Source organism: Lysinibacillus sp. FSL K6-1151, assembly GCF_038630755.1.
GTDB classification, from domain to species: Bacteria; Bacillota; Bacilli; order Bacillales_A; family Planococcaceae; genus Lysinibacillus; species Lysinibacillus fusiformis_D.
In genome coordinates, this window is sequence record NZ_CP152040.1 from 4,157,006 (window position 1) to 4,214,676 (window position 57,671).

Consider the following 57,671-nt stretch of genomic DNA (forward strand, 5'->3'; position numbering starts at 1 on the left):
AAAGAAGTTGGCACAACTGCTGGGCTGTTAAATGTCTATTTTGTTTTATTAAAGTTGTAATAACCTCTCTAGAATTCAAGTCTTCCTGTGCTCTAAATTCAGTCACACCATCGGTCATCATAATAATTAAATCATTGTCCTCTAAAACAATGTCATGAAACGAATATTTTGTTTCAGGTAAAACACCGAGTAATAAGCCTTTAGCCTCCAAAGAATAGAATCGATCGTCCTTGGCAATATAGTGTAACGCTGGCTCATGACCTGCCGAGGCATAAGAAAAGATATTGTGTTGTACATCTAAGCATCCATAAAACATAGAAACAAACATACTGTCGTCCACACCTTTTTCAATTACCCTGTTAATGACTTCTAAAACATAGGAAGGATCTTTATATGCATATCCTAATGTTTCAAGCCCATATTTCACCATCGACATACATAACGCAGCAGGAACTCCCTTGCCGACAACATCTGTCACTGCCACACTTAAATATTCTTCACCATCATGAAAAAAATGTACATAATCACCATTCATTCTACGAATAGGAACTGAAATCATTCCTATATCAATACTTTCTAGCTGCGGCACATATGTTTTCAATAGCGTTTTTTGAATGTTTGTCGCAATTTTCATTTCCATCTCGTATTCAGCTTGCTTTTGAAGTAAGCTTTGATGCTCTCTATGTGCCATCCCATAATGAACCATCACTTCAATAAGAAAATCATAGGCTGGCTGTGATTCACTCATTTGATCAGGAAATATTTGTTCAACAGCATTTTTATGAATACTAACAACATCCTCTGGGGATATATTTTTTTGAATTAACTGACGCGTGAAATTTTGAGCAATATATAAATTTCTTTCAGTTTGGCTGACCATATAATCTGATAATATTTTTTTATACTGAGCTTCTAATTGTTTCAATTTCTTCACGTCCTAACGCAACCATTTTTCCGCCCTTATTGTTGTACCCACTCCCATGACAGATTGAATATCTAAACTGTCCATCAATCGTTTAACACCTGGTAAACCAGCTCCTAGCCCTCCTGAAGTAGAATAACCATCCTCCATTACTTTGCGAACATTTTGAATCCCAGGTCCTTTATCTGTTGCAATAACGACTATTTTCTTTTCATGATCTATCTCAACCCTTTCAATTTCAATCGTCCCTATATTCGCATATAAATATATATTTCGTGCTAATTCACTAATTGCTGTGGTTATACGAGCTTGATCAACAGTGCCAAATCCAAGTGCTCTTGCTTCATTACGCCCCAGTTGTCTTGCTGCCACAATATCCCACTCTGTAATAATTTCAACCGAAGACTTACATGTCACTGCTGTCCCTCCATTTCCTTACAGTGTTATACTCTTACACTATAGTTCGACCTGCTGGACTTAAATTAAACTTCATAACCTCTATTAATGGAATATTCTATGTAAATTTTCATATACCTTTTAAGAATTTTTTCAAAAATCTATTTTTATTAAAAATCTTGAATATATCTTAAAGCTTTTTGTACTATTTATCAATTACGCCTCAACGGAATTTAGCTCCGATTTATTGAAGCTGCTCGAAAAACTTTTCTTCAAAATTTGTGACTTCTGCCAGAGGTTTTATCTAACAAAATTGAACTTTTATGGAGAGTTGGCCAGCTGAATCAAGATAAATAGTAAATTCAAATTATCGATAGAGAACAAAAAAAGCACCGAGATTTTATTATCTCGATGCTTCTATACACATATGTATATCAAAATTTAACTAGACCTAAACTAATCATCAACGCTCCATCAACTTTTTCCATCACAGCATGATCAAGTTGCGTAATACGATCCGTCAATCTTGACTTATCAATTGTCCGCACCTGTTCTAGCAAAATAACCGAATCACGTTCAAAACCATACTTTTCAGCATTGATTTCAACGTGTGTCGGTAACTTTGCCTTTTGAATCTGTGCAGTGATAGCTGCGATGATGACAGTCGGACTAAATCGATTGCCAATATCATTTTGAATAATCAGCACCGGTCTAGTGCCTCCTTGTTCAGAACCTATTACCGGTGATAAGTCTGCAAAAAAAACGTCACCACGTTTTACATTCAAAGTGTCATCCCCCGCTAACGAGACGCTCCACCATATGCTGTGCTTCATATTCTGCATGCAAGCATTCACTTGCAATCATTAAATTAATATGAGACATTTCAACATATCCTTTAATCATAGCTTCCCGTATTTGATTTGGTTGCTCCTGCATTAAATTTTTGCGCGCCAAAGTACGCACAAAAGATTCACCTTCAATTACTTCCTTTGTTTGTAGAAATAGTCTGTCTTGAACAGCAATTGTAGCTTCTCTTAACTTTTTCTCGTACACAGCAAGCACCTCCAACGGAACCATACACTTTTTCATTACTTCTCATTCTATCATTGAAAGATATTGTTGAAAAGACATGAAATGACAAAATATCTGACAATTTGAAGTACAAATTGTAAAAATATGTTGGTTGTCGAAGGTATATGCTGAATAATTATTATTGCAATGTTCTTCCAAATATGAGTTACTTTATGTTTGGAAAAGAAATAAGTTCTCCAGTGCTAATTTATTTACCAAATTCAACTTTTACATTGGAATGTTGTTCATTACACATTACAGTGAATGCTATTGAGAGAATGTGTACTGTGTATCAGTAACTAATTCTAATGAAGGTTCATTAAAAGTATATTCTAGGAACTCTTGCTGTTATAATGCATGGTATTTCATAATTAATTGTTTCAAGCTTTGTAGCCCACTCATCGATGGAAATCACATGCTGTCCTTGTTGACCAATGAGTGTTACCTTCTCACCTATAGCATATGCTTTTGGTAGCGCAACCATACATTGGTCCATACAAATTCGTCCAACAATCGGCACTTTCTGTCCATCAACCAATACTTCTTGTCCACCTAACTTACGAATTACGCCATCTGCATAGCCAATCGGAATAGTTCCTATCCACGTCTCCGTCTGAGCAGTAAACGTAGCGCCATAGCCAACTGATTCACCTGCTTTGATTTGCTTCACATGAACAAGTTCACTCTCAAGCGAGAAGGCAGGCTTTAGTGGGAATGGTAAAATGCTTTCCACATAGGGAGAAGGAGATAATCCATACAGCGATATCCCATATCGAACAGCATCATACTGTAGGTGTGAATTTTTCACTAATGAAGCTGCCGTATTAGATGCATGAACAAGTCGCGGCTTTAAAGGCATGACTGATAAACACTTCTCAAAAAACTGCACTTGCTGATTAAAATGTGTCGAATTTTCTTCATCCGCTGTCGCAAAGTGAGTGAATATGCCATCTAGCTCCACATTAGCTGTAGACTGTATGGTTTCGTATAGTTCTACTAGCTCTTGCTCTGAGCGAATGCCTAGTCTCCCCATTCCACTATCTACTTTTATATGTAGACGCAAAGGAAGTTCTTCATTCACTAAAAGAGGAGCTGCTTGTTGAATCCAATCACTAGCAAATGCTGTAAGAATAATACGCTGTTGTGCTGCATAAGGAGCAAAGGAAACAGGAGATGCACCTAATATTAGTATGTCTGGTTCTTCAAAATGTGCTCGTATATGTAATGCTTCGTCGGGCGTTGCCACTGCAAGTATTGTGGCACCAGCCTCAAGTGCCGCCCGTGCAACGGCTACATCTCCATGGCCGTACGCATTTGCCTTTACTACAGCAATAATTTGAACATTAGGTTGTAAAAATTCTTTTAAATTTTTAACGTTCTGTTGGATTGCTTGCAAGTCTATCATTGCTTTGGTTGGTCGAAAATACTGCTGTGTCTTCATAAGAATACCCTCTTTATTTTTAATTAAAACACTATGTATGACATACATTTGTTCTAGTACGTCTATTTAGCTTGTCCACACAATGTTATTGTTCCATTCTCCAGAACTCTCACTTTAAAGGAAATAACTTAACATTTTCTAAACAGTGAGATCTTATTTCATATTGTCAATAAGCTACAGCTTTCATATTTCTGAAAGCTGTAGCTAGCAAAGTTACTTCATACTACTTATCGTCATAGATGTAGCAACTTCAATCATCTCTTCTCGCGTCAACTTGCTTGAAGCTACAAAGAATTCAACACCATCTTTTTCCCAACTAATCGATGTATCTGTAATAGCTCCTATTGTATAGCCTAAGTCAACTGGATCACCAGGTGACGATACTGGTAACATTGAATTTTCCTTTGTTACTGGTTGCTGCATAACTGTAAATGCCTTTTCACCATCGAAAGTTAGGATAACACGTTCCATACCATTTTCTTGCACAACTTTTTCATTCGCTAATTGTGCCCAATTTAGAACAGGATAATGTGTTTGGAATTCTTGATATTCAACTTCTGCACCAACTGCTTCTTTTTCATCTTTTCCTTCTTGCCCCTCTTTGTCAGCAGGTGTAGCTTGTTCACCTTTCGTGCTATCTTTATCAGTGAATTGTTCAACAGCATACTCTTTTGCAGCATGTTGCACACCTAATTTTATTTTCTTAAAGGTGATACGAATTTGCTCTTCCTTCACATCATTCATAATCGCTACAGAGGTTGGCAATAAAGTTTTCTTATCTACCGTAATGACTTGATGAGGCATACTATTTTTATAGCTATTTCTAGTAGCCGCTTCAAATATATATGCTTTTTCTTCTTCTTTCATGACAAGATTTTTATCTTCTGCTAAATCTTCTGCTAGCGCTCCAATTAAGTAAGCCTGACTATTTTTCTTTGGCCAGTCACTTTGGAATTTATACATTTTGTTTAATGTCGGTGTTACTACAAAAACGCCATCAGCATTACGCACAATCATTTGAGAAACATCTTTCCCACTTTCGACTACTTCTACTCGATAGAAATCAGGTTTTGTATGCCATACTGTCACATCATAATTTCTTGGCTCACCACCAGATTTAATCTCCATCGATGCATTTAACTCATAACCATTTGTTTCTGCCCATTTACCATTCACTTTCTTCAACACTTTTTCCTGTGAGGCTGCACCACATGCCGACAGAAGTAATATCGTACAAAGTAAGACGAGCCATTTAACTATACGGTTGCCCACGCTTTCACCCTTTCTTCTTTCAAATCCACTACGACAATATATGAACCGTATTTGTCAGTTATGTCATTTGAAGAAAGGGCAATATATTTAAATTTATAAGCCAACCTTTTAGACAAGTTAAGTACTATTCTAATAAGATTACTTGAGCAGCCGCATATTGTTTAGAATGCGTAATACTAACAAATCCATTGACAAGCTCTTCCTTAAAATATAAGACGGGATTGCCAGCCTCTCCTCTTAATATCTCCATATCATGAAGCTTACATTGTTCCCCAAGGCCTGTTCCTAGCGCTTTCGAAAATGCTTCTTTAGCAGCAAATCGCCCTGCCAAAAATTCTATTTTACGAGTTTCTGAATGACCGTCAAATAATTTTTTTTCCTTAACTGTTAAAATGCGATCTTTAAATTTATCTGTACGTTTCATGGCTTTTTCAATACGATCTATTTCTACAATATCGAGACCAATTCCCTTAATCATGTGACCTTCTCCTTTACCTATTTCCAACAAGGCATGTATAATAATTGTAAATTGAGGTGGAGCCATGTTTAGTAGAACAGAAAATTTTAAGCAATATACAAAGTATTACCCTATTGTTTCAACTTTAATAGCAATTAACTTAACGCTTTATGTATTGTCTCTTATACCCGGCGTCGGAACACTCTTGTGGAATTACGGAATCCAAGCAAATTTCCTGATTCAAAATGGTGAATGGTGGCGTGTCTTTTCCGCAATGTTTTTACATGCAGGATTTATGCATATGTTTTTTAATATGTTTTCCTTATATCTCTTTGGTCCAGAGCTTGAAAAAATCGCAGGTAAAGCACGCTTCATCACAATTTATTTGGTTTCAGGTATTGTAGGCAACATGGCAACCTATATCTTCTATGATAGTAGTTATGCGAGTCTTGGTGCAAGTGGGGCTATTTTTGGAATTTTTGGTGCTTTTGGGGCATTAGTTTACTATACACGTCGTACAATGCCAATGCTTCGTAAGCTCATCTTACCAATCATCATCATAAGTGTCATCATGACATTTCTTCAACCAAATGTGAATGTTTATGCACATTTAGGCGGTTTAGTAACAGGTTTCATTCTTGGACTTGTCTATTTACACCCAAAAAGAATTTTAAGCTGGCGTAAACAAAAGATGTCGGGTAGACCATAAAACTTAAAAGAGGAGCAGCTCAATCATGGAGTTGCTCCTTTTTCATTAGAACGAATACATGCTATAAAATCACAGTGGCCTCATTTGCCATCTTAACCTTTTTCCATTCAGCGGCGGTTAAGCCATAAACAACTTGGTCAACATGATGATCATAAAGCCACTTTGCATCCCTTAAACGCCCTTCTTCATGGAAGCCCAATACTTTGGGAATTGTACGACTGCGAATATTCCCTACCGCTACACGTACTTCAATACGATTTAACATTAAATAATTAAAAGCATAATCAATCAATGCTTTCATTGAATTTGTTACGAGCCCCTTCCCCACAAACTCATTTCCTAGCCAGTAGCCAATGCTTGTCCATTTATGCTGCCAGTTGATTTGATGATAGCCAATTACGCCTGCAAGCTCTCCATCATAGTAAATCCCTGCTTGTATACCATTATGATCAGCATATTGTTGCATAGCCTTTTTGACGAATTGCTCTGTATCTTCTACAGTTTTAACACTATCTACAAATGGCAGCCATTCACGTAATGTATCCCTTGAACGGTCAGTTAAAGCAAATAATTCATCTACATCACTCAAGTCTAATAGCTTTAAATAAGCGCTTTCATTAATATCATATTTAAACAAAGTCCCCCACCCCTTTTGTTCTATTTATTTTATTATAAACAGCATTCACATATATTTATAGTTAAAAAAGCTAATCCTTCCATAAAATTGAAAGGATTAGCTTCATGTTGTTGAAAAAAGGTGATGTCAATGGCAGAAACAGCCATTTCGAAAGGCTAGGAGTTAATTTCCCTTCCGTTAGCGTTCTTTCCAGGGAGCGTCCGATGAGCCGAATAGCTCATTATTTGTATGATTGGAGAAAGGATGGCCTCTTATGTTCGATGTGGAGAAGTAATGAGTGGCAACACCCCTCCATAAAGAGTAGTGAATACTTCACTTTATTAGAAAACCTTTCTAAAAAGGTACCATTTTCATGGATTGGAGTGGAAGGCTACTTGACTCCCGTGGGATAGCGAGACAGACGAGCCCCTGCACGGAGGAAGCGGCTCGGCGCTCGCTCACAGGAAAGCAAGTAGCCTGCAACAGTAATCCATTTTCACCTTTCGCAAAAATTCTATATAAATGTTTTTGTTTTTCAACACTATGAAGCTAATCCTTCCATAAAATTGAAGGGATTAGCTTTTTAGTTCATTAATGTTCATACCAAGTTAAGATTGTTTCTGCATCCTGTTGCTCTAAGCTTGATACACTTCCCGTTGTACCAGTTGCTCCAGACATGACTGTTGCTTTTATAGACATAACATTTTTTCTTTTTTGAAAGTAAGATTGTGTACTTTGAATGGATTGAATTCGCTTTTTCTCCACAATCAATGTAATACGACTAAATACTCGATACTGCATAGCCAGTTGCTTTCCATCAATTTGATAGCCTGCTGTTTTATGCTGCCATATTCCGATTAGGATTGTTAACGGAATTAACAGTAATGACAACAGTCCATACGGATAAAAGTAATAACTACATGCACCCATAATTGGAACTAGCCAAATAAAATCAATTCGATAGAAGAATGGTCTTGCTCTTTTTGGTGATCGAATAAACGAAGGATGCCAATTCATATCTGGGAAAAGCTGCTCTAATGTGTGCAAACAATCCTGCTTCTTAATGAGTGGAAACAAAGTAATCTTTTTATCATTCCCATCTTCACCGTTACCTCCAGCGCTTTCAACGACCACCGTTGCAAAGCCTGTTAATTGACGCAAAGGGTTTTCAACAATACGAATGGCTTGAATTCGATTCAGCGGTAAAGTAATACGCTTTTTCTCTAAAAGTCCCTTGGTGATAATCAATTTTTCTTCTTCAATTCGGACTGTATAATCATAGTAATTAATCAGTGTGATGACCACTGATACAACCCAAGCTACAATTAAAACGAACATCGCTGTTAAAGCGACTAAAAATGCACCGACTTTCACAAAATCAGCTAGTTCATGAAATACTGTTTCATAAGGAATAATATCGGAAAACTGTGAAGCAATTGCTGCAAGACCTGATAGTACGACACCGATCCCACCAGATGTTGTTGCTAAAACGAGTAAATCACGTATGGACATATGGTAAATCGTTGGAATGGAGACAGCTTCCTCTATCACTTGGATTTCTTCCTGATCTTGTTGTTGATCTACCCCATTTTTAGCCCGACGCATTTCTAATTCAATAACATCTGCTGCCGCTTTACGGATTGCTGTCAGTTCGACCTCAGGTTTACCTCCCTTACTACCTGCTGTTTCAACCTGAACTTTCACTAAACCAAAAATGCGATGAAAAATCCCCTCGTTATAATTTAAGCTTTGTATACGTTCAAAAGGAATATAACGCTTCTTTTTAACAAACAATCCATACTTTATGCGTAACTCCCCGTCTTCAAACCAATAAACAAATGTCCGCCATTTTATGATGCCCCCAATAAGTGCAAGAAGTGCCGCGCCTCCCCATACACCAAAAAGTAAAATGGTATCAAAAAAATGATCACTATGAAAATTCAAAGAAAAATTAAAGCCGTTTCCTATGATAATAATAGCAATTGGTAATATCATACTTTTTAATGCCTTAACGCTCGTAATAACTGCAGATACTGGATGTAAACGATTAATTTCTTTAGACATCATCTTCCGCCACCCTTGCTAAATCAGAGATGCGAGCACGAAGTATATCTGCTTCGTCCATAACAAGCGCAGGAATCGTATGTACAGTTGCTGCTGTTGAAATTGAAATATTACCTAAGTCGTATTTTTTCAATATCGGTCCTTGTGTTGTATCAACATGTTGAACACGTACCATCGGTATTAATGTACGTTTCACAACAAATAAACCATGTTGTACTTCGATTTCATGTTCACGAACCTCATAACGCCATCGTTCCCATCTTATTTTCGGGAATACAAAAATGGATAGTATTGCACTTAGAACTACAACTCCCCCAGCTATGAAGTAAATAAATGACGGCCATTCCAAATAATATGTACCATAGCTTACTAGCCCTGCTACAATGAATAACACCAATGTTTGTATGACTCCATATAAACGCCACACAGTTAACCCTTTTCGGGAAATTTGATGAATCGGCTGTGCTCTCAATATCGTTCCCCCCTCTTTCTTCATTAGGTGTATACGGATTTACTCACCTTTTTGTTTCAACTATAGCTGAAAAAAAACCTTACAGCCACTATGACTGTAAGGTTTATCATAAAGAATTAGTGTATTCGGTTAAAATTAACCTTCGTGACGTCGTGGAGAGCGAGAACGACCTTGTCCACCTTCTCTACGACCTCCCTCACGGCGTCCGCCTTCTCGACGGCTACTGCTACCGCTATTGCGACGTTCCCCACTGCGAGCGCCGTCACGACGTCCGCCACCAAAGCTACGGTTACCACGGCCACGATCACCGCCACTACGGTTACTGCTAGAACGCTCACGACGCATTGGTAATGGACGCTCTTCTGTGATTGTTACTGGTGTATCATCAGGCTCTCTCGTTAATGAACGTAGAGCAGCTGCAACAACGTCAATTGCTTCATGATTATCTAGTACTTCCGCTGCAAGTGTGCGGTAATCGCCTAAATTGTTATTAGCAATAAGACCTTCCAGTGTTTCCACAGCTAAACGTTGTTGACCCTCTAATGCTTCATCAGTTGTTGGTGGGCGAAGAGGTGTCATACGTTTTTTCGTTGTTTCTTCTACAATACGTAAGTAACCCATTTCACGAGGTGTTACAAATGTTACGGCAAGACCTGATTTACCCGCACGACCTGTACGTCCAATACGGTGAACATAAGATTCAGGATCTTGAGGAATATCAAAGTTATAGACGTGTGTTACACCCGAAATATCAAGTCCACGAGCGGCAACGTCCGTCGCAACAAGGATATCGATTTTATTTTCTTTAAACTGGCGTAATACGGAGATACGCTTCGCCTGGCTTAAATCACCATGAATACCCTCAGCTAAATAGCCACGAATAGATAGGGCCTGTGCAAGCTCATCTACACGACGTTTTGTACGACCAAAAATAATAGCAAGCTCTGGTTGGTGAACGTTTAATAAACGAGATAAAACATCAAATTTTTCACGTTCAGCAGACTTAACAAAATATTGATCGATATTATCAACTGTTAATTCTTTTGCTTTAATTTTCACAATTTCTGGATCACGCATAAATGTTTCTGCAATTTTACGGATTGCTGGTGGCATTGTTGCTGAGAACAGTAATGTTTGACGTTCAGAAGGCACGTTTTCTAAGATTGAATTAATATCATCGATAAAGCCCATGTTTAACATTTCATCTGCTTCATCCAATACTAATGTTTGAACATCTTCTAATTTTAACGTACGACGATTAATATGATCAATAATACGTCCTGGTGTACCAACAATGATTTGAGGTCTATTTTTCAGTGCACGAATTTGACGGCCAATTTCTTGACCTCCGTATACTGATAATAATTTTACGCGCTTGTCATAGCCAATTTTATATAGCTCTTCTGAAACTTGAATCGCTAACTCACGAGTTGGAGCAATAACTAACGCCTGAATATTAGGGTTTTTTGGATCAATTTTCTCAATTAGTGGAATCCCGAAAGCGGCAGTTTTACCAGTACCTGTTTGTGCTTGACCTAATACATCACGGCCTTCAATCGCAAAACGAATAGTACCTTCTTGGATTGGTGTTGCTTCTTCAAATCCCATACGCTTTACTGAGCGTAATGTAGATTCGCTAATATTTAATTCTGAAAAATTTGTCAAACTTCTCAATCTCCTTTTTTTCCTTTTAAGTTGACAAATGGTTACATTTTCAGATGAAGTTGTCGGCAAATTCGAGCCTGTGTAGTGGAACGTTTCCGTTACTTAAAAATTTTCTCTACATGATAGTCCATATAGAGCTCTCTTATATGAAAAGGAAAGCCCGGTCTTTACCGAGCGGTTCGATTCTGTCGTAATTATTCACTTTAGAATAAAACCGTTGTGTTCAAAAAAAAGTACCCTTCAACCAAATATGAAGAGTCTTCGCACAAAATGTATCCATTGCTTACACTAGTCTAACATGGCTTTAAATCCTATGCAACGATAACGCATGAGTCGTAATAATCTGACTACTTTATTTATCCCTTAAAAACGTTAAAACCCTTGGAAACCATTCAGAACAATCTTCCTCAAAACATATATGATGCTTGCTATTATCAGAAAAATACAAAATTTTATCTTTTGAGGCTAATTTATCAAAAAGGAATTGCGCCGTATGATAGGGCACTATTCCGTCCAATTTCCCTTGCACGATATAAACAGGAATTTGAATATGTTGATAATAAGGTTCCACCATTCTAACCAGCTTCATAAATTCTATTGTGGATGCTAAAGGCACATTGTTAAACTTATGATGGTATCGTAAAAAAAGTTCGTTATTCGTCAAATTACGGTGGTAAGCCTCTGTAGCAAGCACTTTAAAATCATTGACTAACTGTTTGGGACTGACATACTTTGCAGCAGCACTTAATAATACGAGTTTTTTTACTTTATAACGTTTAGCTAAATATAATGCTATGATTCCCCCCATTGAAAAACCAACGACGATTACCTCATCTACTTTTTTAGCTAATGATCGAAAGGCAAGCTCGGCATCCATTAACCAATGCTTCGCTGTAAAACCACTCATTTGTAATTCTTCTCCATGCCCTGACAACGTCGGCTCTACAATTAGCCAATTTGTCTGTGCCCGTAAGTATGTTGTGAATGGCTCCACTTCATAAGGTCCACCTGAAAATCCATGAATACATAGTACACCTACTGACAACGTCCTCACCTCGTTTAACAATGAATAAATCGGTGAGCCTAATCCCACCGATTCATTGGTTACTGTGACGTAAATGCATTTAAGATCGTCTCTAATTTCATACCACGCGAGCCTTTAAGTAAAACAATAGATGATTCATTCGCTAGTTTTAGCTTTTCAATAATAGCCGTATAATCATCTGCTACATACAGTAAACGTTCTTTCTCAAAGCGCTCTTTTAATACTTGATAAAGATATGCCATCCGAGGGCCAAATAAGCAGAGATAATCAATTTCATGCTCATTTATATATGCTGCTAGCCCTTCGTGAAAACTTTGCTCATTCGGTCCAAGCTCCAGCATATCTCCTAACACAAGCCATTTTTCAGGTCGAATTGTAGAGGAAGCCATAAATTGAATAGCAGCCTTCACCGAGGTTGGTGCTGCATTATAGGCATCGTTGATAAATAGTGCTCCATTTGTTCCTTGTACTTGTTGCATCCTCATATCTGTTAAGACTACATGCTCTAAGGATGTACGAATTTGTTCATTGTTTAAACCTAGCTTATGAGAAATTAACATCGCCACTAATGTATTTTTTACTTGATGCTTACCAAGAACTGAAATAAAGAAGTCGCCTTCAATGATTCCATGCGTAGTAAAGTGACTGCCATCCGCATTAGCATGAATATTTTCAGCGTATAAAAGATTACCTGGCTCTAATCCGAACGGCACTGCTTGTAAGTGCTGTTCCTTGGCCACCAATTCTTGGAGCAGCGGTTCATCACCATCATAGAATAATAGACCATCAGGCTGCATCCCTTGAATAATTTCAAATTTTGCTTTTGCTATACCTGCTCGTGACCCTAAATCCTGCATATGAGCCTCGCCGATATTAGTAATAACCGTCATATGTGGACGAGCAAGCTTCGTTAAAAATTCAATTTCACCAAAACCACTCATACCCATTTCAAGAACAGCAACATCTGTATTTTCATCAAGCTGTAAAATTGTAATAGGTAACCCTAATTGATTATTAAAGTTCCCAATAGTCTTTTGTACTTTAAAAAATGGCGCAAGTGTACCCGCTAAAATATCCTTTGTGGATGTCTTACCATTTGAACCTGTAATGCCGATAAATTTCGCCTTATGTTCATTACGATAGGCTCTTGCCATTTCCTGTAAAGCTACTTCTGAGTCATCCACAAATAGTAAAGGATAACCTTCTGGAGGATTTGGTTCATCTTTTTGCCAGAGTGAAGCTCCCGCACCTTTCTCAAATGCTTGAACAACAAACTGATGCCCATTTGTTTGCTCGCCACGAAATGGCACAAATAGATCTCCTTGTTGAATTGTTCTTGTATCGATAGAAATTCCTGATACAACGGTATCGCCAAAAGCAGCCATATCCTCATTTAACCATGCAGCTAATTGTTTTAATGTTTTTTTCACAATAATCCCACTCAGTCTTTTTTATAGTGAAGCTGTTGTTTTTCTTCGTAACGTTCGATTGCTAGCTTAATGAGACGGTCAATCAGCTCTGGATAGCTCACATTTGTATGTTGCCATAATAATGGGTACATACTTACAGGCGTGAAACCAGGCATTGTATTCACTTCATTGATGTAAACGCTATTTTCAGCCGTTACAAAAAAGTCGGCACGAACTAAACCGCTACCATCTATTGCTTTAAATGCACGTTTTGCTAATTCCTTTAAGCTTGTCACAGTTTCCACTGGCAGCTCCGCTGGAATAATAAGGGCTGTAGAACCGTCCTTATACTTCGAGTCATAATCATAAAATTCAGTGACTGGTTTAATTTCGCCTGGCACCGAAACTTCAGGATAATCATTACCTAACACGGCTAGTTCAACTTCGCGAGCCATAATACCTTGTTCTACAACAATTTTACGATCATATTGCAGAGCAATCTCAATTGCTTTTATTAATTCCTCACGATTAGTTGCTTTGCTAATCCCAACGCTTGAACCTAAGTTTGCAGGCTTCACAAACATCGGCCAACTCAAGCCCTGTTCACATCGTTCAATGATGGTCTGTTGCTCGTTTTTCCACTCACTACGAATAAAGTACGTATAGGGCACTTGTGGTAAGCCTGCAATTTCAAATAATTGCTTCATCACCACTTTATCCATACCAGCTGAAGATGCTAATACACCGTTTCCTACATACGGTAAATTCAGTACTTCCAGTAATCCTTGCACAGTTCCATCCTCACCATTTGTTCCATGTAACAATGGGAAAATAACATCAAACTGCACCGTATTGCCTTTTTCATCGATTAAAAAATCAGTAATATTATTTTCTAAAATTGTGGCATTATCACCAAATTGTAATTCTTCTATTGCACTTACAGGTTTTTCTAAACGTTCTCCACGTCGCCATTCCCCGTCAGATGTAATGAAAATCGGATATACTTCATACTCCTCGAAATTCAAAGCTCCAGTGACTGCACGAGCTGTCGATAATGACACCTCATGCTCCGCTGACTTTCCGCCGTATAATAAACCGATTCTTTTTTTCATTTTTGTGCCCTCCACATACTTCTTGAGTACTATTAGTTTATCATGAAACGTCTTGACAAATGACATAAAAATCTCACCGTAATTTTTGACGGTGAGATTTTGACATTTCATTGATTATGCCTTAGTTGCATCTAATTTTTAAATTGTCTAGGCTCAATTCAAAATTCGGAATATCTGCCAACAACTGATCTTCATTTGATAGTCGCTTTTTCGCAAAAATCATTACTGTTATGAAGATTAAATAATATAAATCAATTCATCATGTTCCGTTTTCAGGATCGTATTTAAGTCATCCCAAACTTCATCAGGAAATGAATACTCTGATAGGTTGCGAACTTCTATACCATAGGCTACCTTTGGTTTTTCAATTCTGTACAAAGATAATAACGCTCCGTCCTTAGCAAAGGATCGGTAAGATCGTAAAAAATCGGGCGATATAGATGGAATACTCGCCTTTACTTTTCGACGCCAAAAACCAGTACTCCGTTCCTTTTCACGAATTAAACTATTAAATACATTGGCAACCAATAAATCCGAATCACTTAAATGACGAAAATAAATTTTTGTCATCTTCTCTTGATCTGAAGAATAATAGACAAATCTATTTTGTAATTTGTTAAAAAATGCAGACGTAATCGGTTCTTTTTTATGACTTATGTAAAGCAATTCTCCTTGTTCCATTGGTGTCAGATGATCTAGCCTCTTTTCGTCCATAAAATCAACCCAACACAATTCCTTTGACTCTGCTGATTTTTTCACAAAACGAGGAACTTCATCTTCCAAGACATATTCAAATTGTGTATGCATATTAAAAGAACCGTCTTCATAGGAATGTTTTAATAACAGTAAGTGATGCAGTGGTTCAAGTGCAGCCACAAATTGCGGGAATTTTAACCCGCTAAAAATGACAAATTTATCTACATCATTCATATGAACATAAATATGATACATAAAATCATCAGCTGACTTTAATTTTTTAGCCACAACCATCACCCCATTCTTCACTACATTATAAGTCTAAACATGATTTTTTTGAAACATTTTATGTTAATTGTCGTCCCAACTATATGCACAGGCATAAAAGTATTTTTTGCGTTATAATAGGAATGTTAAACATGCATTTGCATATTAATTTAAGATTACTCAATGAGTACAAGTATTGCTGAAAATTCCATTGACAATGTTCAAAGCAAGTTGCAAGCTTATCAATAGATATGAGTTATCTCATACACTCTACTGGTCAATAGCTCTCTTCTTTGAACAATTATAAACGAAATTGGAAGATTCGCATCATATTTACTCATATTGAGATACTATTTTAATTTAGGTGGCTTTTATGGAAAATAAACGAAATTTCGCAAACCGTTTTGACTGGACCCTCGCTTTTATTCTTTTCACTTTTCTAGTCATCAGTTTGTTAGCTATTGCATCTGCCCAGACATCGGGTCAATATGGCATTAACTACGTACCTAAACAAATGCAATGGTATGTTATTGGTGCAGTAATTATTGGCATCGTCATGTTTTTTGAGCCAGATCAATATAAAAAAATGTCATGGTATATGTATGGAGCAGGGATTGCCTTATTGGTACTGCTTATTTTTATGCCTGAAGGAGAAGGTCAAATCGGTGCACCCGTTAATGGTGCTAAAAGCTGGTATCATACGCCGATTGGAAATATTCAGCCTTCTGAGTTTATGAAAACTTTTTACATTTTAGCACTAGCACGACTAATCAGTAAGCATCATGAAGTTTATTCGTTAAAATCAGTAAAAACGGACTTCCTACTACTAGGGAAAATTGGTATCACACTCATCATACCATTGGCTATCATTATGAAGCAGCCTGACCTTGGTTCTGCTCTTGTATTCTTTGCGATTACTGCTGCTCTTATCATCGTAGCCGGAATTTCTTGGAAAATCATTCTGCCGACCTTTTTAGGTGGAGTGGTAGCAGGTGGCACCCTACTGTGGATGGCACTTTATATGCAGGATTTCCTAGAAAAAACGTTCGGCTTAAAGGCTTATCAATTTGCTCGAATTTATTCTTGGCTAGACCCCTATTCCTATTCATCTAGCGAAGGCTATCATTTAATAACATCGTTAAATGCTATTGGGTCAGGAGAGATCTTTGGTAAGGGGTTCCGAAATCGAGAGGTATATGTAGCAGAAAACCATACCGATTTCATTTTTACTGTTATCGGTGAAGAATGGGGCTTTATTGGCGCTAGTATTGTTATTTGTGTTTTCTTCTTATTAATTTATCACTTAACAAAGACAACGCTCTTATTGAAAGATCCATTCTCAACATATGTTTGTGCAGGTATTATTGCCATGATTACTTTCCACGTCTTCGAAAATATAGGCATGACTATTCAGTTATTACCAATTACAGGTATTCCGCTTCCGTTCATTAGTTACGGAGGAAGTTCTTTAATGGGCAATGCTTTAGCCATTGGGCTAGTCTTTAGTATGCGGTTCCATTATCGAACGTACATGTTTACGACACATGATGAAGATGAATAAATATAGAAAAAGGGAAGTCTCGCGCATTGAGACTTCCCTTTTCCTATTGTAAACGAGTTAAGCTTGAACTTGCGGAGTCTGCGTTGGTGGTGTTAGCACTTTTAAAAGTTCTAGTCGAGACTTTGTTACAGTGGCTGTTACACCCAACTTAGATAAATTCGAAACAATCTTTTTCAAATCTACTTCTTTCCTCATACATTCCACCTCAATCTTTCCTCGATTTTATATAACGTTTTAGGGAACAAAAAAGTTTCATTTTTCTACGAGTAAGATGTCTGACAAATTTATCATACCATTTAACTTACATATAAAATTTTTCATTTTTGTTACATTGTAAATTATTTATACCACCAAACACTTATAAAATAACCACAATCACTATATTTTATTCATCTTCAATTAATAACTATCTCCACCATGTTTCTCCATCCGTATTCTTGTCATCGTAAGAGCAAGAAGGGTAGAATGTACATAGTGAAATATTGTATGAAAGCAGGGAACTGTATGAAAAAGGCAATTTTATTATTGATGTCTGTTCAATTTCTCGTTTACCTAGGATTTGGCATTATTATTCCTGTCTTACCTGAGGTGATTGTGCAGCAAAATTGGAATGATCTCCACGTCGGTGGTTTACTAACCGTATATTCACTTGCAAGTTTCTTTACAGCACCATTTTGGGGCATGCTATCAGATAAGATAGGTCGTAAACAACTAATCTTAACAGGTCTGGTTGGTTTTAGCCTTAGTTTTGTTATTTTTTCATTATTTATAGATAACCTAGCTATTTTGTATGTCTCACGCATTGTAGGTGGTTTATTCTCAGGAGCATTGTATACAGCAGTAACAGGATTTATCGCAGATATGTCCAGTGAAGAGGATCGTAATAAATATATGGGCTTTATGGGCATGTCCATTGGTCTTGGCTTTATTTTTGGTCCAGCAATCGGTGGGGTGCTAGGCCATTATAGTTTGCAATTACCATTTATCGCATCCGCATCATTAATTGCACTATTATTTATTTATGCAAGTTTCGTCTTAAAAGAACCTGAAAAACGGAAAGATTCAACTAAACGTGCTATTGTACCAAAAGGCGCTAGCAAGATGCTACAGTACCGTGTGCGTTACTTATTTATGTTTTCATTTTTAGTAACCTTTATGCTAGCGGGTGTTGAGGCTACTTTCCAACTATTCCAAATCGAAAAGATTCATATTACACCATTACAAATTGGATATTTATTTATGTTTAGTGGTTTCGTTGATGCAGCCATTCAAGGTGGCGTTGTTCGACGTATAAAAAATGGCAGCGAAACAACATGGTTAATCGGTGCTCAAATTGTAACAGCAATCGGTATGCTATTATTCACACTCACAGCTAATCTTTTTATCGCTGGTCTAGCCCTATGTGTCTTTACAGCTGGTAATGCACTTGCTAGAACGTGTGTGGTATCGCTCTCCTCGAAAGAATCTGGAGGACAATATGGAACTGCCGCAGGTCTTTCCTATTCAATGGATAACTTAGGACGTATTCTTGGTCCACTATTTTTCACTTGGTTATTTACGATGCAAGCAAGTCTCGGGTACTATATATCGGCAGCAATAGCCATTCTTTCGATAAGTTTGATTTTTATCTATAAGGCTTCCAGTAAATCATTGCGTTTTGAATAGATTCTCACTATACCGTAACTTGTTATACTTTAAAGACCTAGAGAGATATTCGGAGGGTTTGCATGAACAAAGCAACAAATTTTTTACTTCCTAAAGAGCTAGAAGCTTTTCGCTCAGAAATCGAAGACACGCTACTTTCAACAATCATTATTCAGCCATACCAACGTTCAACTACGTTAACTGAAAGTAAATTTGCTGGCGAACCCTATCTCCCCTCTTTTCAAACCTATCCAAAAGATTTAACAGGGGAGCCAATGAGATTATTAGCTCAAATTAATTTTGCCGAAATCCCACCACTACTAGGTTTTCCTTCAAGGGGATTACTGCAGTTTTTTATTTCAGCCAATACTTTTAAAACTACTACTGTCAATTATTACGAAGACATTTTTCAGCAATTTTATAAAGTAAGATTTTATCCAACTGTTAATGACAGTACAGCCCACTCTCAACAGGCACACTTTTCTATACCGACTACATTAGATGGCTTCCCTATTCGTCAGGAATTAGCTTTACAATTTCAGCTAACACAGGAACCCATTTCTGCACTAGATTATCGAGCACAACGTCACCTTCCCTTCCTCCTATCCTCCCAGATGGATGATGTGCAAGAGATTTATTTGCAACACTTCCTAGGAGCGGGAGCTAAAATTGGTGGCTATGCTTATTATTTAAATGAGGATATTCATCAAGAGTCCTTGCTACTTCAGCGCTATAATGTCTTATTATTACAAATTGACTCTCATGATGAATTAGGAATTATGTGGGCAGATTGTGGTGTTGGCAAGTTTTTTATTAACCGAGAAAAGCTTCTTCGAAAGGATTTTTCCGATATTTTATTTCAATGGGAAAATTACTAACGAAAACATGCGGATTATCCCTTACGAATCGAAGAGATAATCCTTTTCCTACCTAGCTAGATTTCATATCTTCTTTCTTCTTTTGAAGTAGGCTATACTTATGTATGTTGTTAACAATAGTAAAGGCAGGTGTAGGAATGAGCATTTTTACAGACATAGAATATTTAGTCCCTTTAACCTTGTTTTTTAATATTTTATTAGCCATGACCATCATTTTTTTAGAACGTAAAGATGCTACCTCTACATGGGCATGGATTCTTGTATTATTTTTCTTGCCATTAGTTGGATTTATTTTGTACTTATTACTTGGAAGGCAGTTACGAAGAAAGCATTTATTTCGTTGGGAAGGGCGTAAGGATATCGGGATAGATAACCTCATTAGCTATCAAATGGAAGCCATTCGCAGTGAAACATTTGAGTTTCGCATTGCAAACGCAGAAAATTATCAAGAAATGATTTATATGCACCTTAGAACAAACAATGCGGTATTAACACAGGACAACCATTTAGATATTTTCGATGATGGTGCCAATAAATTTGAACAACTCCTAAAAGATATTGAAGCAGCTAAAGATCATATCCACATTCAGTATTATATTTTCCGTCTAGATGACTTAGGTACACGTATCGTGAATGCACTGATTAAAAAAGCAAAACAAGGTGTCAAGGTACGTCTACTCTATGATGAGATGGGCTCACGTAATGTAAAAAAGCGTCATTTTAAAGAATTGCTGAATGCTGGAGGTGAAGTAGAGGTTTTCTTCCCATCCATTTTGCCACTTCTCAATCCCCGTCTAAATTTTAGGAATCACCGTAAAATTGTTGTCATTGATGGTCGAATTGGCTATATTGGTGGCTTTAATGTCGGTGATGAATATCTTGGGCTACAAAAAAAATTCGGTTATTGGAGAGACACTCACTTGCGAATTGAAGGAAGTGCGGTGCATCCACTGCAAACTCGCTTTTTACTCGATTGGAATCAAGCAAGTGCACAGCAGAAAATGGGCTACTCTGATCGCTACTTCCCTGCTATCCCGCAAAAGGGTGATGTTGGCTTACAGATTGTTTCAAGTGGACCAGACTCAGACTGGGAACAAATTAAGATTGGTTATTTAAAACTTATTAATATGGCGAAAAAATATATTTATATTCAAACACCTTATTTTATCCCAGATGTAAGCTTCTTAGACGCCATTAAAATCGCAACATTGTCGGGCATTGATGTGCGCATTATGATTCCTAACAAACCTGACCATATGTTCGTTTATTGGGCTACTTATTCCTATGCCGGTCAGTTATTACGTGCAGGAGCGAAAGTCTACATTTATGAAAAAGGCTTTATCCATGCCAAAACCATTATTATTGATGACGAGGCATCGACTGTCGGAACAGCTAATATCGATGTCCGAAGTTTCAGTCTGAATTTTGAAGTCAATGCCTTCATCTATGATGCAAACATATCGCACCAACTTGCAGAGCTATTTGAAAAGGATATTTTTGATTGTACGGAATTAACATGGGAAATGTATAAAAACCGCTCAGCACTTATTAAATTTAAAGAATCCATTTCACGTTTATTAACGCCTATTTTATAAAAATAAAAAGGAAGAGAGCCTGTTCATAGTGAACCGCATCTCTTCCCTTTTTATTTCACTCCTAAATATTCTTCCAACGTAATATTTTGCTTTGTAATCTCTTTTGCAATATCTTTGCCTACATAACGATAATGCCAAGATTCATACATATAACCTGTAATATCTTCTTTATTTTGTGGGAAACGTAAAATAAAACCATACTCTTGAGCATGCGCAAATAGCCATTGTCCTGCTGGCGTTTCTCCAAATTCTGCTGTCAGCCATACATCCTCTTTTCCACGCTCTCCTATATCAAACGCTAAGCCTGTTTGGTGTTCGGAATAGCCTGGTCGAGCACTGTATCGATCTGCTGCTGCTTGTCCATCACGTTTTACATAGTTATCATAAAGTTTTGTTTGATATTCAAAAGAACGATACCCACTAAATGCAACTAAATCAAATCCTTGTTGCTTGGCGGCAGCTAACATCTGATTTAGAGCTTGTCGTGCCTCTGGATTTTCTTCAGGTGCAAAGGTAGAAGGAAGTGGATATATTTTATTTGCTAGCAAAATACCATTTATGTAGGTTGGTTCAGTAGGTAATGTTTGATTTGGTAGATAACCGTTTTCGTCAGGTTGCTGCTCTGATTCTGCAGGTGTTTCAGGTGTATTGTCTGGCTCCTCTGTTACAGAAGAGTCTTTCTCTGTAGAGTCGTTTGTTTCTGTTGTTTTTGGTTGCTCATCAGTCGCACTATTTACTTGATCATTTTTATAGTTATAGACTACAAAAATAGCTGCGATTAACGCGATAGAAATCAAAGCACCTATGATGAGCGGAAGACGATTGTTTTTCACTATTTATGCCCCTTTTAAAATATCAGGTACAACAAGGATATTGCTCTGAAAACATGCCATCCTGAAAATACCCATTTTTTTGTATTACTCGTTATAATCTTATTTTAGCACTGTTCACATTTTCAGGTGTGAATTTCCCATGTAAATATTTATTTAGTCTGTTAGAACAATGACAAATACTGCTATTGAAGCAATAGCAAAAAAGATTGCCATATACTTCATCCACTTTGCTTCTTTTACATAGCCCTGCTCTGCAAAACTTTTAGCTCTAAACCCATTTGATAAAGCGAACATAATCGTCATCGCAAGTACGGCAAAATTAAATTTCCCTATAATAATAAATACGAGTGCCGCAATACTAAAAATTGCAACAAGAATAGATGCTAGCCACTTTCTGTTCATCTTGCTGACCTCCTAAAAAAGTCGAGGCAACAGAGGCGCCTCGACATTGTTTAATTTATTTTTTTGCTTTTTCGGGATGCTCCGAATAATATTTACGCCCAATATATGTTTGAATAATCAATAATGCACCGCTGACAGACCAATACAGAGGTAGCGCTGCCATAGAAGACATTGAGATAAAGACAATCATAATTGGTGAAATATAAATAAACATTTTCATTTGAGCCTTTTGTTGCTCAGGTACAGTCCATAATGATACACGCGCTTGGACTAAGTAAACAATCCCTGCAATAATGGTCATAACGATATCAGGTGACCCTAAACTAAACCATAAAAACTCATGTGATTTTACATCCGCAGAATACAAAATCGAGAAATAAAGTCCCATAATAATTGGCATTTGAATTAACATCGGTAAGCAACCCATGTTAAGTGGATTAATGCCATGCTTTTGATAGAGAGCCATCATTTCTTGTTGATATTGTGTTTGCTCTTCTTTTGTCTTAGCTTCCTTCATTTTTTTCTGAACGGCTTCCATTTCAGGCTTGAACGCATCCATTTTCGTTTTCATCAATTGCTGCTGACGATAGTTTTTTAACATAATCGGCATTAGAACTAAACGAATTAGAACCGTGATCGCAATGATTGCTAAACCATAGCTTCCTGAAAAGATATCATTCCCGAAAAACTCCAGTAAAAATTCCATAGGTTTTACAAAGATACTATAGAAAAAACCTTCTTTGTTTTGCACTGCTTGACAGCCACTAAGCACAAAAACTGCTAGACCAAGCATTGAAAAGAGTTTCAAATTTTTCATTTTTCCACCTACTATAATTTATCAACTACTGTGAAGTATACCTTATAGGCTCTACCTTTATCAAATAGCAAGTGCTACTAATTTAGACCGCAGTTGTTCGTAAAAAAGGTGCGAGCTTTAGCCATGCTAAACGTTCGCACCTTTTCACATCTTATGCTCAAAATTTAAACATTCTGTAATTCAGTCTCTGCCATTTCAAAACGATAAAATTCATGATGAAGTTCATCTCTGAAATGCTTTGGTGTAACACCTGTATATTTTTTAAAAATACGAGTGAAATAACTTTGGTTACAGAAATGGAACTGATCTGAGATAGATGTAATACTTTTATTTGTATGTCGTAAGTAGTATTGTGATTCTTCTACACGTCGAACATTTAAATACTCAACTAATGTAATACCTACATGTTCTCTGAAAATACGTGATAAGTGACTAGTACTGATATGAAAGTTATTAGCGATACTTTCTACAGTTAAATCATTCTCAAGTTCATCATTTATATACATAATTACTTTGTTGACCGTCTGATGTCGGAAAGTCGGTTGTTTGCGATCTGCAATAAAGTAAACAAAGAAATCAATTAAATCATCCGCAAATTGTAAAAACTCTGCGTCTTTCATCTGATTTTCTATCATATCGTTACAAGCAATATTAAAAGCAAAGGCTTTTTTCGAAGGTACTTGATTGTCCAGCAGTTTACGGGCAACAATTGATGATAAAACGGAAAAATAACTTCGAACAATTTTAATGACCTGCTTACCAAAACGGATTGAAAGAATATCAATTAACTCATGCAAAGACTTTTTCGCTTTGGTAGATTCTAAATGGTAAATTTCAAATATTAATTTCGACTCAATATTAAAAAATTCTTCGACACCGATATATTGATTAATATTATCGATTTCTTGGAAGTATCTTTTGGATATCGTTTCTGACATAGAATGTTGATGTAGTTGCATAATCTTCCCCATCTTTCCTCAGAGTGCACGAATTGCATGACAAAATCTGACACCAATCCCAACGAATTAAAAATAAGAAAATAGTATTTGCTTATTCAATATAAGAACTGAGTCCTATTTCACAATTTTTTATTAAAAATAACTCAAAAATAACCCAACTAAAACACCAAATCTAAAAAAAATAGACTATACAGTGGATTTTACCATATTCTGCGATTTCCTTTCAACCACATTTTACTTGCTACTCTAGTTCTAATTTATCACATACGCATAGTAGAAACCTCGTAAACTTATTCCTAACAATTAGATTTTACCATATACCTATTAAAAAAAATTAGTCATTATATAAATTTATTTACAAATTATACAAGACATCTTACACCATTTTAATGAGTCAATCGACATTTTTCTATTTTATTCCTAAATCTTCTCTATATAATTTATATGGATATGTAGTAAAATAGATGATAATACTATTTTTAAAAGTTTAGACGAGGTGTTTAAAGTGGATCCAAAACAAATAGAAGAAATAATGGAGATAATTAAGGAGTTCTTCCCTGAGAATACATCCATTGCTATCTCTGATACAAATGAATATTTGTATTACCAGCCAAGCAAAAAAGTTGATTTAAAAATTAAGCCGGGTGATCCGATTAAAGAAGGTTCAGCCGCACACAAAGCACTTAGCTATGGTCAAAAAATCAGCTCATACATCGAACCTGATGTTTTTGGTGTCGCTTACTATGGAATGAGTATTCCTTTAATGGAGGAAGGCGAAACTAAAGGAGCTATTACTGCTATCTTCCCGCAAAAACCATCAGCATTCTTAACAAATTATATTACCATCAAAATTGATGATTGCTGGTACCCAATCAAACATGATCAAGTGATTTATTTAGAAACTCAACTCCGTAAAACATTTGTTAAAACAATGACTCGTGAAGGTTATCACCGTTTGAACCTAAGTGATCTAGAGCTATTTTTAGCACCTGACTCATTTATTCGTTGTCACCGCTCTTATATCGTTAACATTGACTTCATCGATGAAATTCAACCAGATTCACACTCAACGTTTTTATTAATTATGAAAGATGGTACGCGCATTCCGGTTAGCCAACGCTATGCAAGCTACTTCCGTCGTTCTCTAGGTTTTTAATATGGACAGACAGCGAGCAATTTTATGAATTGTTCGCTGTTCTTTTTTGCGTTAAAAGAGACCACTTCTCTCCCCTCCATTAACAATTTTGACACAGTTTTTAATGTAGAAATTTTCTAATTTTATACAACTCTACAATAAAACGTTTTCTCTGTCGAAAAATCATCTTAATGCTCGATTTTCCTTTTTTTACTCAATTTAATGCTAATTCTAAAGTTTTTGTGACAATTTGGTGATAGTATTATTCAAATGGTTGGAGTCATACTACAACTGAATAAACAGAAAATTCTCAAATGTTTTTTCTAGTTTTGTAATCGGTTTCCATCAAAATTATTTAGGGGAGGATTTTTTTATGGATGCAAATGTTCAAAAACGCCTAGGTTTAAAAGAACTTGAGAGTAAAATTGTTACTGCTGAAGAAGCAGCAGCACTTATTTCTAACGGTGATGTAGTTGGGATGAGCGGTTTTACTCGTGCTGGGGACGCAAAAGTTGTGCCAATGGCATTAGTTGAGCGCGCGAAAAATGAAGAATTCAAGATTGATGTATATACAGGTGCATCATTAGGACCAGAAGTAGATAAGTACTTAGCAGAAGCTGGTGCAATTCGTAAACGTGGACCATTCCAAGGGGACGCAGGTATCCGTAATTTAATTAATTCTGGAGATGTCTTATATGTAGATGCTCATCTTTCTCATAACGCTGAGCTAGTACGTCAAGGAATTATCGGGCCAATTAAATATCTAATTCTTGAAGCTGTTGCAATTACTGAAGATGGATTAATCATTCCAACAAACTCTGTAGGTAACTCACCAATTTTTGCAGAATATGCAGAAAATATTATTATCGAGTTAAACATTTCTCACCCAGAAGCTTTAATTGGTATCCACGATATTTATGTTCCAGGTGAACAAGGTAATCGTGAAGCAATTCCAATGACCAATGCTATGCAACGCATTGGTGAAATCGGTATCAAAGTTGATCCAGCTAAAATTAAAGCAATTGTTATTTCTGAAGAGCCAGATGCCCCTTCATTAATCGTTCCACCAGATGAAGAAACACAAACAATGGCTAACATTTTATTAAACTTCTTCAGTGATGAAATTAAAGCAGGTCGTCTAACAAAACAATTAATGCCTTTACAATCTGGTGTCGGTTCTGTAGCAAACGCTGTACTAGATGGTTTCGCAGATTCTGAATTCGAAGATCTCATTGTGGCATCAGAAGTACTGCAAGATGCAGTATTTAACCTGATTGATGCAGGCAAAGTTAAATTTGCTGCTGCTACTTCCATTACACTGACTGAGGAATTACAGAAGAAAGTATACGGCAATTTAGAAAAATATGCCGATAAAATTTGCTTACGTTCACAAGAAATTTCTAACCACCCAGAACTTATACGTCGTTTGGGACTAATCTCAATTAATACGGCTTTAGAGTTAGATATCTATGGTAACGTTAACTCTACACATGTATCTGGAACACGTATGATGAACGGTATCGGTGGTTCAGGAGACTTTGCACGTAACGCACGTCTTGGTATTTTTGTTACAAAATCATATGCAAAAGGTGGAGCTATTTCATCGATTGTGCCAATGGTTTCTCATGTTGACCACACTGAGCATGATGTGGATGTAATTGTAACAGAGCAAGGTATTGCTGACTTACGTGGTCTTGCACCAAAAGAGCGTGTACCTTTAATTATTGAAAACTGTGCACATCCAGATTACAAAGAACAATTATGGGATTACTACAACCGTGCAGTTGAGGCAACAGGTAACCACCAAACGCCTCATCTTTTAGAGGAAGCACTTTCTTGGCATGTAAATCTTGCTAAAAACAAAACAATGAAAAAAGAAGTTGTAAAAGCTTAATTTCTTAATTTTTGGACGTCTAATAAGTCAAAACTTATTGGGCGTCCTTTTGTATTGGAAATGTTATAATAGAACTACGAATCTAACTTACTATAATGTTCTATTTCATCGGAGGAGCTATGAAGAAATTTATCTATGTAATTATTTTCTTTTCGTTTTTCGACCTTTTTACCCAGCTTCCTGTTATGAGTACATATGCTGAATCTTTAGGAGCATCAGCATTTCTAACTGGTCTAGCAGTGGGTATGTATTCACTTTCCAATACATTTGGTAATATCATTTCAGGCTTTTTAACAGATCGTAAAGGACCTTTTATCATACTAATTGTTGGTCTTTTCACAACAGGTTTATCGTTAACACTATATAATTTAATAGAGGAGCCAATCGCACTATTAATTGTACGTTTTATCCATGGACTTGTTGCAGGCTTCATTGTTCCTGCTGCCTTCACATTTTTAGCAAATGCTACTGAGCAAGAAAAAAGAGGTAAGGGCAGTGCTATTTCTGGTGCATTTGTTGGTATTGCTGCCATTATAGGCCCTGCTTTTAGTGGTATTTTAGCAAGTCGAACAAGTGTCCCATTTGTTTTCAATATCACGGCAAGCTTTATGCTGCTATTAGGCATTCTTGCGTTCTTTCTACTGAAAGCAAACCAAGTAAAAAAAGAGAAAGCAGAACCGAATACATATATTCCGATAAGGGTCTTTTTTAAGAACACGGGAACATTAAAAGCCTTTTTAGGAGCCTTCTTCTTAATGTTTTCTCAAGGTGTCATTGCTTATCTACTTCCGCTCAAAGTCCAATCTTTAGGCTATGACTCTCGTTTAAGCGGTACTTTAATGAGCACATTTGGTATAATTGCTGTTCTTGTTTTTCTTTTACCAACGAACCGCATTTTTGATAAGGTTGATCCTCTGAAAACATTGTCTGTTGGTATAGGGTTAATGGGCATAAGTCAATTATTAATTAGTCAAGCTGATTCTAACACTTTACTTTATATAGCGATGGCTTGTTATGGCGTCGGTTTCGGTTTCCTATTCCCTTCAGTCAATTCCTTACTAATTGACTCTACAACTGCTGAAGTACGAGGAAAAGCGTATGGTTATTTTTATGCATTTTTCTCTCTTGGCGTCGTTTTAGGCTCTTCTTTATTAGGCTGGCTGTCACTTGGTACAATTAGCGGCTTTATATTTACTGGAATCGTCCTTTTGCTCTTTGCAGGAGCGATCCTTATTTCACACAAAGGACCTTCTCATGCTTAAATGAGAAGGTTTTGTTTTTATTTTTCTTTTTCTTGAATTTCTTCGTTATAGAAATGGACACCTGTATGTCCTCCACCCTCTGCTACCATTTCATTCGAAGCAATTTTAGTTGGAGATGTGCCCGCCTCTGTTGCTACCTCTGTTGAAACTCGTTCTGTAATTCTGTCATCCATATTAGGTCCAGATGTGAGATACGTTTCGAATTTAGCTTTCATACTATTAAACATCGTTAGTGCTTTATCACGATTCTCTTTTTTACTTAAGTAAGATGCTGCTAATCCCGCTAAACCTGCAAGGACAACACCTGTTCCTTTTCGTTTTGCCATGATCTATGACCTCCTAAAAATATAAAAACTAGCTCTGTAATATAGTTTTTCCCTATTCTTAGAAGAATAAACATTATTTTTTTATAACTTCTAGCATATATATAAATGTAAGACTTATACTTGCTTTTTTATCTAGTAATGATACTGCTATTCAATACAATTCGTCTCGTTTTTATTGCAGACAATCACACTCCATCTCCTACCAAAACTCACTTGAAAACCTTCTATTTTTTCATTCAACATAATTTTGTAACTATTTATGATTATAAAAGGCAAGTAAAGGGAATTAATGAATTAATACTAAAAATAGGAGAGTGGTTAGGATGAAAGAATTCGATTTAGCTTATGATTGGATAGATATGGCTGCATTACTAGGTGGAGCTAGCTTCTTAACGGTATTAATTTATAGTGTCACTCTACTGTAAGGAGCTGCTTACATGATTTGCTCTAGCAATTAAAAGGCAATCCGCTTAATCAAAAGCAGATTGCCTTATTTTTATTGTTTCACGTCATTATATGCATCTGATTTTTCAAATGCGGCTACAACATAGGAACAAACGGCCTCCATTTTATAACCCTTTTCACGTGCATACGATGCTGCTTGATCGAGTAATTGTTTGGCCACACCTTGACCACGGAGCTTATCTGATACATATGTGTGATCCATTACCATCACTGAGCCATTTTGCTGCCAAGTAATTTCTGCGAGTTTCTCCCCTTCTTGCTCATTCAAAAATGCATATTGATTTTCCGCTAGTTGCTGTAATTGGAATTCCATTTCTCACCACTCCTTTTTTTCATAGTACCATAGCTTTTTATATTTTCACAAAATTTGTGTACTCTTTGTGTTATGCAAAAAAAATCTGAACACCCACTCTAGCATACTGAGTAGGTATTACAGATTTTTTTAACGACTATAACACTTTAGTTAAACCATGAAGAAATGGTATCTTTTAGATTTGCAAAGAAACTTTTCACACTTTCCCAGAAACCTTTATCTTCCATTAGTGAGCCGAATTTTTCTTGGATTGTGTTACTAATATCATTTAACTGTTCAGACCATTTACTAAAATCAATGTCTAGCTTACTGATTTTATTCATTAAATCTACTAGCAATTGACGGTCCTTTTCACTTAAATTAATTTCAAGTTTGTTTAATTGCTCTTGTACAATCTTTTCTACTTCTTCACGTGTTGCTGGCTTCAATTCCGCAATTTGCTTTTTAATTTCTGTCAGTAATTCTGCAACCTTAGCATCATCTACCCCTGCAGATTCTGCAATAGATGTAGCCACTGATAATTCTTCGTTGGCAACATCGGTACGCTCAATATCAAGCGTTTCGCCTGTTGTAACCTCATATGCCTTGTAAATACCTACTAGCGCTGAATGTCCCGTAACAGCTTTTGGCGCAGCTACTTGTACCGTTGCATCTTGAATTCCTGCCGTAAGCATCGCATTCGCGTACATTTCAGAAGTTACCTGCGTAATATTAGATGGCGTTACAATCTCTATAACTAAACCTTTCCCCGTATCTCTACGTGTAATTTTCGCAGAAGAATACATACGAGAGCTTGAATTACTATCTTTAATGTATTTTACTAGATCCTCACCAGACACAGTAATTTCTTCGATTTCAGGTTCTTCACTTACTTTTAATGATTTTTTGACGGATTCTTTTTCAGCCTCAGATAAATTTGCTCCATATACGACGATAGGTACGCCCAATTTTTCATCAATTGCTTTTGGAGGCGTATTATCAGATGCAAACCCTGTTGCTGGTGCCATCACTCCAAATACCAACATTGTAGCTGTTAGTATTTTAATCCATGTTTTTTTCAAATCGTGTGACCCCTTTCGCTAAAACATCTATTAGCCTGTATAATGTATGCCACTATACAATTATTAGTACGAAAAAAAGACGAGAAGGTTTCAGATGTCTCTCGTCACTTTTTCTGTGGTAATGCAATTCTAGCAAGTGAATTTTCCACTAAACTTCTTCAGTCCAACCGTCTTGTTGCTTTATTTTACCAGCCTTCATGAGTGTTCCTAGTGCACGTTTAAATGCCCCTTTACTCATATTGAACATTTCTTGAACCTCTTCAGGGGATGATTTATCACCAAATGGCATTTTGCCGCCCACATCTTGTAGATAAGTCAATATTTGCTGTGCATCATTTGAAAGTCGTTCATGCTTTCTTGGTAAAAGGGAGCCATTCATCGAACCATCCTCTTTTACGTCGATAATCCGTACAACTACATCTTGCCCTAATCGAGGCTCTGCATTGCGCTCTGATTCATGAACAAAAATACGGTAAGGCGCTTCTACCCCTAGTAAAAATGTGCCAACTGGTAACAAACGATATGGACGTGCCTGAATGTTTTTATTGTGCATATCTTCTAGTGCACCTTCATATAGTTCTGTCACTTTTTCTTCCGTTGCCAAACGTCCAAATAAATCACCATTTCGATCCGTGCGCAATGTCATAAATACATGGTCACCTGGTTCTGGCCACAACTCTTTTACTGCTGGTAAATCCTCTGCTCTTACTAAAACCTCACGAGATGTACCAATATCTACAAAAGCACCTTCACGTTCAACCACTTTCAAGACACGAGCCCAGCCATATTCTCCTTGAGTAAAAGCTGGAATAGCCGTTGTAGCAGCCAAATCACCACGACGATCTACAAATAAAAATACTTCAAGGCGATCACCTACTGCTAGTGGCTCTGTTACCTCTGAAGCATTTAAAGGGAGTTCTTCCACTCCATTTGTTAAAATCCATTTCGATGCTTGTTGCTCTAATACCGTTAATGTAACAACTTCACCTGATTGTAATGCGTTCATATTGTCTTCCTTTCCTTCACACCATCATTTTAAAGATTATGCTGTGTCTTAGATGCCTCTAATTTTTTCACGATGTCTGGATTCTCTTCCATTACTTGCACAAGATCTGCAATACGATCGATTGAATTCCAACTTAAATGATGTTCAATTCCCTCAACATCATCATAAATACGCTCTTCATCCACACCAATCATTCGTAAAAACTGCTCGAGCAATTCATGGCGCTGCACAAGACGCTTGCCAAGCTTTTCTCCTTTAGGCGTCAATGTCAGTCCACGGTATTTTTCATAAACTAAATAACCATCTTTATCTAATTTTTGAACCATTTTTGTAACAGAAGAAGGAAGTACAGATAATGCTTCAGCAATGTCAGACACACGCGCATATCCTTTGTTGGCGATTAATAAATATATTTGTTCGATATGGTCTTCCATACTAGGTGTTGGCATATCCTTTTCCCTCTCTTTCCTTTTCTTACTCTCTAGTTTACTACAAGCTTGGCTTAAAAGTTAACTGAAAATACATATGTCAGAAAAACACTTCTTCTCCAACTTAAAAAGAGCCTCTTCTATTAAGAAGTAGGCTCTACTTTGTGTCGAGGATACTTATTTACCACATGTAACGCATGAATAATCTCTTTGTTGATGCGCTCAATACTTTCAGGAGTATTCATTTCTTTAAATGCCTCATCTCTGGCTTCCATAGATGTAACATACTTACTTGGCAATGCATTTAGTGTAAGTGCCACCGTGTCGAATTCACAGATTTCGCATTTACAAAATGTTTGATATTCTGGTCCTCGTAGTAAAAAGCTTACTAAACCACGCACAATCTCTTCTGTAACATTTACTAAAATAGGATCTGACATATTCAAACTTTCGCCTCATTTATATTTAATTGTTACATTACTCCTGAAACTATAATAGCCTTTTAAAAATGCTTTTTCAAGAATCCCTAGTAGCATCTATTCGCATAAAATTCATAGCGTTAGCGTGAGATTAATTTCCTATCTTATTTTACAGAACTACACCTTACATACTACTTTTTTGCTCTAATTAGTCTTAAAGAATTAAATACAACTAATAGCGTAGCACCCATATCCGCAAAAATTGCTATCCATAATGTCAGCCATCCTGGAATGACAAGCAACAACGCAATTAATTTTAAAACTAGGGCAAATATAATATTCTCTTTAATGATGCGTAATGTTTTTCTGCTCAAGCCAATGGTATACGGAAGTTTGGTTAGATCGTCACCCATTAAGGCAATATCCGCCGTCTCAAGAGCTGCATCTGTTCCTGCTCCACCCATGGCAATTCCTACATTTGCAGTTGCTAATGCTGGTGCATCGTTTACCCCGTCCCCAACCATCGCTACAGCACCAAATTGTGCACGTAAATCCTTAATCGCCATTAATTTTTCCTCTGGTAATAAACCAGCGCGCACATCTGTCATCTTTAATGAAGTAGCAATAGCTTGTGCTGTGGGTTCTGCATCACCTGTTAACATCACCATATGCTTTACTTTCAAGGCATTTAATTTTTGTAATACGTCCTTACTTTCATGGCGCAATTGATCAGCAATTCCAATAAGCCCAATAAATTGGCTATTCGAAACAGCTGCTATTACTGTTTTACCCTGTTCTTGCAATTTTTTAACTTGATTTTCAATTTTTTTATCTACAGTAGTTAATGTCACTATCCATTTCATACTGCCTACATAAATAATCTGATTGTCTACTGTAGCATACGCACCCTTACCTGTTACTGATTGGAAATCTGTTGGTACTAACTCTGGTAAATTTTTATCATGTGATTTTTTTAAAATAGCTTTAGCCAAAGGATGCTGAGACTGCTTTTCTACTGCTGCCACTAGTTGTAATACATAGTCCTCTGAGCAATTATCTGTTGTCACAATATCCGTTACTGCTGGTTGTCCCTCAGTTAATGTACCTGTTTTATCAAAGGCTACAGCTTCAATATGTCCTAATTGTTCTAAATGAACACCGCCTTTAATAAGTACACCTTGCCTTGCAGCATTCCCAATTGCCGTTACAATGGCAACTGGTGTAGAGACAACAAGTGCACAAGGACATCCTACAACTAAAACAGCTAAACCTTGGTAAATCCAGTGCTGCCAGTCACCTACTAATAATGGTGGAATAACAGCTACTAGAAAAGCAATAATCATGATGGCTGGTGTGTAATATTTTGCAAAGCGATCAACAAATTGCTGAGAAGGTGCTTTTTCTGCCTGTGCTTCTTCTACCAGATGAATAATTTTGGCAATGGTTGTGTCTTCCACACGCTTTGTCACACGTACTTCGAGCGCACCCTCTTCATTAAGAGTCCCAGCAAATACTTCATCATTTACTGTTTTATTAACAGGAATCGATTCACCCGTAATGGCTGCTTGGTTGACTGCAGACAACCCGCTAATCACAATCCCATCCATTGCAATCTTTTGCCCTGGCTTGACAATTAAAATATCACCTATCTCAATGTCTTCTGTTGGTAGTTCCATCTCATGGAAGTGTTCTCCGTGAGCTCTTTTAATAATAGCTGTTGGTGGAGCTATATCCATTAACTGACGGATGGACTGACGAGCTTTATCCATTGAATACGCTTCAAGCGCCTCACTCACAGCGAATAAAAAGACGACAACAGCCGCTTCTTCCCATTCGCCAATAATAGCAGCGCCAATAATGGCAATCGTCATAAGCGTTTTCATATCAAATTCAAAGCGCGCTAGATTTCGGAAGCCTATTTTAAAAATGCCAACTCCACCCACAAGGATCGCTAATATGAACATCGCTATCGGTAGCGGATGTGATTCCTCTAGCATACTAACAAATAGATAACCTAAAATAACAAAAAGCAAAGATATACCAGCTAGAACATTCTCTTTTTTACGGTAAAAAGGGGTAGCATTGTCAAGTGTTCTTGCTGCTGATTGGGTAACCTTAATGCCATCAAAGGCACCTGCTTCTTCAATTTGATCGACACTAATAGGGCCGATTACAGTAATTTTAGAAGCGCCAAAATTAACTTGTGCATCCTGTACAGCAGGTATAGCCTTTACATTCTTCTCAAATTTCGCCGCACAGCTGGCGCAGGATAGATTTTGTAGCCTGTATTCTTGTTTAGTTGGTGTTGGTGTCGCTGCCATTGGCAATCCCCTCTTTCGCATGTTCATAGGCAATTGTTACAATTTGGTATATATGCTCATCTGCTAAAGAATAATACATTTGCTTTCCTATACGGTGTGATCTGGCTAAATTATTTTCTTTTAAATATCGTAAATGATGGGATGCTGTCGCTACTGATGACCCAATAATAGTTGCAACATCACAAACACATAATTCATCTTCTACTGTTAAGGCATAGGCAATTTTAAGTCTTGTTTCATCAGATAATGCTTTTAAAAATTTTGCTACACCTGACAAATCAGGCATTTGTTGTTGTACCTTCGTGACCGCTTCTTCATGTACATGCGTCACCTCACATATTTCTTTTGGCATTTTCTCACCTCATTCAAATATTCGTTTGATTGTAATCAATATAACATATTATTCCATCATATTCAAACGAATATTTGAATGTTAATGATCTATATCATTGTAATTTTTAATAAAAAAAGTTAGCGCACTTATTATGTACGCTAACCTTTTATTACTGTGCCTTTAATTGTAATGTTTTTCCTTTTATATCTTCTTGTTTCACAAACGTTTGATGATAATCACCATTCGCCCAATCAAGCACTTGATCCTGGTACCAATCAGACTTTACGTGCCCGCTCTGACCAGGACCAACAATATGATAGGCTGAGCTTAAATCCCCTACATCTACCACAAAACGCCAAGATGCACCATGATTTACATTACCAGCTAAATCATTATCTGCTGCTTGTACAGTAACCTTCGATCCCCCGATTGGAACCTTTTCAGCATTAAAGTAAGCAGCAAGAATTGGTGAGGCACTACCCAATGTATGATCAAACGTAAGCTGATGGTAATCACCCCATTGCCACTTCGCTGCATTTTTGCCGAATTGATCTTGTAATTGTGCAATTGTCAGCTCGAATGCCTTATAAACTGTCTCATCCACACCACCCTGCTCCTCAATCCAAATGCTTTTCTCTCCTGCATACGCTGTACGTAAGAGTTGGTCTGTAATATTAAACTTCCCATACATGATGTCATACATATCTTCAGGCATTTGATCCTTAAACAACACTTCCTGTAACTTAATCATAAGTGTATGGAAGACAAGGGGGGCACCTGATTCCTTTGCATCTACCATATCCCAATCCTCTAACATAGCAATAATCTCTGTGTACTGACCATCCTGCTCTTTCGCTTTTATAGATGTTAATAAATCGGGTAGAAACTCTCTTGCATAAAGATTATGCTGATCCATTTGCAAATCCATCATATCTTCTACTGTAATTCCATCATTTGCCTCTAGCACTTCTTTAATTCTCTCGAAACGATAAGGCTGCGCCCAGAAATCCGTGATGTGATAAGGATAGTCCTCTCCAATGACTTGGTTATTCGCCGTTGCAATAAAGCCTTCCTTTGGATTCACTACAGTCGGTAGTTTATCCCAAGGAATAAAATCTTCCCAGCCATAGTCACTAGAATCACCTGGCACTGGTAATTGTCCATCACCTTGCTTACGAATAGGTATTTGACCATTAGCTTTATAGGCAATTGTGCCATCCTTTGAGGCAAAAACAAAGTTTTGAGCTGGTGCCTTAAAATCTTCTAATGCTTTTTCAAAGTCCTCCCAAGATTTTGCCTTATTAAACCCAAGCACCGCTCTCAATTCCGCTGTAGGTTGAAGCGCTGTCCATTGCATCGAAAATTGTGCTGTGGGCTCAGTATCCTTAAAAGCTAAATCTGTCATAATAGGGCCGTGACGCGTGACAACGACGTCAAAATCTACCGTTTCACCATCCTTCACCTTGATTGGCTCATCACGTACCTCCGCTTGCTCCCACTGACCATCATAGCGGAATTGTGTTGGGTCATCCGGATTTGGTATTTCAATATATAGATCCTGGACATCTGGCCCCACATTCGTAACACCCCAGGCAATTTCATCATTATGACCTAAAATAATACCTGGAATTCCTGCAAAAATAACACCACTGACATTTTGTTGTGGGGATTGTAGGTGCATTTGATACCAAATAGAAGGTGTACTTAACCCTAAATGTGGGTCATCTGCTAAAATCGGTTTTCCAGATTTCGTTTTATCCCCAGAAACAACCCAGTTATTACTACCATTAAATTCATTTGGTAATAAATCTGCACTAAACTGCCCTGCCACTGCTACAGGAGTTTGGATATTGGCCTCGATAATGGACGAAGCATTTTCAGGATATTTAATAAATAATTCCTTCGCCTTTGCTTCATCAAAGTTTTGTAATGCCCAGTGACGGAAGGCTAATGTATTCCAATTTCCGCCCAAATCATAAGCCATATATTTACCTATCGTTAAGGAATCAACAACCGTCCATTCCTCAGGTTCATAGCCTAACAAAGCAAATTCATAGCTTAAGGTATTGTTTTCCTTCGCCTGTGCAATAAAAGCATTTACCCCTTCAGCATACCATTCTAGTACTTGCTTACTTTCTTCATCATAAGCTGCTAATGATTTCTCCGCCGCATCACGTAAACTGAACGTACGGAAGTGCTTGTCCGTATTAACGGTTGCTTCCCCAATGATTTCAGATAATCGACCACTTGCCTGTCTTCGTGCTAAATCCATTTGAAACAGTCGATCTTGCGCTTGGACATAACCTTGTGCACGATACAGATCGGCATCTGTTTCAGCCAAAATATGCGGAACCCCTTTATCATCCCTTGTAACCGTCACATCCTGATCCAGAATACTAACAACTAGCTCACCATCAACTACTGGCTTGGATTTATTCATAAACCATGTAAATCCAATAAAAGTCACAACAGCCAAAGCAGCTAATACCCCAGCAAAAACAATGAGCCACTTTTTCCACCTAAACTTTCTCTTTCCCACTGCATAACCCCCTCTTTGCACTATATTCACGTTTTACCTTCCCAAACCCGTTTTAACGAGCAATTTTTTTAGCGAATTTCCGTATGTTATGTATAAAAAATCTTCTTTAAATACAAAATTTTATATCAATTCGCTATTAAAATAGTATAAACAATAAGAATTTTGAAGGCTACTGAACCGTTTTGAAAAATCATATTTTCCTATAGAGGAAGATATGACTTTATATGAGAAGGTTATCTTGTGTTGGTTTCATAGATTTCGGCTTACAGTCTCCTATTTTATGAGCGCTTCGATGCTACCCTTTAGTGGTTCCCTCAACGCTTTGCTTTCACTTTTGAGCGAAGCAACCCCTATTAATTTTCTAGAACAACCATAAAAAAATCGTATTTTCTCTATGAAAATACGTTTTTTTAGCACTAGACATGTAATTGTAATTCAATTGGGCAGTGATCGCTGCCCATAATGTGTGGGTGGATTGTTGCAATATCAATTTGATTCTTTAATAGATCAGAAACAACAAAGTAATCAATACGCCAACCAATATTGCGTTCACGTACTTTATTCATATAAGACCACCATGTGTAATGATCAGTTTCATCAGGATGCTTATAGCGAAAAGAATCTACAAAACCACTTGCTAATAACTCTGAGAATTTCGCTCGCTCTTCATATGTAAATCCTGAATTTCCTATATTAGACTTTGCATTTTTTAAATCAATTTCAGTGTGTGCAACATTTAGGTCACCACAATAGACTACGGGCTTCTTACTATTCAGTTTTTGTAGATAGCTTGCTAAACGGTCCTCCCAATCTAAGCGGAGAGGTAATCTGGCTAAATCGCGCTGTGCATTCGGAGTATAGACATTCACTAAATAGAAGTTTTCATATTCTAATGTAATAATTCTACCTTCATCCTGAGTGTCTTCCTCCCCCACTCCATACTTAACAGACAACGGGGTATGCTTAGTGAATATAGCGGTTCCTGAATACCCTTTCTTCTGTGCATAATTCCAATACTGCTCATATCCTTCAAGAGCAAGCTCTACTTGTCCAGCCTGACATTTTGTTTCTTGGATACAAAAGAAATCTGCTTTCATTTGATGAAAGAATTCTAAAAAGCCTTTACCTAAGCATGCTCGTATTCCATTAACATTCCATGATATAAATTTCATTTCATCCTCACTCCTAAAAAAACGCCCTTCGACTTAAACGAAGGGCGTGATATTATAGATCGTCACCAACAATTTTAACTTCTGTCTCTAATTCAACACCAAATTTTTCCTTCACGACGCGTTGGACCATTCGGATTGTTTCAATATAGTCAGTAGCAGTGGCATTACCTTTATTGACAATAAAACCTGCATGCTTGGTAGAGACTTCTGCATCACCTACACCTTGGCCTTGCAAGCCACTATCTTGAATAAGTTTACCTGCAAAATGACCTGGTGGGCGTTTGAAGACACTTCCAGCAGATGGGTATTCTAAAGGCTGCTTTGATTCACGTTGGAACGTTAAATCAGCAATCTTCGCATCAATTTCTTCTTGCACCCCTACCGCCAATTGAAATTCAGAGGATAACACATAATAGCCTTTTTTGGCAATTATGCTTTGTCGATAGCCGAGCTCAAGCTCTTCTTTGGATAATATTAAAATGTTTCCTTCTCTCGTTAACACCTTAGATGAAACGATAATATCCTTAATCTCACCGCCATAAGCACCTGCATTCATAGCCATTGCTCCGCCAATTGATCCAGGAATACCACAAGCAAATTCGAAACCAGTTAAAGAGGCTTGCGCTGATAGCTTCGATACATCTTTGATTAGTGCACCACTTTGTGCGTAAACATGCTCACCATTAATACGAATCTCATCCAGACTTGAGAATGTTACAACGATTCCTCTATGACCGCCATCACGAACAACCATATTTGAGCCGTTGCCTAACATTAATAAAGGAATATTATTTATATATGCATAGCGAATAACTGATGCTGCCTCTTCTTCTGTTTCAGGAAGAACAAAAACATCTGCTTTGCCACCTAATTTTGTCATTGTATATTGCTGTAAAGATTCATCTAACTTAATATTGGCAGGATTAATATTTTTTGCTAAATCCTTCGCCCATTGTTCTTTTGTCATGAGAGCTAATTCCTTTCTAACGTCCTTCTTACTCTACACCAGTATGGATTTAGAACCCCAATTTGACAAGTAAAATGAAGGGTATTTTTATCTCATATTATATGACAGGTAAGACCTGTGCAGAGATGATGAATATTATAAAGAAAATTGACAGTCATTCCAAGTGTCGTTTTTGGCACAATATTAAAACCAGTTTATTTACTAGTAGAACAATCTGTTCATGTTAGAGCCAACTACTTGCCCATGTTTCTATATTGCGGATAGCGCCTTCTAATGCTCGACCTTTATCTGTTAAAGAATACTCTACGCGTACAGGAACTTCGGAATATACTTTGCGTTCAACAAGCCCTTCTTTCTCAAGTTCCTTTAAGCGTTCTGATAATAAGCGCCCACTGACAGGTAAGGCAGACTCGATTTCATTAAAACGCTGTGGTCCATCTAGTAATTGATATAATATTAACCCCGTCCATCGTTTTCCGATTAAATCCATTGCTTTTGCTAAACGAGGACATAAAGTTGTCTCATTCATAATTTTTCACCTCTATGTAACTATTGTAACGATTAATGTAGTAAATGTAAATTTGAAGTAACTTATTTACATAAAATAATCAATTAACTTTTTTATATTAAATTACTAAAAGTAACTTTAATCTCATTTTTTTCAATTTATAGAGGGAATTTTTTAGATCACCTGCTAACAATAAAATGCCCATCTTTATAAGAATATGACTAACATGCTCACAGATTACACTTTTATAAAAGTGTCTACATTTCCACATTTATGAAAAACTCATTGAATAAGCAAATTATTTACTTTATCATTCGTTGTAGAATGCTGTTTTAGGGGGTTTTCAAATGAAAAAATACACTATTGATTTCAGTCATTCAACAATTGGCTTTTCTGTGCGACATATGATGATTTCCCGTATTCACGGAACATTCGAAGCGTACAATGCTGAGATAGTTGCAGCAGATATTGAACAAATGCAGAAGGCAAACATTTCATTTACTATTGCCGTGGCTAGTGTCTCCACCAAAAATCATGATCGTGATGTCCATCTCGTTTCTCCCGATTTTTTTGATGCAGACGTCTATCCAAAAATCATATTTACTTCTACATACATTGATCAACTTCATGAAAGAAAATTTGCAATTCATGGGGATTTAACTATCAAAAACATAACAAGGCCCATTGTATTTACAACAGTATATACAGGAAAAGGTGTCAATCCATGGGCACAAGAAGTATTTGGCTTTCAAGCAAAGACACAAATTGATCGTCGCGATTTTAATCTAGTCTATAATACGTTTCTAGAAACAGGCGGCGTTTTAATCAGTGATGAAATAGATATTGTTGTTGATCTAGAGTTAAATCTTCTGTAAGAATCACCTCAACACCAAAGGAAAGGAGTAATTTAGATGCTCTGGTTTGACGATCAATTTTTATTTGGTTCCGTTTTTATAACGATTATCTTTTTCATTGTTTTCGGCAGCATTGCCTTCATAGTTGTGAAAGGCATTATCAGCTGGTCTAAAAACAACAGTTCTCCCATTTTAACGGTACCCGCTAAGGTTGTGACAAAACGTACAAATATACGTGGAGGCTCTAATAATACTGGAGCATCTACGTCCTATTATGTAACGTTTGAAGAACTAAACGGAGAGCGTCATGAACTAAAAATGAATGGGCACGACTATGGACTGCTAGTAGACGGGGATTTCGGCATTTTAACTTATCAGGGCACACGGTACCATTCATTTAACAGACATAAAAAGGAGAGTAGCGATTAAATCGTACTCTCCTTTTCATAAACCGTTATTTAATTAAATATTTAGCGAATCCAGCTTCTGTTTCTGCTAAATATTCGATGCTACTACCTGCAGGAATGAACTTTTGTGCATCTTTTGCAGATAGGTAAATAACCTTTGTATTAGCTGGGAACGGCACAAATGACCAGTTATTATCCGCAGCAGGATTAATTGTTTTATTCGCCATAATATAATCAACTACAGCTTGGCGATTTTCATACGCATAGTTAGTAATATTAGAGCCATCAGCATTTTTAAATGTTGCCCCATATGATCCACCAACACGATAATTGTTTGTAATAATGATGAATTCTTGTTTTAGATCGATTGGCTTACCATTATATTGTACATTTTTAATACGGTTTGCCTTCTCATCAACAAGGATACCACGGCGATCATATTTTGCTGGTGATGATACATCAATTTGATACGTTAAGCCATCCAACACGTCAAAATTATAAGAACGTGCTTCTGAATCGATAATATTTTGCTCTTCTGTTTTATTCGAATCAATTGTTGCAAAAATACCCGCAGCCATTTCTAACCATTCAATTGCTTGAGCACCTGTCACTTTAATAGTAGCAACAGTATTATCATAATGATAGATGTCCGCCATATTTTTAATGGCAAGTGGTCCCACAGGAATGTTTGTGTAATCTAGTGGGTTATTTCGAGAGCCTGCTTTGAAAGGTGCTCCAGCAGAAAGAAGAGGTGTCTTTTCATCAGCAGTACCTTTTAACTCCTGTTCAATAAACCATTTTTGTGCTTGTGTTACGATTTGAATAGAAGGATCATCTTGTACCATTGAGAAATAGCTATGGATTGGTGCAGTTGTTTCTCCAACAGGCTGACGGATATATGTTAATGTACCTTCATGTGCTTCTTTAATAGCCTTTAGCACTGTTGCAGATGGTTTTAAGCCTTCTTGCTTAATTGATTGCAATGAACCTTTACCGTCTACCACTACCCACTCTGATCCTTGTTGTTCCAATTTTAAATCAATGACACCAAGGTGACTACCATAGCTACCCGCCATAACAGTCGGTACACCGTGAATCGTACCCTTTTCTTGATCTACATCTTTCAAGTCCTTATAGTCACCAGGGAATGTTAAATGAGAATGCCCTGTAATTAAAGCATCGATGCCTTCAATTTCTGCTAGTTGGTAACCAACATTTTCAGCACCCTTCACATAAGTGTCCCCACCAATACCTGAATGCGAAAGAACAACAATTACATCTGCACCAGCTTTCTGCATGTCTGGTACTACCTCTTTTACTGCTTCAACAGGCTCCTGCATTTCCACTTTACCTGCTAAATGAATGGCATCCCATTCAACAATCTTTGTTGGAACGATTCCCGTTACACCAACTTTTAGTGTATGCTTTTTACCTGAGCTATCGACCACTTCTTTATCAAGAATGACATACGGTGTATACATACGCTTTTTCGTTTTTGCATCGTAAGTATTAGCATTTACGACTGGATATTTAGCATCGTTTAATACTTCATCTAAAAAGTCTAGGCCATAGTTGAATTCATGGTTTCCTAAAGTTCCACCATCATATTTTAATGCATTAAGTGCTGCGATAGCTGGATGCACTTCCCCTGGCTTTAATACACTTTCTAACGCTTTATAAGAGCCAAGTGGTGTACCTTGAATTAAATCCCCATTATCGAATAACAATGTATTTGGATTTTTAGCGCGCGCTTGTTCAATTAATGTAGCCGTATTAGCTAAACCAACCTCCGTTGAGGGAGCATCTAAATAGTAATTATAATTAGCTAAATTTGTATGGATATCTGTTGTCCCTAAAATCTGAAGGTCTACTGATGCTCCAGCTGAAGGTGCTTTATATTCTGCTACAAAGCGCTCCACAATACTTTCCATTTGCTCCTTCGTCACATAATCACGAGGGCGAATGGTATTATCCTCAAATGCTTGCAAAATGTTTGCAGCAACTGCGTTAGCTAAATCTTGTTTATATGCCTCTGCAATTTGGTCTGCATCTTTAAATTGCTCTAAAATAGAAAGGGAAGCGTTTTCACTAACTAGTCCACGAGCAGATATAACAAATGCTTGTTGACGTGTTAGTTTATCGTTTGGTCCAAATGTAGTTGCTGTTTTACCTTTAATAAGTTTTAATTCCACAGCCTTTTCTACATAAGGTGCTAAATCCTTAGAGACATCGGTAAAGGCAAGAGAAGAACCATCACCTATCTCTACATCTAAGCTCTTTACTAGTTCTTTTACATAATCTGCACGTGTTACATCATTGGAAGCAGCATCTGCAGAAAATCCAAATGGTATAAACGCGAATAGAACGAGTAACATTGCCAAGAAATTAGTTATTAATTTCTTATTCATACAACAACCTCCTTAATAATCTAGTATTTTCCTACAAATCCTATTATATTAAACTAATTCTATTTTTTACTGAATAAATAGTCCTGATTATATGTATTTTTAAAAGAATGGTTAATTACTTTTCTCCAAAATCATAGATTACTATCATTTTAATTCTTGCGTCGCAAACAGGATGTTAGTAAATGTAAATTCTAAATAATTAATTAATATCAATATATCCGACCTCCATACCACACCATACATCTGTTCACAAAATAAAAAAAATCCTCCCGAATTTGAGAGGACTTTTATTAAAAAATATTTTTTATGCATTCACAGTTTGAAGTGATTGAGCTACTTTTTTCACTTCTTCTAGGCCATTTGCAATAATTTCTTGTGCTTTATCAGGTGAAGCATTGTGACCTTCAATAATAACTTCTTCGATAATTTCCATACCGAATACGCCACCTGCTACATTTTTAATGTAATTTACTGACATTTCCATTGGTTGTGCTTCTGGTGATGAGTAGTAGCCACCACGAGCATTTAAAATGATTGCTTTTTTGTCAGTCATTAAGCTAATTAATTGACCATTTTCACCATACTTGAATGTAAATCCAGCTTGGTATACATAGTCGATAAATGTTTGTAAAGGTGCTGGAATTGTTAGGTTCCAAAGTGGGAATGCAAATACAACGATATCAGCTGCAGTTAATGCGTCCATTGCTTTTTGTTTTGCAGCTAAAAGACGTGATTCGATGTCTGTTAGCTCTCCGCCATTTTGAACTTTACCAAATGCATTGAAAAGGTCTTGTCCAAAATAAGGCATATCTTCAGCAAATACGTCAAAAGTTGTAACGTTGAGGCCTTGTACATTCTCCATGAATGTATCATACATTTTTGTTGAAATACCGTCTGGACGGTTGTTAGCTTTTACTACTAAAACGTTCATTATATAAATTCTCCCTTAAACATCATAATCTAATATCTCGAATTCAAGATATATATCAATCTTAAAAAATTTCACCTAAAATGTCAACGTTACTTTCCTCAGACTTTTGACTGAAATATTATGTTAAGATTCTTTCATTCATCTAACAAGAGGGGGTATAAAGCTTTACTCCCCTCTGTGTAAACTACAATTTACAGTTATCATCTGTACATACACCCTCATCATCAGAGCCAGCCATCTTTAACTTTGGTTGCAAACCCTCTTCCTCAGCAACTTTACGTAGTGTATCTTCAAATACCTCCTGTGGCTGAGCACCTGAAATACCATATTTACGATTTAAGACAAAAAATGGTACCCCACGAACACCAAGTTGTAGACCTTCTTGAATATCTACTTCTACTTCGTTTTTATAATCGTCACTTGCAAGAACCTTTGCAACCGCTTCACGCTGTAGCCCTACTTGCTCAGCTATCTCTAATAAAATGTCTTCTTGGCCAATACGCTTTCCTTCAATAAAATGGCTGTGTAAAAGTAATTCCACAAGTGCTGTAACATCTCCCTGTTGTTCAGCCCATTTCACAAGTCGGTGTGCTTTTAGCGTATTTTCTTCCATCAAATTGCTAAAGTCGTAGTTTAAGCCCACTTCTTTTGCACGTGCCGTTACGCCCAATGTCATTTCCTTAGCCTTTTCTAAAGACATTCCATATTTCTTGGCTAATGATTCATATACAGTACTAGTCGATTCTACTGGTGTAGTTGGATCTAATTGATAGCTTTTATAAACAAACTCCACTTGCCCTCCAAAGCCAGTATCTTCAATTGCTTTCTCTAATTGCTTTTTACCAATATAACAAAATGGACATACATAGTCAGACCAAATTTCAATTTTCATTACACTCACTCCTTTTGCTTCATTGTAGCGATAGAACAAATCACAAGGCAATATTTATGCTTCACTGCATAAATTTTCAAGCCCTTCTACATACTGAACATAAAAACAATGTGAGGTTTCAATATGACACAATCTCTGTGGCTCGCATCAACCGAGTCAGTCTCGCTAGCTTCTCTTACTTCCTCAACAACTTGTGATGTATGTATTATCGGTGGGGGCTTAACAGGTTTGTATACAGCCTATACTTTAGCAAAAGCAGGTGTGGATGTAGTTCTACTTGAGGCGAATACCCATTTTGGTCACGGAACGACAGGGCATTCCACAGGAAAATTAACAGCACAGCATAGTATTGTCTATGCGAATCTGTTAGAAAAACTATCTATAGAAGAGGCGCAGCTTTATTATCAGCTCAACCAACAAGCCATCGAGAAAGCTAGGCAATTACTTCCGACACACAGTGTTCGATCAGTGGACTCACTGTTGTACTGTCAAACAAAAGAAGGCTATGCACAATTATTAAAAGAATGGAATGCCTATAAGGTTTTAAATATTAAATCTAAAATTACCTCTGAGACAGAGCTACCGTTTCCTATCACCAAAGCATTATGTATGTCACAGCAAGCTCAAATAAATCCTTTAGAGGTGAGTAATTTCCTTGTCAAAGAGGCACAGGCAATGGGGGCAAGACTTTACAGCAATACTCGTGTTCAGCAATTAAACATATCACAAAATAACTTACATACCGAAAAAAATATGTCGGTTCAATACAATAAGCTTATTTTGTGTTCGCATTATCCCATTGAGGCGTTTAAAGGACTCAAACTTTTTAAACTGTCCAATAATCGCTCTTATATGATTGCTAGTAAGATTTCCGAAACGATGCAGGGGCAATATCTATCCGTTGATTTCCCTTCCCGTTCGATTCGGACTGCCACGATAGACAAGGAACATTATTTAGTAATGGGTGGAGCGAATCATATAGCTGGCGAAACCGTTCATACGGAGCCGTATTATGAAGCGATTTCCAATGAAATGAAGGAACACTTTGAACAACAGCCACTTTATCGATGGTCAGCTCAAGATATTGAAACACCTGACATTGTTCCTTACGTTGGAAGAATTACAAACTCCTTACCTAATGTACTGATTGCTACTGGCTACCGTAAATGGGGGATTTCCAATTCCTTTGTCGCTGGTGACATCTTGTCCACCCTGATTACAGGCGCACAGAGTGAGGATGGTGCCATTGCCCTTTATTCACCGTCACGTACAAAATTCGGCGCGCAATTCATGCAGATGCTTAAAGTAGGGGGCTTTGTTGCAAAGGAATATATAGCTGGTTATATGAAGAACGCCAAAGCACCGACTTGCACCCATTTAGGCTGTAAAACGAAATGGAATGAAGCAGATGAGACATGGGATTGTCCTTGCCACGGTTCACGCTTTAACGCTAAGGGTGAGGTACTTGAAGGCCCAGCAGTACAACCATTAAAACTCGATTAATATGAAAGCTGGATAATTTTCGAATGAACTAAGCAATTTAAACAGAAACCCCGAACTATTACGAAACATTAATGAACATTTCGTAGTTCGGGGTTTTCTTTGGCTAAAATTCTTTTGTCCCAGCCTCTGCCTATTATTTTAGTGCTTCCGTTAATACTGGTACAATTTGTTTTTTACGAGAAACAACACCTGGTAGTACAACACGGTTGTTAATGAGTTCCGCACCGAATCCTTTTGCTGCCGCTTCTGCTACTTGTCCAATTGCAACAGCAGTTGAATCATTATTTAAAATGTCTGTCACAACGAAGAAGAATAAATCTAAGCCGTTTTCTGCAACGTTTTTATTTAATAGGATTTCTAGTTCTTCTTGACGATTAAGTACATCATTAATATCAACTGCATTAACTTGGGCTACAACTGATTTGTACTCACCAAATTGGAATTCTTTCGCATCTAATGATAAAAGATCTTCTAGTGATTTATCAGATAGGTCAGCCCCTGCTTTTAGCATAGCTAATCCATAGTCTGCAACGTCCACACCTGCAATTTTTGCTAGCTCTTCACCAGCTTTTACGTCTTGCTCTGTACAAGTTGGTGATTTAAAAAGTAATGTATCAGAAACAATTGCTGATAACATTAAGCCAGCAATATTAGCTGGTATTGCTACACCATTTTCCTTAAAGATTTTGTTTAGAATTGTTGCTGTACAACCTACTGGCTCAGCACGATAGTATAGTGGATCTGCTGTTTGGAAGTTTGCAATACGATGGTGGTCGATTACCTCTGTAATTTGTACTTCCTCAATACCATCCGCTGATTGTTGGAATTCATTGTGGTCAACAAGAATTACCTTGTCCCCTTCCCCTACTACAGAAGAAATTAAACGAGGTGCTTCAAAACCAAATTTATCTAATGCAAACTGAGTTTCATTATTAATATCTCCAAGACGTACTGCCTCAGCTTCTTCACCAATTTGGTGTTTTAAATAGGCATATACAATAGCAGACGTGATTGTGTCTGTGTCTGGGTTTTTATGTCCAAAAACTAATACTTTACTCATTCAATCAATTCCTCCTAAAATAGCACTTACATTTGTATTTTATTTTATCATATCTTATAGCCTAATAAGTGATAAAGTGTAACTTTGAATCAACGAAGCCTCATCAAACTCACTCGAAAATTTGCTCCTAAAAGCATTTGCTGAATCCAGATAAAATCTTACTGCCTATCATTTATTATATAAAAGAATAATTAATCTTTAAATACATACTTTGCAAATAAGATATATATTATAACTACCTTATGTTGCTATATAACTTTTATTGGGTCTACACACTCCTATAATACTCTCTATTTTTACCAACCTATTTTTAACATTTAATAGTAAAAATGCATCTTTTTAAAAAAATAATTAGTTTATATAGATATTTAGTTGGGTTTTCATATTTAAGTCATCGTAATTTTATGCTATCATCAGATAGTCTATATTTTTGGATATTCAGGAAATGGGGATTACGATGACAAAGAAGATGGAAAAAAAGTACATTCCTTTAGCAAACTATTTTGAAGTAGCTTTACAACAAGAGATCACTTTATCCTTTAGTGAATTAGAAAACATTATGGGACAAGTATTACCAAACGCCGCCTACTTAAATAAGAGCTGGTGGAAAAAAACTAAGCCCCCTCTCTCACACTATTTATCTTGGACCAATGCAGGTTATTATGTTATTGATGTTAAATTAGGGACAAGCGTAACTTTCTCACGTTCGCAAATGAAGCCAACTGAAAGCAGTACTTCTAACAATGAGGAAAGCCCATCTGCATACATAATTCGAGGGATTGAAGCATCCGATGCTAGATCATTCATTCATTTACAAGAGGAAATCTTTCAGCAAACTGACTTCATGTATAATGTTCAAAATGAAGTAGATCTAACGGTCCAACAACTTCGTAAAAATTTAGCCTATTGGAAACAGCTAAAAAACCGCACAATACTACTCTGTGTATTAAATGGCATTTTTGCAGGCTATGCAGTCATTCATGGGTATAAACAATCGAAAGCTAGACATGTTGCTTCTGTTCGCTTAGCAGTAAAGGAAGAACATCAACAAAAGGGCATTGGCTCTGCACTGATGAACGCTGTTGAAAATTGGTCTAAACAGCGAGACATTTCTCGTCTAGAGTTAACGGTGATGGAACATAATAATGTAGCGTTACACCTTTTTACAAAACTAGGGTTTCAACAAGAAGGCATCCGACAAAATGCCATTAAATTAAATGATACGTATGTGAATGAATATAGCTTAAGTAAAATTCTATAATTCATTTTTCCTAGATGTCTAAATCATATTTGGACATCTTTTTTTATAGTGAATTTCATAAAAACACGCATAGACCTGTGTATGAGTACACACCATCTATGCGTTGCCTACATTAAAAAACCTGCTTCTCTCTAGCAGCATCTAAGAATAACACATTACTTTCAACTTGCTCATAGGATTGCTGATATTTTTCATATTGTCCCTTATCTTGACTCATCATTTCCTCTAACAAGGCATGCAAAAAGGAAAATAAGACTGGTGCAATGTTTAGTGAAGAATGCTTTTTTGTGCCAAGAGCAAATAATGCACTGGCATATTCTCGGATAGGGGAAAATGCAGACCCTGTAATCGCAATAATCTTTACTTTCTTCATCTTGGCAATTTCAACAATCGTCTTCATATCCTTCATCTGTTTATCAAAGGATAGTACAATGAATGTCGTATGTTCGCCCATACTATTCATTTGATTAACGAGATCATCCGAGTCTAAGCGAAGCTGCTTAATATTAGAACGTAATGTTTTTAATGTGTTGGCTAACCAATTGGCGACATATGCATTGTGGCGAGTACCAAGAATATAGATATGATCTGCCTCATGCATCCATTTCGAGCTTTTTTGAATTTGCTGATCGTTAATCAATTGAATCGTTTCTTGAATATTTTGGCTATCTTGTTGCATGATCTTACCAAAGCTAGAATTAGTTAATTTTTTTACTGTATATGTAGGTTGTAGATTTACCCCTTCATTTTGAGACATCATATATTCTCTAATTTCCTCTTGCAATTCTACATATCCTGATAAATCCATGGCATAACAAAAACGAATTACTGTAGATTCACTTACATTCGCCAGCCTGCCAACCTCTGCTGCTCCATTAGCAATAACTGTAGTGGGATTATCCATCACAAATTGTGCTACTTTACGCTGCCCCTTTGACAGCCTTACAAACCTTTTCTTTATATCCTCATGAATACTCATTCCTAACAACCTTTCTTTCAATGACCTTATCACGAACGGGAGATTGTTTCCTACTGACTCAAAATTCGATTAAAAATACAGTATCACGATTACAATTTGAATACAATGACTTTTCTGAAAAATCTTTAACACATTAACCTGCTAATAGAACAATTTGATTTACCTTTTTATATTAATTTGTCATTTTAACAAATAAATTCGTAAAATTGAATAAAAATTAATAAATGCTTATTTTTATGTATTTCACTAGCGAATATAAACAAAAAAGTCCTGGATTCATTACTCTGATCCAGAACTTTTTATTTTTATTCTAATTCAAGCTGCTTTGTTTCCCTTCCAAGGAAGATGACACCCACCACGCCTATAATGATAGCACCACAGAAAATGGCAAAGATAAAGCCTATATCATAGCCTGCCGTTAATAAAAAACCAACGAGCAATGGACCAAAAATACCTCCGATTCGCCCAACAGCTGCCGCCATGCCAGCACCTGTGCCGCGAATAATAGCTGGATATTGCTCAGGTGTATAGGCATATAATGCACCCCATGCCCCTAAGTTAAAGAAGGATAAAAACATCCCTGAAATTAACAATACGGCAAGTGTATCTGCATTCCCAAAAACGAAAGCACTTCCAGCAGTACCAATTAGATAGGAAACAAGGACAAATTTACGGCCGAACTTTTCTATAAACCAAGCTGCTGTAAAATAACCTGGCAATTGAGCTAATGTCATGATTAGAACATATTTAAAGCTTGTAATCATATCAAAGCCCTTTCCAACCATTACACTTGGCAGCCATAAAAACATGCCATAATAGGAGAATACAACTGTAAACCATAATAGCCACAACATAAACGTAGAACGTGCGTACTTCTTCGACCAAACTTCTTTCATATTTTGGCCAATACTGCGTTTTTTGGATTCTTCCTTCACCGTAAATTGTGGTGAGTCTGGCAAATGCCAACGAAGATAAATAGCATAAAAGGCTGGAAGAGCTGTTAATATAAGGGCCACTCTCCATCCCCAAGTAGGGATAACGAAATATGAAATAAGTGCAGCAATTAACCATCCTGCCGCCCAAAAGCTTTCTAATAAGACAACTACACGCCCTCTTTCCTTGGCCGCTACACTTTCAGATACTAATGTTGAAGCTACAGGTAATTCTCCCCCTAGCCCCATACCTACTAAAAAGCGTAAAATTAAAAATGCAGTTAATGTAGTTGTAAAAGCGGATAGTCCACTTGCAATAGAAAATAGGACCAGAGTCCACATAAAAATTTGCTTTCGCCCTACTTTATCAGCAAAAACACCAAAGAAAAGTGCTCCTACAGCCATCCCGATTGAATTAACACTACCTATCCAGCCAGATTGACTTGGTGATAGTCCCCATTCAGCTGCCAATGCCGCAATGACGAAGGATAATATACCAACATCCATGGCATCGAAAAGCCAACCTACCCCCGCTACACCTAAAAGTTTATTTCTAGAAATGGATTGCTGAGGTTTATTTGTTACTACTGTATTTGTTGTCATCCCAACCACCTGTCTTTACACTTGACTTTACATTACAAGATTACTATACAGTTGTTTCAAGAAAGTGACAAGTAAAATTCAAATTACCGAATTGTTTCGACAATTAATGAAATGCTATTGAAATAATAGTACGATTTGCGTTAAAATGTCTTTTATACAAAAACAACTGTTCTTCCTATAAGAACAAAAGGAGATCGTATCGTTATGTGGAAAGGCCTTATTGAAGAATATAAACAATTTTTACCCGTAACTGAAAACACACCTGCTTTAACTTTAAACGAAGGCAATACGCCTCTTATACATTTAGTGAATTTATCTAAGAAACTAGGCATTGAGCTTTACGGAAAAATTGAAGGTGCAAACCCGACAGGCTCATTTAAAGACCGAGGGATGGTATTTGCCGTTGCAAAGGCTATTGAAGATGGGAGTCAATGCGTTATTTGTGCCTCTACAGGAAATACTTCTGCAGCTGCGGCAGCTTATGCAACACGCGCTGGTATTCAATCCATCGTTGTTATTCCGAAAGGAAAAGTCGCTCTTGGTAAACTTGCTCAAGCTACCATGTATGGTGCAAAAATCATCGAAATTGACGGTAACTTTGATGATGCCCTTAATATTGTTCGCCAAGTAAGTGAAACGACTCCTGTCGCACTTGTAAACTCTGTGAACCCATACCGTATTGAAGGTCAAAAAACGGCATCCTTTGAGATTGTAGATGGCTTAGGTACAGCACCTGATTATTTGTGTATTCCAGTAGGTAACGCAGGAAATATTACTGCATACTGGAAAGGCTTTAAAGAATACCATGCAGCGAAAAATTGCGGTCTACCAAAAATGTATGGCTTTGAGGCTGAAGGTGCCGCAGCTATCGTCAAAGGAGAACCTATTGCTAATCCTGAGACAGTGGCAACAGCCATCCGAATTGGTAACCCTGCTAGTTGGAAATTGGCAGAAGCAGCTCGTGATGAATCTGGCGGTATCATTGATTCTGTTACAGATGAAGAAATTGTAGCTGCCTATAAATTAATCGCAAGTACAGAAGGTATTTTCGTTGAGCCTGGCTCTGCTGCTTCTTTAGCAGGTGTTATTAAGTCAGTTGAAAACGGAAAAATACCACAGGGTGCAAAAGTTGTCACAATCTTCACTGGGAACGGACTAAAAGATCCTGATACAGCTATGAACGTTTCTACTGTAGAAGTAGTGTCCCTTAAAAATGATGAAGAAGAAATTCGTGCATATATCGAGGGTGTACTATGAGTAAAGTGTGGCAAATCTCAGTTCCTGGAAGCACGGCCAACCTAGGGCCAGGCTTTGATTCGATAGGACTCGGCTTGTCCCTTTACTTAAAGCTTACCGTTACTTTACAAGATCAATGGAATATTATCCATCTCGATGATAATGGTCCTAAAGAGTTTGAGCTTGAAGAACACTTACTATACGTCATTGCTAAAAAAATTGCAGATCAATATGATCAGCAACTACCTGCTTGTCGTGTCGAGATGACTAGTGAACTTCCATTAGCACGTGGCCTTGGAAGCAGTGCAGCTGTGATTGTGGCAGGTATTGAACTTGCTAACCAAGTATGTGAACTTGGTTTAACTGTTCAAGATAAGCTCAATCTCTCCTCACAGATTGAAGGACATCCAGACAATGCAACCGCTTCTGTTTTAGGGGGATTAACCATTTCCTCAATGGATGACAACGGAATTGTCGATACATTTCATATCAATGATATCGAGGCATCATTTGTGGTATACGTACCAGATGTTGAGCTCAAAACGAGCGAATCTCGTTCTGTTTTACCAGAACAACTAAATCGCGCCTATGCTGTTTGTGCTTCTGCAAATGCGAATATGTTGGCAGCTTCCTTAATGGCACGTGATTTCGAGCGTGCTGGTCATTATATGGAGGCTGATTTATTCCATGAACCGTTTCGTGCAAAGCTAATTCCTGCCTATGCAGAAATTCGTACTGCTGCAAAAGCTAACGGTGCATACGGTACCGCTCTAAGTGGCGCTGGGCCAACGTTGATTTCCATTATTCCTTCTGCTATTGCTACTGACTTTGTTCAGTTAATGACAAAGCAATTCCCAGAGCATCAAGTAATTTTAACAAAAGCGGATGAACATGGTGTGCAAGTCCATAAGCAATAAATGTTTGAAACGTCTACTACCCTAGTAGGCGTTTTTTTGAAAGCAAGTACTTATAAAACTAATATGATAGAAGTATAGAAAAGGATATTTTATACGTGCTTTTCTAAGGAGGGACTATCTTGAAACCAATTATATTCTGTGATTTCGATGGCACGATAACAGAAACTGATAATATCTTTTCATTAATGACTGAATTTGTACGAGAGGATTCTGAAAAAATTGCTAAAGCCATGATGGAACAAACCATTTCATTTAAAGATGGGCTTTCTGCTATGTTTCATCTACTTTCTACTCAACAAAAAGATGAAGTAATTCAATATCTTATGGATTCAGCAGTAATTCGTGAGGGCTTTGGGGATTTTGTTCGCTATGCTCAAGACCATAACATACCATTTTATATTGTAAGCGGTGGCGTTGATTTTTTCATTGAGCCTCTAGTTGAAAAATATGGTCCTTTTTCGGGCATCTACTGTAATAAAGCCGATTTTTCAGGTGAACAAATAGAACTAATCTATCCAAATAACTGTGACGAGGAATGTGTTAAATATAGCACACAAGGTTGCGGTTGCTGTAAACCTAGCGTGATGCGGAAGGTTGCAGAGGAGGATCATTTTAAAATTGTGATTGGTGACTCTCTTTCTGATTTTGAGGCAGCTAAACTAGCAGATATTGTTCTTGCTAGAGATCATCTCGTTCAGCGCTGTGAGGAGCTTCATATTCCATATAAACCTTTTACTACATTTCATGATTGTCTAAATAGTGTACAAGAGCTTGTGGAATCAAAAAAGGCTGTTCCTACAATATAGAAAAATAACAAGGGAGCCACTTTAAATGACTCCCTTTTCCTATTTTAATTATGCTAATAATACTAAGCTAATGGCCATGACAGCCATTCCCCCTACTAGACCATACATGGATAAATGTGTTTCATCGTATCTTTGCGCTGCAGGTAATAATTCATCTAATGAAATAAAAACCATAATGCCTGCAACACCAGCAAACACGATGCCAAACATTACATCTGTTAAAAAGGGCATAAGGAGCAAAAATGCTACTAGTGCACCGACAGGCTCTGCTAATCCTGATAAAAAAGATAACTTAAAAGCTTTTCGACGATTGCCCGTTGCAAAGAAAATAGGGACTGATACAGCAATGCCTTCTGGAATATTATGAATGGCTACTGCAATAGCAATAGCAATCCCCACATTTGGGTCATTAATAGCTGACATAAATGTAGCAATGCCCTCAGGAAAATTATGAATGCCAATAGCGAGAGCTGTAAAAATACCCATCTTCATCAAATGCTCTTCATTGACCTGAGGCTTCACTGCATTCACATCTTCAACTAGCTTTACTTCGTGAGGATTAGTAGCCTTAGGAATAAATTTATCTATTAAAGCAATAAATAACATCCCGCCAAAAAATCCGAGAATTGTCATCCAATAGCCATTTGTTGTGCCTAATGCGTCGGTTAAAGCATCTTTCGCTTTAACAAAAATTTCTACAAGGGATACATATATCATGACCCCTGCTGAAAAGCCCAATGCAAATGATAAAAATTTTGTATTTGTTCTTGATGTAAAAAAGGCGATTAAACTACCTACACCTGTTGCAAGTCCGGCAAAAAGAGTCAACCCTAGTGCCAGTAAAACATTTCCGTCCATTCCCTTCTTCCTTTTCTCTTTTTATTATTGTACTCATCTTAACTTAGAAGTTTCCTATACGCAATTCTTTTTTATAAGGTAAATATCATTCTTTACAATAGGGAAATCATGCTCATTCATTAGTATATAAAAAACCGTGAGCACATTCTTTCTGAGAGAGTCACTGCCTCCCGTTTCATCTACTTCTACATAGAAGATAATCAAATATAGCAAAGACAGAGACATTTTGCTTATCTTGCTGTCACGACTGTGATGTTGTGGGGAATTTAAAGAAATGCTTATAAAAAGGACCGAAACATGTAAAAAGGAATCGAGATTAAATTTCTCGATTCCTTTTGTAGACAGTACCAGTTCATCCTGATACTACTGATACTACTTATACTTTTTTATTTATGGTTTGATTGAAACGATTTTTTACGACGTTCATACCAGATGACACAGATGATAAACCAAGTATATCCCATACTCCAACCTGCAAGCACATCCGTAGCAAAGTGTCGAGCTCCTGCAATACGTGATAATCCAATGAGTACCATTAGAATTATTGCACCTAGCCACAGCACAATTTTACGACCTTTACTATTATTCTCGGCGAAAATATAAGCGATTGTGAATAAGTACAGAATACCCGTCATAGCATGTCCAGATGGAAAGCTAAAGGATGTCAGTTGGTTCTCCAATTCAGGACGTGGTCTTTGGATCCATTTTTTTAGTAATTGATTCAAAACATTGCCCGCTGCAAAAGTTAACACTACAAATAGCATGGCTCGATAATTTTTTACCTTCCAAGCTAAATACACCATTAAGACTACTGCGACAGCGACAACAAATTTAGGCTCTCCTATATAATGAAAGATTTCTATAAATCCGTTACCAAAAAAGATCTCCGCCATCTTTGCGTCAAATGTATTCATGAACTCGCTTTGATAAGTAGCTCTTACTACGAAAAATACAATTAGCGTTAAAATTGCTAATGGATATGCCCATTTTTTCATTCTTTCACCTCAAAAACATTCATGCTATGATCTTCACATCATAACATAAATAAGTCTATTCTGAGCGAAATATAGACTCTCGTTTTAAGAAAGGTAAGCACGTTCGTATTCTTGATAAACATGGATGGATGCTTCTTCAGGTTTGTTAAAATAATCGGAAATAGCCAATGCAATAATAAACAAAATGGCTACTATAGGTAGTATTTTTCTAAACATCCTAAACACTCCCTTATCCTTTTTTGTTCCACTTCGTTTACTTGATTAACACAGGATCAAATAGCCAATCTTTTGGGCCAAAGTTTGAATCCTTTTCTCCTCTAACTTCACGAGAAATACCATTTTTTATAATCGTTTCTCTAAATCTTTTACTGAACAAAGTCTTTCTATAAAGATATCTTCCATCGTGACTACATTCAGCTGAGTAAAATACATCGCCTTTTAAGTGCTTTAAATCTTCATGCTCATAGGTATCAGGACCATTAATCACGCCATTTAAGCCGCAGCTACATGGAGGTTGTTCCGTTGCAAAATATAATTTTACTCTATCCTTGCTACATTCAGGCAGCACTTGCACAG

The 57,671-nt window shown here is 37.0% G+C and carries 57 protein-coding genes (2 of these 57 running past the window's edge); 15 read left to right on the forward strand and 42 right to left on the reverse strand.

Annotation, left to right across the window (positions count from 1 at the left end):
• The 7 genes from MHI04_RS20090 to acpS all read right to left on the reverse strand — a co-directional run.
• A protein-coding gene (locus tag MHI04_RS20090) for a PP2C family protein-serine/threonine phosphatase (RefSeq protein ID WP_271911108.1) crosses the window boundary here: on the reverse strand, positions 1 to 925 show its 5' portion. It extends 71 nt beyond the left edge of the window; the window shows 925 of its 996 coding nt (coding positions 1-925); the start codon lies at positions 923 to 925; its stop codon lies off the left edge, out of view.
• Between the two features lie 12 nt (positions 926 to 937).
• Positions 938 to 1,339, reverse strand: a complete 402-nt coding sequence (locus tag MHI04_RS20095) for an anti-sigma regulatory factor (protein ID WP_036119108.1) — start codon at positions 1,337 to 1,339, stop codon at positions 938 to 940.
• Positions 1,340 to 1,752: 413 nt separating this feature from the next.
• Positions 1,753 to 2,103, reverse strand: coding sequence for a type II toxin-antitoxin system PemK/MazF family toxin (locus tag MHI04_RS20100; RefSeq protein ID WP_004232054.1), 351 nt, complete (start codon positions 2,101 to 2,103; stop codon positions 1,753 to 1,755).
• 4 nt (positions 2,104 to 2,107) lie between these two features.
• Positions 2,108 to 2,371 (reverse strand): hypothetical protein, encoded by a 264-nt coding sequence (locus MHI04_RS20105; protein ID WP_036119113.1) that lies wholly within the window; start codon positions 2,369 to 2,371, stop codon positions 2,108 to 2,110.
• A gap of 337 nt (positions 2,372 to 2,708) precedes the next feature.
• Positions 2,709 to 3,830 carry an alanine racemase gene (gene alr, locus MHI04_RS20110; RefSeq protein WP_036119117.1) on the reverse strand — a complete coding sequence of 374 codons (1,122 nt, stop codon included), beginning with the start codon at positions 3,828 to 3,830 and terminating at the stop codon, positions 2,709 to 2,711.
• Between the two features lie 213 nt (positions 3,831 to 4,043).
• On the reverse strand, positions 4,044 to 5,102 hold the full coding sequence (locus MHI04_RS20115) for an outer membrane lipoprotein carrier protein LolA (RefSeq protein ID WP_036119122.1): 1,059 nt from the start codon (positions 5,100 to 5,102) through the stop codon (positions 4,044 to 4,046).
• A gap of 124 nt (positions 5,103 to 5,226) precedes the next feature.
• The gene (gene acpS / locus MHI04_RS20120; RefSeq protein ID WP_036119125.1) at positions 5,227 to 5,580 is read right to left on the reverse strand and encodes a holo-ACP synthase; all 354 of its coding nucleotides are present in this window, start codon (positions 5,578 to 5,580) and stop codon (positions 5,227 to 5,229) included.
• Positions 5,581 to 5,644: 64 nt separating this feature from the next.
• Here acpS and MHI04_RS20125 point away from each other — a divergent pair, with 64 nt between their 5' ends.
• Complete coding sequence (locus tag MHI04_RS20125) at positions 5,645 to 6,268, forward strand: rhomboid family intramembrane serine protease (protein WP_036119129.1); 624 nt, start codon at positions 5,645 to 5,647, stop codon at positions 6,266 to 6,268.
• A 61-nt stretch (positions 6,269 to 6,329) separates the two neighbouring features.
• Here MHI04_RS20125 and MHI04_RS20130 read toward each other — a convergent pair whose 3' ends face one another.
• The 8 genes from MHI04_RS20130 to MHI04_RS20165 all read right to left on the reverse strand — a co-directional run bounded on the left by MHI04_RS20130 (position 6,330) and on the right by MHI04_RS20165 (position 15,641).
• Complete coding sequence (locus MHI04_RS20130) at positions 6,330 to 6,905, reverse strand: GNAT family protein (protein WP_342535127.1); 576 nt, start codon at positions 6,903 to 6,905, stop codon at positions 6,330 to 6,332.
• Between the two features lie 570 nt (positions 6,906 to 7,475).
• Positions 7,476 to 8,948 carry a PH domain-containing protein gene (locus tag MHI04_RS20135; protein WP_089934470.1) on the reverse strand — a complete coding sequence of 491 codons (1,473 nt, stop codon included), beginning with the start codon at positions 8,946 to 8,948 and terminating at the stop codon, positions 7,476 to 7,478.
• The gene (locus MHI04_RS20140) at positions 8,941 to 9,420 is read right to left on the reverse strand and encodes a PH domain-containing protein (protein WP_330493704.1); all 480 of its coding nucleotides are present in this window, start codon (positions 9,418 to 9,420) and stop codon (positions 8,941 to 8,943) included. The genes MHI04_RS20135 and MHI04_RS20140 overlap by 8 nt, the downstream gene beginning before the upstream one ends.
• Positions 9,421 to 9,555: 135 nt before the next feature.
• A complete protein-coding gene (locus MHI04_RS20145) occupies positions 9,556 to 11,085 on the reverse strand; it encodes a DEAD/DEAH box helicase (RefSeq protein WP_036119145.1) in 1,530 nt (509 codons plus the stop codon).
• Positions 11,086 to 11,437: 352 nt separating this feature from the next.
• Positions 11,438 to 12,130, reverse strand: coding sequence for an alpha/beta fold hydrolase (locus MHI04_RS20150; protein WP_342504377.1), 693 nt, complete (start codon positions 12,128 to 12,130; stop codon positions 11,438 to 11,440).
• A gap of 59 nt (positions 12,131 to 12,189) precedes the next feature.
• Positions 12,190 to 13,560 carry a UDP-N-acetylmuramoyl-tripeptide--D-alanyl-D-alanine ligase gene (murF, locus tag MHI04_RS20155; protein ID WP_036119153.1) on the reverse strand — a complete coding sequence of 457 codons (1,371 nt, stop codon included), beginning with the start codon at positions 13,558 to 13,560 and terminating at the stop codon, positions 12,190 to 12,192.
• 11 nt (positions 13,561 to 13,571) lie between these two features.
• A complete protein-coding gene (locus tag MHI04_RS20160) occupies positions 13,572 to 14,651 on the reverse strand; it encodes a D-alanine--D-alanine ligase (protein ID WP_058844727.1) in 1,080 nt (359 codons plus the stop codon).
• Positions 14,652 to 14,888: 237 nt separating this feature from the next.
• On the reverse strand, positions 14,889 to 15,641 hold the full coding sequence (locus MHI04_RS20165) for a hypothetical protein (RefSeq protein ID WP_036119163.1): 753 nt from the start codon (positions 15,639 to 15,641) through the stop codon (positions 14,889 to 14,891).
• Positions 15,642 to 15,987: 346 nt separating this feature from the next.
• Between MHI04_RS20165 and MHI04_RS20170 the strand changes: the two genes are divergently transcribed.
• The gene (locus tag MHI04_RS20170; protein ID WP_036119166.1) at positions 15,988 to 17,175 is read left to right on the forward strand and encodes an FtsW/RodA/SpoVE family cell cycle protein; all 1,188 of its coding nucleotides are present in this window, start codon (positions 15,988 to 15,990) and stop codon (positions 17,173 to 17,175) included.
• A gap of 57 nt (positions 17,176 to 17,232) precedes the next feature.
• Here MHI04_RS20170 and MHI04_RS20175 read toward each other — a convergent pair whose 3' ends face one another.
• The gene (locus MHI04_RS20175; RefSeq protein WP_164908744.1) at positions 17,233 to 17,370 is read right to left on the reverse strand and encodes an Lmo0850 family protein; all 138 of its coding nucleotides are present in this window, start codon (positions 17,368 to 17,370) and stop codon (positions 17,233 to 17,235) included.
• A 309-nt stretch (positions 17,371 to 17,679) separates the two neighbouring features.
• Here MHI04_RS20175 and MHI04_RS20180 point away from each other — a divergent pair, with 309 nt between their 5' ends.
• The 3 genes from MHI04_RS20180 (at position 17,680) to cls (ending at position 21,292) form a co-directional block, all read left to right on the forward strand.
• Complete coding sequence (locus MHI04_RS20180; RefSeq protein ID WP_058844749.1) at positions 17,680 to 18,840, forward strand: MFS transporter; 1,161 nt, start codon at positions 17,680 to 17,682, stop codon at positions 18,838 to 18,840.
• Positions 18,841 to 18,902: 62 nt separating this feature from the next.
• The gene (locus MHI04_RS20185) at positions 18,903 to 19,697 is read left to right on the forward strand and encodes a YwqG family protein (RefSeq protein WP_058844728.1); all 795 of its coding nucleotides are present in this window, start codon (positions 18,903 to 18,905) and stop codon (positions 19,695 to 19,697) included.
• 137 nt (positions 19,698 to 19,834) lie between these two features.
• Positions 19,835 to 21,292 (forward strand): cardiolipin synthase, encoded by a 1,458-nt coding sequence (gene cls, locus MHI04_RS20190; protein ID WP_036119229.1) that lies wholly within the window; start codon positions 19,835 to 19,837, stop codon positions 21,290 to 21,292.
• Between the two features lie 50 nt (positions 21,293 to 21,342).
• Here cls and MHI04_RS20195 read toward each other — a convergent pair whose 3' ends face one another.
• The 4 genes from MHI04_RS20195 to MHI04_RS20210 all read right to left on the reverse strand — a co-directional run bounded on the left by MHI04_RS20195 (position 21,343) and on the right by MHI04_RS20210 (position 24,303).
• Positions 21,343 to 22,125 carry a M15 family metallopeptidase gene (locus MHI04_RS20195; RefSeq protein ID WP_036119172.1) on the reverse strand — a complete coding sequence of 261 codons (783 nt, stop codon included), beginning with the start codon at positions 22,123 to 22,125 and terminating at the stop codon, positions 21,343 to 21,345.
• A gap of 153 nt (positions 22,126 to 22,278) precedes the next feature.
• On the reverse strand, positions 22,279 to 22,527 hold the full coding sequence (locus tag MHI04_RS20200) for a hypothetical protein (RefSeq protein WP_058844729.1): 249 nt from the start codon (positions 22,525 to 22,527) through the stop codon (positions 22,279 to 22,281).
• 55 nt (positions 22,528 to 22,582) lie between these two features.
• Positions 22,583 to 23,344, reverse strand: coding sequence for a membrane protein insertase YidC (gene yidC, locus MHI04_RS20205; protein ID WP_036119178.1), 762 nt, complete (start codon positions 23,342 to 23,344; stop codon positions 22,583 to 22,585).
• A 164-nt stretch (positions 23,345 to 23,508) separates the two neighbouring features.
• Positions 23,509 to 24,303 carry a helix-turn-helix transcriptional regulator gene (locus MHI04_RS20210; protein ID WP_036119181.1) on the reverse strand — a complete coding sequence of 265 codons (795 nt, stop codon included), beginning with the start codon at positions 24,301 to 24,303 and terminating at the stop codon, positions 23,509 to 23,511.
• 505 nt (positions 24,304 to 24,808) lie between these two features.
• Between MHI04_RS20210 and MHI04_RS20215 the strand changes: the two genes are divergently transcribed.
• From MHI04_RS20215 to MHI04_RS20225, 3 genes are all read left to right on the forward strand, one after another.
• On the forward strand, positions 24,809 to 25,459 hold the full coding sequence (locus MHI04_RS20215; protein ID WP_036119184.1) for a LytTR family DNA-binding domain-containing protein: 651 nt from the start codon (positions 24,809 to 24,811) through the stop codon (positions 25,457 to 25,459).
• Positions 25,460 to 25,811: 352 nt separating this feature from the next.
• The gene (locus MHI04_RS20220) at positions 25,812 to 27,332 is read left to right on the forward strand and encodes a succinate CoA transferase (protein ID WP_036119187.1); all 1,521 of its coding nucleotides are present in this window, start codon (positions 25,812 to 25,814) and stop codon (positions 27,330 to 27,332) included.
• A gap of 119 nt (positions 27,333 to 27,451) precedes the next feature.
• Complete coding sequence (locus MHI04_RS20225; RefSeq protein ID WP_058844730.1) at positions 27,452 to 28,594, forward strand: MFS transporter; 1,143 nt, start codon at positions 27,452 to 27,454, stop codon at positions 28,592 to 28,594.
• Between the two features lie 17 nt (positions 28,595 to 28,611).
• On the opposite strand, the gene MHI04_RS20230 is transcribed toward MHI04_RS20225, so the two are convergent.
• From MHI04_RS20230 to MHI04_RS20285, 12 genes are all read right to left on the reverse strand, one after another.
• Positions 28,612 to 28,920, reverse strand: a complete 309-nt coding sequence (locus MHI04_RS20230) for a hypothetical protein (RefSeq protein WP_036119194.1) — start codon at positions 28,918 to 28,920, stop codon at positions 28,612 to 28,614.
• Positions 28,921 to 29,416: 496 nt separating this feature from the next.
• Entirely contained in the window at positions 29,417 to 29,698 is a 282-nt protein-coding gene (locus MHI04_RS20235) for a GNAT family N-acetyltransferase (protein WP_036119196.1), read from the reverse strand.
• Positions 29,699 to 29,844: 146 nt separating this feature from the next.
• Complete coding sequence (locus tag MHI04_RS20240; RefSeq protein WP_036119200.1) at positions 29,845 to 30,759, reverse strand: DUF1002 domain-containing protein; 915 nt, start codon at positions 30,757 to 30,759, stop codon at positions 29,845 to 29,847.
• A 148-nt stretch (positions 30,760 to 30,907) separates the two neighbouring features.
• Positions 30,908 to 31,765, reverse strand: coding sequence for a S1-like domain-containing RNA-binding protein (locus tag MHI04_RS20245; RefSeq protein WP_036119203.1), 858 nt, complete (start codon positions 31,763 to 31,765; stop codon positions 30,908 to 30,910).
• Between the two features lie 29 nt (positions 31,766 to 31,794).
• Complete coding sequence (mntR, locus tag MHI04_RS20250) at positions 31,795 to 32,214, reverse strand: transcriptional regulator MntR (protein WP_036119205.1); 420 nt, start codon at positions 32,212 to 32,214, stop codon at positions 31,795 to 31,797.
• Positions 32,215 to 32,336: 122 nt separating this feature from the next.
• A complete protein-coding gene (locus MHI04_RS20255) occupies positions 32,337 to 32,639 on the reverse strand; it encodes a late competence development ComFB family protein (protein WP_036119208.1) in 303 nt (100 codons plus the stop codon).
• 164 nt (positions 32,640 to 32,803) lie between these two features.
• Positions 32,804 to 34,933 carry a heavy metal translocating P-type ATPase gene (locus MHI04_RS20260; RefSeq protein WP_058844731.1) on the reverse strand — a complete coding sequence of 710 codons (2,130 nt, stop codon included), beginning with the start codon at positions 34,931 to 34,933 and terminating at the stop codon, positions 32,804 to 32,806.
• Complete coding sequence (locus MHI04_RS20265) at positions 34,908 to 35,285, reverse strand: metalloregulator ArsR/SmtB family transcription factor (RefSeq protein ID WP_058844732.1); 378 nt, start codon at positions 35,283 to 35,285, stop codon at positions 34,908 to 34,910. Before MHI04_RS20265 ends, MHI04_RS20260 begins: the two co-directional genes overlap by 26 nt.
• 151 nt (positions 35,286 to 35,436) lie before the next feature.
• Complete coding sequence (locus tag MHI04_RS20270) at positions 35,437 to 37,806, reverse strand: penicillin acylase family protein (RefSeq protein ID WP_340809569.1); 2,370 nt, start codon at positions 37,804 to 37,806, stop codon at positions 35,437 to 35,439.
• 416 nt (positions 37,807 to 38,222) lie between these two features.
• The gene (locus tag MHI04_RS20275; RefSeq protein WP_340812245.1) at positions 38,223 to 38,978 is read right to left on the reverse strand and encodes an exodeoxyribonuclease III; all 756 of its coding nucleotides are present in this window, start codon (positions 38,976 to 38,978) and stop codon (positions 38,223 to 38,225) included.
• Between the two features lie 52 nt (positions 38,979 to 39,030).
• Entirely contained in the window at positions 39,031 to 39,945 is a 915-nt protein-coding gene (gene murB / locus MHI04_RS20280; protein WP_271911143.1) for a UDP-N-acetylmuramate dehydrogenase, read from the reverse strand.
• 223 nt (positions 39,946 to 40,168) lie between these two features.
• Positions 40,169 to 40,474 carry a helix-turn-helix domain-containing protein gene (locus tag MHI04_RS20285; protein ID WP_036119224.1) on the reverse strand — a complete coding sequence of 102 codons (306 nt, stop codon included), beginning with the start codon at positions 40,472 to 40,474 and terminating at the stop codon, positions 40,169 to 40,171.
• A 326-nt stretch (positions 40,475 to 40,800) separates the two neighbouring features.
• Here MHI04_RS20285 and MHI04_RS20290 point away from each other — a divergent pair, with 326 nt between their 5' ends.
• Complete coding sequence (locus MHI04_RS20290) at positions 40,801 to 41,328, forward strand: YceI family protein (protein WP_036119238.1); 528 nt, start codon at positions 40,801 to 40,803, stop codon at positions 41,326 to 41,328.
• A gap of 36 nt (positions 41,329 to 41,364) precedes the next feature.
• Positions 41,365 to 41,736 (forward strand): DUF2500 domain-containing protein, encoded by a 372-nt coding sequence (locus tag MHI04_RS20295; protein WP_101966900.1) that lies wholly within the window; start codon positions 41,365 to 41,367, stop codon positions 41,734 to 41,736.
• A 25-nt stretch (positions 41,737 to 41,761) separates the two neighbouring features.
• On the opposite strand, the gene MHI04_RS20300 is transcribed toward MHI04_RS20295, so the two are convergent.
• The 3 genes from MHI04_RS20300 to MHI04_RS20310 all read right to left on the reverse strand — a co-directional run bounded on the left by MHI04_RS20300 (position 41,762) and on the right by MHI04_RS20310 (position 45,945).
• A complete protein-coding gene (locus MHI04_RS20300) occupies positions 41,762 to 44,122 on the reverse strand; it encodes a bifunctional 2',3'-cyclic-nucleotide 2'-phosphodiesterase/3'-nucleotidase (protein ID WP_058844738.1) in 2,361 nt (786 codons plus the stop codon).
• A gap of 304 nt (positions 44,123 to 44,426) precedes the next feature.
• Positions 44,427 to 45,053, reverse strand: coding sequence for an FMN-dependent NADH-azoreductase (locus MHI04_RS20305; protein WP_036119245.1), 627 nt, complete (start codon positions 45,051 to 45,053; stop codon positions 44,427 to 44,429).
• A 184-nt stretch (positions 45,054 to 45,237) separates the two neighbouring features.
• Positions 45,238 to 45,945: a DsbA family oxidoreductase gene (locus MHI04_RS20310; RefSeq protein ID WP_036119248.1), complete on the reverse strand. Its 708-nt coding sequence runs from the start codon at positions 45,943 to 45,945 to the stop codon at positions 45,238 to 45,240.
• A 123-nt stretch (positions 45,946 to 46,068) separates the two neighbouring features.
• On the opposite strand from MHI04_RS20310, the gene MHI04_RS20315 reads away from it, so the two are divergent.
• Positions 46,069 to 47,448 (forward strand): FAD-dependent oxidoreductase, encoded by a 1,380-nt coding sequence (locus MHI04_RS20315; protein WP_330493701.1) that lies wholly within the window; start codon positions 46,069 to 46,071, stop codon positions 47,446 to 47,448.
• Between the two features lie 133 nt (positions 47,449 to 47,581).
• Here the strand turns inward: MHI04_RS20315 and MHI04_RS20320 are convergent, their stop codons facing one another.
• A complete protein-coding gene (locus MHI04_RS20320) occupies positions 47,582 to 48,508 on the reverse strand; it encodes a manganese-dependent inorganic pyrophosphatase (RefSeq protein WP_058844740.1) in 927 nt (308 codons plus the stop codon).
• Positions 48,509 to 48,965: 457 nt separating this feature from the next.
• On the opposite strand from MHI04_RS20320, the gene MHI04_RS20325 reads away from it, so the two are divergent.
• Positions 48,966 to 49,769 carry a GNAT family N-acetyltransferase gene (locus MHI04_RS20325; RefSeq protein ID WP_036128353.1) on the forward strand — a complete coding sequence of 268 codons (804 nt, stop codon included), beginning with the start codon at positions 48,966 to 48,968 and terminating at the stop codon, positions 49,767 to 49,769.
• 112 nt (positions 49,770 to 49,881) lie between these two features.
• On the opposite strand, the gene MHI04_RS20330 is transcribed toward MHI04_RS20325, so the two are convergent.
• Positions 49,882 to 50,748: a MurR/RpiR family transcriptional regulator gene (locus MHI04_RS20330; protein WP_036128356.1), complete on the reverse strand. Its 867-nt coding sequence runs from the start codon at positions 50,746 to 50,748 to the stop codon at positions 49,882 to 49,884.
• A gap of 305 nt (positions 50,749 to 51,053) precedes the next feature.
• A complete protein-coding gene (locus MHI04_RS20335) occupies positions 51,054 to 52,283 on the reverse strand; it encodes an MFS transporter (protein ID WP_051891771.1) in 1,230 nt (409 codons plus the stop codon).
• Positions 52,284 to 52,487: 204 nt separating this feature from the next.
• On the opposite strand from MHI04_RS20335, the gene thrC reads away from it, so the two are divergent.
• The 3 genes from thrC to MHI04_RS20350 all read left to right on the forward strand — a co-directional run bounded on the left by thrC (position 52,488) and on the right by MHI04_RS20350 (position 55,242).
• Entirely contained in the window at positions 52,488 to 53,540 is a 1,053-nt protein-coding gene (thrC, locus tag MHI04_RS20340; protein ID WP_036128358.1) for a threonine synthase, read from the forward strand.
• Positions 53,537 to 54,436 (forward strand): homoserine kinase, encoded by a 900-nt coding sequence (thrB, locus tag MHI04_RS20345; RefSeq protein ID WP_036128360.1) that lies wholly within the window; start codon positions 53,537 to 53,539, stop codon positions 54,434 to 54,436. The genes thrC and thrB overlap by 4 nt, the downstream gene beginning before the upstream one ends.
• A 119-nt stretch (positions 54,437 to 54,555) precedes the next feature.
• Positions 54,556 to 55,242 (forward strand): MtnX-like HAD-IB family phosphatase, encoded by a 687-nt coding sequence (locus MHI04_RS20350; protein ID WP_036128362.1) that lies wholly within the window; start codon positions 54,556 to 54,558, stop codon positions 55,240 to 55,242.
• Between the two features lie 48 nt (positions 55,243 to 55,290).
• Here the strand turns inward: MHI04_RS20350 and zupT are convergent, their stop codons facing one another.
• The 4 genes from zupT to MHI04_RS20370 form a co-directional block, all read right to left on the reverse strand.
• Complete coding sequence (gene zupT / locus MHI04_RS20355; protein ID WP_036128366.1) at positions 55,291 to 56,100, reverse strand: zinc transporter ZupT; 810 nt, start codon at positions 56,098 to 56,100, stop codon at positions 55,291 to 55,293.
• Positions 56,101 to 56,486: 386 nt separating this feature from the next.
• Entirely contained in the window at positions 56,487 to 57,095 is a 609-nt protein-coding gene (locus MHI04_RS20360) for a phosphatase PAP2 family protein (RefSeq protein ID WP_340809573.1), read from the reverse strand.
• Between the two features lie 84 nt (positions 57,096 to 57,179).
• Positions 57,180 to 57,311 (reverse strand): hypothetical protein, encoded by a 132-nt coding sequence (locus tag MHI04_RS20365; RefSeq protein WP_255358824.1) that lies wholly within the window; start codon positions 57,309 to 57,311, stop codon positions 57,180 to 57,182.
• A 37-nt stretch (positions 57,312 to 57,348) separates the two neighbouring features.
• Positions 57,349 to 57,671: the 3' end of a hypothetical protein gene (locus tag MHI04_RS20370; protein WP_036128369.1), read on the reverse strand. The gene runs 577 nt beyond the window's last position; 323 of the gene's 900 nt are visible here — the last part of the coding sequence; its start codon lies beyond the right edge, outside the window; the stop codon is at positions 57,349 to 57,351.

Bases quoted from the DNA above. Each gene is read 5' to 3' on its own strand.
- alr (WP_036119117.1), bottom strand. From the start codon at position 3,830: ATGAAGACACAGCAGTATTTTCGACCAACCAAAGCAATGATAGACTTG.
- acpS (WP_036119125.1), bottom strand. From the start codon at position 5,580: ATGATTAAGGGAATTGGTCTCGATATTGTAGAAATAGATCGTATTGAA.
- MHI04_RS20125 (WP_036119129.1), top strand. From the start codon at position 5,645: ATGTTTAGTAGAACAGAAAATTTTAAGCAATATACAAAGTATTACCCT.
- MHI04_RS20135 (WP_089934470.1), bottom strand. From the start codon at position 8,948: ATGTCTAAAGAAATTAATCGTTTACATCCAGTATCTGCAGTTATTACG.
- MHI04_RS20160 (WP_058844727.1), bottom strand. From the start codon at position 14,651: ATGAAAAAAAGAATCGGTTTATTATACGGCGGAAAGTCAGCGGAGCAT.
- MHI04_RS20165 (WP_036119163.1), bottom strand. From the start codon at position 15,641: ATGGTTGTGGCTAAAAAATTAAAGTCAGCTGATGATTTTATGTATCAT.
- MHI04_RS20170 (WP_036119166.1), top strand. From the start codon at position 15,988: ATGGAAAATAAACGAAATTTCGCAAACCGTTTTGACTGGACCCTCGCT.
- MHI04_RS20175 (WP_164908744.1), bottom strand. From the start codon at position 17,370: ATGAGGAAAGAAGTAGATTTGAAAAAGATTGTTTCGAATTTATCTAAG.
- MHI04_RS20180 (WP_058844749.1), top strand. From the start codon at position 17,680: ATGAAAAAGGCAATTTTATTATTGATGTCTGTTCAATTTCTCGTTTAC.
- MHI04_RS20185 (WP_058844728.1), top strand. From the start codon at position 18,903: ATGAACAAAGCAACAAATTTTTTACTTCCTAAAGAGCTAGAAGCTTTT.
- cls (WP_036119229.1), top strand. From the start codon at position 19,835: ATGAGCATTTTTACAGACATAGAATATTTAGTCCCTTTAACCTTGTTT.
- MHI04_RS20200 (WP_058844729.1), bottom strand. From the start codon at position 22,527: ATGAACAGAAAGTGGCTAGCATCTATTCTTGTTGCAATTTTTAGTATT.
- yidC (WP_036119178.1), bottom strand. From the start codon at position 23,344: ATGAAAAATTTGAAACTCTTTTCAATGCTTGGTCTAGCAGTTTTTGTG.
- MHI04_RS20210 (WP_036119181.1), bottom strand. From the start codon at position 24,303: ATGCAACTACATCAACATTCTATGTCAGAAACGATATCCAAAAGATAC.
- MHI04_RS20220 (WP_036119187.1), top strand. From the start codon at position 25,812: ATGGATGCAAATGTTCAAAAACGCCTAGGTTTAAAAGAACTTGAGAGT.
- MHI04_RS20225 (WP_058844730.1), top strand. From the start codon at position 27,452: ATGAAGAAATTTATCTATGTAATTATTTTCTTTTCGTTTTTCGACCTT.
- MHI04_RS20230 (WP_036119194.1), bottom strand. From the start codon at position 28,920: ATGGCAAAACGAAAAGGAACAGGTGTTGTCCTTGCAGGTTTAGCGGGA.
- MHI04_RS20235 (WP_036119196.1), bottom strand. From the start codon at position 29,698: ATGGAATTCCAATTACAGCAACTAGCGGAAAATCAATATGCATTTTTG.
- MHI04_RS20245 (WP_036119203.1), bottom strand. From the start codon at position 31,765: ATGAACGCATTACAATCAGGTGAAGTTGTTACATTAACGGTATTAGAG.
- mntR (WP_036119205.1), bottom strand. From the start codon at position 32,214: ATGCCAACACCTAGTATGGAAGACCATATCGAACAAATATATTTATTA.
- MHI04_RS20260 (WP_058844731.1), bottom strand. From the start codon at position 34,933: ATGGCAGCGACACCAACACCAACTAAACAAGAATACAGGCTACAAAAT.
- MHI04_RS20265 (WP_058844732.1), bottom strand. From the start codon at position 35,285: ATGCCAAAAGAAATATGTGAGGTGACGCATGTACATGAAGAAGCGGTC.
- MHI04_RS20275 (WP_340812245.1), bottom strand. From the start codon at position 38,978: ATGAAATTTATATCATGGAATGTTAATGGAATACGAGCATGCTTAGGT.
- murB (WP_271911143.1), bottom strand. From the start codon at position 39,945: ATGACAAAAGAACAATGGGCGAAGGATTTAGCAAAAAATATTAATCCT.
- MHI04_RS20285 (WP_036119224.1), bottom strand. From the start codon at position 40,474: ATGAATGAGACAACTTTATGTCCTCGTTTAGCAAAAGCAATGGATTTA.
- MHI04_RS20290 (WP_036119238.1), top strand. From the start codon at position 40,801: ATGAAAAAATACACTATTGATTTCAGTCATTCAACAATTGGCTTTTCT.
- MHI04_RS20295 (WP_101966900.1), top strand. From the start codon at position 41,365: ATGCTCTGGTTTGACGATCAATTTTTATTTGGTTCCGTTTTTATAACG.
- MHI04_RS20300 (WP_058844738.1), bottom strand. From the start codon at position 44,122: ATGAATAAGAAATTAATAACTAATTTCTTGGCAATGTTACTCGTTCTA.
- MHI04_RS20305 (WP_036119245.1), bottom strand. From the start codon at position 45,053: ATGAACGTTTTAGTAGTAAAAGCTAACAACCGTCCAGACGGTATTTCA.
- MHI04_RS20310 (WP_036119248.1), bottom strand. From the start codon at position 45,945: ATGAAAATTGAAATTTGGTCTGACTATGTATGTCCATTTTGTTATATT.
- MHI04_RS20315 (WP_330493701.1), top strand. From the start codon at position 46,069: ATGACACAATCTCTGTGGCTCGCATCAACCGAGTCAGTCTCGCTAGCT.
- MHI04_RS20320 (WP_058844740.1), bottom strand. From the start codon at position 48,508: ATGAGTAAAGTATTAGTTTTTGGACATAAAAACCCAGACACAGACACA.
- MHI04_RS20325 (WP_036128353.1), top strand. From the start codon at position 48,966: ATGACAAAGAAGATGGAAAAAAAGTACATTCCTTTAGCAAACTATTTT.
- MHI04_RS20330 (WP_036128356.1), bottom strand. From the start codon at position 50,748: ATGAGTATTCATGAGGATATAAAGAAAAGGTTTGTAAGGCTGTCAAAG.
- MHI04_RS20335 (WP_051891771.1), bottom strand. From the start codon at position 52,283: ATGACAACAAATACAGTAGTAACAAATAAACCTCAGCAATCCATTTCT.
- thrC (WP_036128358.1), top strand. From the start codon at position 52,488: ATGTGGAAAGGCCTTATTGAAGAATATAAACAATTTTTACCCGTAACT.
- thrB (WP_036128360.1), top strand. From the start codon at position 53,537: ATGAGTAAAGTGTGGCAAATCTCAGTTCCTGGAAGCACGGCCAACCTA.
- zupT (WP_036128366.1), bottom strand. From the start codon at position 56,100: ATGGACGGAAATGTTTTACTGGCACTAGGGTTGACTCTTTTTGCCGGA.
- MHI04_RS20360 (WP_340809573.1), bottom strand. From the start codon at position 57,095: ATGAAAAAATGGGCATATCCATTAGCAATTTTAACGCTAATTGTATTT.
- MHI04_RS20365 (WP_255358824.1), bottom strand. From the start codon at position 57,311: ATGTTTAGAAAAATACTACCTATAGTAGCCATTTTGTTTATTATTGCA.